The organism is Nonomuraea sp. NPDC003707 (assembly GCF_053587055.1).
The window spans coordinates 223,387-278,921 of record NZ_JBSFNK010000009.1 but is presented as its reverse complement, the minus strand read 5'-3'; the positions used below and the strand labels follow the sequence as shown (position 1 = coordinate 278,921).

The following is a 55,535-nucleotide window of genomic DNA, read 5'->3' as shown; positions in this document are numbered from 1 at the left end:
GGGGCCGCGAAAGCCGTCGAACCACGTCGAGGTCCTGGGCTCCAGATACAGGGAGCCCTTCACGGTCTTGTTGATGTCGAGCTTGCCGATCCGGTCGACGTCCTTCTCCGTCTCGCTCAGCTTGGTCCACATGGACATGTCCGTCGTGTTCTGGAACTCCGTGGACGCCTCGCCCACCTCGCCGCCGGGCTCCGGCGCCGTGGCCTTGTCCAGCGTGAGCACGCCGGGCCCCGTCGGGGACGGCTGCGCCGTCGTGGTCGTACCGCATCCGGAGAGCGCGCCGACCACCGCCAGCACCCCTGCAACCTTCGCCCTCATAACGGTCATTCTGCCGTGAAATGCCGATGGATGATTTGGGCGCTCCCAGTACGATGGCGCCCGTGCGACCCTGGGATGCGTTCACCTCCGCCGAGGCGGAGGTCCGAGCGATGGTCGCGGACCCGCGCTGGCAAGGGCTTTCCGTCCCCGATCGGGCCCACGTGCTGGCCGCCAGAATACTTGTGACCCCAGATGGCGACAGATGGCTCTTCGGGGTCCACGCGCGCTGGCATCTGCACGATCCGGCCGACGGCCGCTGGCTCCTCGCGCCGCCGCCGAGGGGCACCCGGGCGCGCCAGGTGCAGCATCCCGCGGCGGTGCTGCCGGAGGACGTGATCCCGTACGGGCCCGACTTCCACGCCGAGCCCGGCTCCACCCAGGCGTTCATCGGCCCGGACGTCTCCGAGGGCCTCACCGAGCGGCTCAGGGTGCTGCTGCGGTCCAGCGGGCTCAAGTCGGAGCTGGACTACCCGCTGACGGCGTTCGACGAGATCTTCGGCTCCGACGTGCCGAGCACGGTGGCGGCCGTCTGGGGCGCGATCATGTGGTGCGCGTACGCGCCCGCGTTCGACGGCAACGAGCGGCTGATCACGGTGTTCGGCGAATACCTGCGCCGCCCGCTGCCCGGCGACGAGTGGGTGCGCTGGCTGCCCGCGCCGCCGCTGCTCGACCTGGCCACGCTCGTCGCCGAGCGGCAGCGGGCAGGGCAGCCGCGGGCCGCGCTCAGGCTCGCCGCCACGATGGCGGACGCGGCCCAGATCCTGATGTCCGACACCCGCTTCAGGCCGCGGGCGCTCGCCCTGCTGACGATGGTCGAGCCCATGCTGCGCCGGCAGGGGCTCGACGACACCCACGGGGACGCCGAGGCCCTGCGCGCGGCCTGGCTGGAGCGTTGCCCGCGGCGGCTGTGCCGGGCCCTGCTCGTCGAGAACGACCTGGAGGCGGACTTCTCGCACGCCGTCTACGACCTGGTCGAGGCGCTGGCCTTCATGCCCGACCCGCCCATGGCCGCCGCCACGTTCCTGGCCGACCTGTCGGACTCCAAGGGGCGGTTGCCGGCCCGGCTGGACCACCGGCTCAGGCGCGCGTACGAGGAGCTGGAGCGCGCCGGGCTGACCGGGACCTCAGCGAGCGAGTCGACCGAGCCGGACGGCTTCCCCGTGCCCGGTCAGGTGCTGACCAAGCCCGCGGCGGTGCTGGAGGTCTCGCCGCCGGACCGGGCGAGCACCGCGGCCGTGCTCGGGGCCGCGTACGCGACGGGACTGGCATGGGGCCGGCTGACGGGGGCCAGGGTGCCGGAGCGGGGGCTGGCCGGGCAGACCGCGCTCGTGCACAGACTCATCCACGAACGCGACGACAACCACACAGACCACACCTAAACCACAAATATCGTTATTTAACCCTTACTTCGCCTATATGGTTCTAACGCTCAGGTAACAGGCAATTCTCCGAATTGTGATCTCCGATTCGGGAAATGATCGTTCCCGGGCTCCGCGGTTCGGAAAGGAATGACTCCGATGGGCCATGTTGCCAGAAGGGTCTCCGCCGTAACCTCGTAGAGGGTGTGGGCTGCGGAAGGAAGGACGACGCGGTGGGGCACGATGACCTGGACTCTCGGGTCCACGACCGTGTCGCGTTGGACGAGATTGCGCTCTACGCCGAGGTGCTCACGGCCGTGGCTGTCAGCGAGCGGCGGCTGACCTTGGACGAACTCGACGACGCGCTCGGATTGCGGACTTCGGCGAGCCGCTGAAGGATCAACTCGATTACTAGCCCCGGAGACCTAGTTAGAAGGTTTCCGGGGTTTCTCATAACTAGTTAATCCCTCGGAACGTCCTCCTTCTGGAGGATGACCGCCGCGCCTATGAACGGACGAGGCGCGCGATGGCCGCCGAGGCCTCCTTGACCTTCGCGTCGGCCTCCGGCCCGCCACTGTTGATCGCGTCCGCCACGCAGTGGGAGATGTGCTCCTCCAGCAGCCCCAGCGCCACCGCCTGGAGCGCCCGCGTGGCCGCGGAGACCTGAGTGAGCACGTCGATGCAGTAGGCGTCGTCATCGACCATGCGCTGCAGGCCCCTGATCTGACCCTCGATCCGCCTGAGACGCGTCAGATACGCCTGCTTGTCTCCGCTGTACCCATGCATGCTTCTAAGGTACCCGTAACCGGTTGGGGGTGCCCGGGTCGTTCAGCGGAGGTCGCCGATGAGCTTCTCCCACTGCTCGGCCACCTCACCGGCCGCGTGGCGCACCGCGGTGTCCAGGGCGCCCGCCGCGAGCGAGCGCCGCCTGCGCTCGTCGTCGATCAGCGCCAGCAGGGCCGCCGCGAACAGCTCCAGGCCGCCCTCGTTCTCCGGCACCAGCACCCCGTTGTAGCCCGTCGCCACGAACTCCCTCGGCCCCCTGGCCCCGTCGAAGGCCACCACGGGCACTCCGCAGCCCATGGCCTCCAGCACCGCCATGCCGAGGTCCTCGGTGAGCGAGGTGCTGGCCACGATCGACGCCTTGGCGAACTCGCCCGCCAGGTCGGGCGTCGTGCCCATGAAGTAGACGTGGTTGTGCAGGCTGAGCTCGCGGACCAGCGCGCGCAGCCGCCGCTCCTCCGGCCCGCCGCCGTACAGGCGCAGCCGCCAGTCGGGGCGCTTGTCCGCCACGATCGCGAACGCCTTGATCAGCCGGTCGTACGCCTTGACCGGCACCCACCGGCCGCCGGCGGCCACGATCCGGTTGTCCATCCGCGAGCGCGGCCACGGCCCGTCGGGCAGCGCGTCCAGCACAGAGGTCACAGGGGGCCCGTCGGTGAGGAGCTTGCTCCACTCCTCCTGGGCCGACTCCGTGGCCGTCACGACGGCGTTCAGGCGCGGATAGAACCGTTTCACCGGCCCGGGGACGGCCGGCCGCCCCCACTCCCTGGCGATCTTCAGGGTCTCGCGCGGCGCGTGCCTCGCGGCCTGGACGCCGAGCCCCGGCCGGGTCGTGATCAGCACGTCGGACTTGAGGTTGCGCAGCAGCCGCCACAGCGCCACCTCCGCGCGGACCTGCCCGCGCGGGAACAGGTGCCGGACGCCCGGCCTGGCGTCGATCAGGCTGCGCATGGTCACGTTGGGCCCGACGGGGAAGAACGGCTTCTCCTTCTGCCGCCTGACGCTGACCACCTCGACGTCGTGCCGGTCGGACAGGGCGGTGGCGAGGTTCAGCATGGCGCGGACGTCGCCCCTCATCGCGTACGCGGAGGCGAGGACCAGGCTGACCTTCATCCGCCCACCTCGATCCGCAGCTCGTCGTCGGCGGTGTAGCAGGGTCTGATGGGCACGCCGTCCACCGTGGCCGAGGGATAGTGCAGCCGGCGTCTCTTGCCGTCGACGTCGTCGAGCCGCGAGCCCAGCTTGAGCGGCGTGGACACGCCCTCGACCTCCAGCGCGGGCTCCCAGGTGCCGGAGCTCGCCACGGCGTCGGGATCGGCGCCCACCACGTCCACGAGCGACACCGCGGCGTGGAAGCGCACGCCCTGCACGGTGGCGGTGGCCGAGAGCCGCGCGTTGGTCTGCCTGCGGTCCAGTCTCAGCACGGCCTCATGGCGGGAGTCGTCGTCCTCGAGCCCGGTGTACGCCAGCAGGCCCATCACCTCGAAGCGCCCCTCCCTGAACCAGATCGAGCGGACCTCGGCCACCGGCTCGGCGTCGGAGATCTTCAGCGCCAGGAACCCGTTGCGCGTGCGGTACGAGCGGTAGGCGAGGGTCCGCCTGCACAGCGCGTACGCGTCGAGGTGGTCGAGCGAGAAGCCCGGATCGACGCTGCGCAGCCTGCTGCGCTTGCCGCCCACCGCCCGCAGGTAGGCGTCCCAGCGCCCGGCGCTGAGCTCCAGCGGCGCGAGCGAGACCGCGACCGTGGCCTCGCGCGCCCGAGCGCCCGGTGTGCCGAGCCGCACGTCGCGTTCCACCCCCGTGGTGCGATGCCTGAGCACGAGTTCGGTGCCGTCTTCCAGTGGTGCGTCGATGGCGAGCCGGAGGGCGAGGACGTCAGCCAGAGTGACTTCGGCGTCCGTGACGACGACGCCCATCACGAGCCCCCTCCCCGTCGAATAGAGCCATGCGACGTTGAGGTTACCGTGATTTTCCCGTTATGTGGATGCTGGATTTCTTGCACTTGACCCGCTGACGTGCGGAACTCCTCCACAGAAGCTGTGAAGGAGTCCGACAATCCTCGGTCAGGACGCGCCCTTGACCGATTTGATCAACAGCTGGGCGACGTCCACGACTTCGAGCGATTCCTTGGCCTCGCCGGTGTTCTTCTTCTCGTTGATCGCGTCGCCGAGCATGACCATGCAGAACGGGCAGGCGGTGGAGACGGTGTCGGGATCGGTGGTCAGCGCCTCGTCCACGCGTTCGGTGTTGATGCGCTTGCCGATGCGCTCCTCCATCCACATGCGCGCGCCGCCGGCGCCGCAGCAGAACCCGCGGTCCTTGTGGCGGTGCATCTCCTGGGTCTGCACACCCGGCACCTTGGACATGATGTCGCGGGGCTGGGAGTAAACCTTGTTGTGGCGGCCCAGGAAGCACGGGTCGTGGTAGGTGATCTTCTCCTCGATCGGGGTGATCGGGGTGAGCAGGCCCTCGTCCACGAGCTTCGACAGCAGCTGCGTGTGGTGCACGACCTCGTACGTGCCACCGAGCTGCGGATATTCGTTGGCCAGGGTGTTGAAGCAGTGGGGGCAGGTGGCGACGATCTTCTTGACGCCGGCCTCGTTGAGGGTCTCGATGTTCTGCTGGGCGAGCATGTTGAACAGGTACTCCATGCCCAGGCGGCGGGCCGGGTCGCCGGTGCACGCCTCCATCGGGCCGAGCACCGCGAACTTCACGCCCGCGATGTGCAGCAGCTCCGCCACGGCCTTGGTGGTCTTCTTGGCCCGGTCCTCGAGCGCGCCCGCGCAGCCCACCCAGAACAGGTATTCGGCGTCCTCGGGCATCTTGTCCTCGACGAGCTCGACCTCGAAGTCCAGCTCCTCGATCCAGTCGGCCCGCTTCATCTCGGACATGCCCCACGGGTTGCCCTTGTTCTCCAGGTTCTTCACCATCACCCCCGCCTCGGACGGGAACGACGACTCCACCATGACCTGGTAGCGGCGCATGTCGAGGATGTGGTCGATGTGCTCGATGTCCACCGGGCACTGCTCGACGCAGGCACCGCAGTTGGTGCACGACCAGAGCACGTCGGGGTGGATCACGCCGTCCTCGCCGACCAGCGGCTTCTCCAGCAGCGCGAGCACGTCGGTGTCCTTGTGCTCGACGCCCTGCTGGGCGGCCAGCAGGTACGGGGCCACCTTGAAGGCGTGGTCACGCTGGTCGAGGATGAGCATCTTCGGCGACAGCGGCTTGTCGGTGTTCCACGCCGGGCACTGCGACTGGCAGCGGCCGCACTCCGTACAGGAGTAGAAGTCCAGGAAGCCCTTCCACGTGGTGTCGGCGATCTTGCCGCGGCCGAGCTTCTCCGGGTCGAGGTCCTCGTCCTCGAAGTCGACGACCTTGCCGGCCACCCGCATCTCCGGCGCGCCGCCCAGGCCGTCGGGACGGCGCGAGAAGAGCACGTTGAGGGGGGCGGTGAAGATGTGCAGGTGCTTGGAGTTCACCACGATGACCAGGAACACCAGCATGAAGCCGATGTGCAGCAGCAGCGCGATCTCCTCCAGCAGCGCGCTGTCCGGCAGCACGCCGCCGAGCGCGAGCGAGACGAACGCGCCGGAGGAGTAGGGGAAGTTGCCGTTGGCCGCCGACGCGCCCCTGGCCAGGAACAGCGTCCAGATGATGTTGAAGATCATGAACAGGACGAGCCACGCGCCGCCGAGGTGGGAGCCGGAGAAGCGGGAGCGGCGGCCGAGCTTGTCGGGCGAGTTCTTGAGCCGGATGACCGCGAAGGCGACCAGGCCGAGCACACAGGCGACCGCGATGAAGTCCTGCAGGAAGCCGAGCACGGCCCAGGTGCCGATCAGCGGGATGTGGAAGTCGGGCGTGCCGGTGATCGCGCCCTGGATGATCGCGCCGTACGCCTCGATGTAGACGGTCAGCAGGATGAAGAACGCCCACATGACGAAGAAGTGCGCGACGCCGGACGGCGTCCACTTCAGCAGCTTCTTCTGCCCGAACACCTCGACCAGCTGCGCCTTCGCCTCATCGGCCGCATGAGACTTGGCGTAGTCGATCCGCTCGGGCGCGGGCGGCCCCACGGTCGCCAGCTTGAACAGGAACAACGCCCTGCGGCCGGCGACGGCCACCGCGAGGACGGTCATCACGAGCCCGATGATGGCTACCCAGAGCACAGGGTCCTCCCACAGACGACGTTGGCTGTCAGCGTACGGTCACCCGTCGCTCAGACCGCTACCCGGATCCTACCCGCGAGTAACATTTCCGGCGTACGCGACATACCCTATGGTCATCGACTTTGGCAGAACAATGCTCTAGCCGGTGAAGTACCTCTGGATGGTCGGCGCGAGCACCTCCACGAGCTCCTCGTGACCGGCGCTCGCCATCGGCTCCAACCTGATCACGTAACGGGCCATGATGGCGCCGAACATCTGCGCGAACGCCGCCTCGATCCGCAGGTGCGGCACCTCCATCCGGTCGGCCACCTGGAAGAGCAGCGCGTTCGTGAAGAACTCGCGGACCATCGTGACGGCCTGCTCGTTGGTCATGGCCGAGCGGATCAGCGCCAGCATCGGCTCGCGCGTCTCCGGGGAGGCGGTGACCTGCAGGATCATACGTACGAGCCGCTCGCCGACCTCCTCGCGCGGGCCCTCGACCAGCACCTTGACGATGGTCTCGGGAGAGAACGGCAGCCGCATGGCCGCCGCGAACATGCCCTCCTTCGTCTCGAAATAGTGGTGCACGAGGGCGGGGTCGACCTTGGCCTCGCGGGCGATGCCCCGCACGGTCGCCTTGTCGAACCCCTTCTCCGCGAACACCTTCCTGGCCGCGGCAAGGATCTCCCCCCGCGTGTCAGCCGACCCGGGCCTGCGCCCCGGCCGCTTCTTATCGACCGTCACCTACCCACCGCCAGGTAGACGCGCATGGGGACGGAGAGCACGCCTTCGGGGAACTCCCTGCGCAGATCGGCGCGCTGCCGCTCGACCAGCTCGTCGGCGGCCTCCGGCGGCAGGGCCGCCATGTAGGAGTGGGAGCGCAGGTCGAGCAGGAAGTCCTCGATGCCGACCAGCCGGGTCCAGGGGATCCAGCGCTCCTCGACCACCTCGAAGGCCGCGGCGATCGGCGGCGCCGACCACTGCTCGACCGCCGGCCCGTAGTAGGTGGGCACCGCCTCCGCCAGGCGGGCCTCGTAGGCGGCCAGCCATGCGGCCTGGGCCGCGTGGTTGAAGTTCCAGCAGCCCACGATGGCCCCATCGGGCCGCAGCACCCGCCGGGCCTCGGCGATCGACGCCACGGGGTCGAGCCAGTGCCACGACTGCGCGTACGTCACCAGGTCGGCCACGCCGGCGGCCAGCGGCAGCGCGTTGCCGTCGGCCAGCACGGCCGCGACGGAGGGCGTCCCGCTCTCCGACCGGGAGACCAGGCGGGCCAGCATCTCCGCGCCCGGGTCGACCGCGATGACGTGGGAGCCGCGCGCCCTGAGCGCACGCGTCATGATGCCGGTGCCCGCGCCGACGTCCACCGTGGTGGCGCCGTCGAGGTCGACGCCGGTCACCTCGGTCAGGGCGCGGTACATCTCGTCGGGATAGTGGGGCCGGCCCGCGTCGTACGCGTCGGCCACCCGCTCGAACATCCTGCCCAGACCCCTGATCGGCCCTATGTTCATGAGGTGGCCGCCAGGTGCAGCCGGGCGAACGCCAGCGCCTCCGCCAGGTCGTCGATCCGCTCGGTGCGGCTGGCCGCCTTGCGGGTGTTGATCTCCAGCACGACCAACCCCGAGTAGCCGGTGTTGGCCAGGCGCTCCAGCATCGGGGCGCACGGCTGGTTGCCCCTGCCGGGCACGAGGTGCTCGTCCTTGTTGGTCACCCCGAGGCCGTCGGCCAGGTGGAGGTGGGCCAGCCGGTCGCCGAGCTTGACGGCCATCTCCATGGCGTCGGAGCCGGACACGGCCGTGTGCGACAGGTCGAGCGTGACCTGCGGGAAGTCGTAGTCGATCGGATTCCAGTCGGGCGAGTAGGGCACCACGTCGTTGCCCCTGGCCTTCAGGGGGAACATGTTCTCGACGGCGAACGTGACGTCGGTCTCGTCACGCATCCTGGCCAGCCCCGTCTCGAACTCGCGGGCGTACTCCCGCTGCCAGCGGAACGGCGGGTGGACCACGACCGTCGAGGCGCCCAGCCGTTCGGCGGCCTTCTGCGCCTTGACCAGCTTGGCCCAGGGGTCGCGGCCCCAGACGCGCTGGGTGACCAGCAGACAGGGCGCGTGGATGGCCAGGACGGGGATCTTGTAGTGGTCGGACAGCCGCTCGATCACGTCGATGTCCTGACTCACGGGGTCTGCGCCCACCATGATCTCGACACCGTCGTAACCCAGGCGCGCGGCCAGCTCGAACGCGTCGGGAGTGCGTTCCGGATATACCGAAGCAGTGGACAATGCGATCTTCGCATTGGGCACGCGGATGACATCAGCCACGCTGCCAGCCTAAGCCGGTGGAGCCGATCTGGCGCGAAAGCCCCTTTGGTGAGCCGCGCCCGGCGGCTGGCTTAACTTTGGGGCATGCCACGGATAGCGAAAGGTGCGATCCCCAGCCCGAACATCTGGAACACACCCCAGATCTACGAGCTGGAGAACCGCGCCGTCGACCCCGAGGGCGCGGCCGACGCGGCGATGCGCGCCCTGCGCCCCTGGAACGGCGCCACCGTGCTCGACATCGGCTGCGGCACCGGGTTCCACCTGCCCGCGCTCGCGTCCGAGGCCGCGCAGGTGGTCGGCGTGGAGCCGCACGGCGACCTGGCCGCGGTCGCCGTACGCCGCTGCGCCGCGCTGGCCAACGTGGCCGTCCACGCCGCCACGGCCCAGAACCTGCCGCTGCCCGACGCGAGCGTGGACGTGGCCATCGCGCGCTGGGCGTACTTCTTCGGCCCCGGCTGCGAGCCTGGGCTGCGCGAGCTGACCCGGGTGGTACGCCGCGGCGGCGCGGCCTTCGTCCTCGACCTCGACGCCACGCGGGGAGCGTTCGGCCGCTGGTTCTCGCGTACGGTGCCGACGTACTCCGTCCGGGAGGTCGAGTCGTTCTGGGACCGCCAGGGCTGGCAGCGGCGGCCTCTGGACCTCAGGATGGCCTTCGAGCGGCGGGCGGACCTGGAGGCGGTGCTGCGCATCGAGTTCACGCCGGAGGTGGCCGAACAGGCCATCGCCGAGACGCCCGGCCTGGAGCTCCCCTACCCGAACGTGCTGCGCTGGCGCTACTACTGAGTTCGCGGCGGCGCTCCGTGCGTGTTCATGGCCTCCGCTCCGCGGAGGCGGCTCGGTCGCTGGAGAGCCGCCGCCTTCCCTCGTCGCTCTGGTCGCTACGCTCCCGGCGCTCCTCAGTCCAGGCGGCGGCGCTCCCTCGCGGTTTGACATTGACGTCGGTGTCAACGTTTACCGTGAAGGCATGCGCATCGGAGAGCTGGCGGAACGTACGGGGGTGAGCACCCGCTCACTTCGCTATTACGAGCAGCACGGCCTGCTCAGAGCCCGTCGCGGGTCCAACGGCTACCGTGACTACAGCGAGGACGACGTCAGGCTGGTGTCCGAGATCCGGGCGCTGCTCAGCATCGGGTTCACGCTGGAGGACACCCGGCCGTTCATCGACTGCCTGCGCCGGGGGCACAGCTCGGGAGGCTCGTGCGCGGAGTCGGTCGAGGTCTACGAGCGCAAGCTCAACCAGATCGACGAGGAGATCCGGGTCCTGCTCGCCCGCCGTGCCGAGGTCGCCGCCCAGCTCGCGCAATCGTGCCCAGGTTGCTTCGTAAGGGGATAGACATGATCACGTTGACCACCGAGAACTTCGGGGAGCAGGTGCTCAAGAGCGACAAGCCGGTGCTGGTCGACTTCTGGGCGGAGTGGTGCGGGCCGTGCCGCATGGTGGCGCCGGTGCTGGACCAGATCGAGGCGGAGCACGGGCTGACCATCGGCAAGCTCAACACCGACGAAAACCCGGAGATCATGGCCCGTTACGGCGTGATGGGCCTCCCGACGATGCTGCTGTTCGAGAACGGCGAGCCGGTCAAGCAGATCGTCGGGGCCAAGCCCAAGCGCATGCTGGTCTCTGAGCTGGGCCTGGCGTAACACGGGGCTCCGCCTCTTACCTGTCGAAGATTGTCGGCACGTCCCGCTAGCCTGCTCGACATGGCCAAGACTGCCCAGAAGCCCGGATACCGCTGCGCCGAGTGCGGGTGGCGCACCACCAAGTGGGTGGGCAGGTGCGGCGAGTGCCAGGCGTGGGGCACGGTCGAGGAGGAGGGCGCGCGGGCCGGCGCCAATGTCGTCCAGGCGGGCGCCACCACCGCGCCCGCGGTGCCGATCGGGCAGGTCAAGGCCGAGATCGCGGCCGCGCGCACGACCGGCGTGGGCGAGCTCGACCGGGTGCTCGGCGGCGGCCTGGTGCCGGGGGCGGTGGTGCTGCTCGCGGGCGAGCCGGGCATCGGCAAGTCCACGCTCCTGCTCGAGGCCGCGGCCAGCATGGCCGAGCGCGAGAAGGTCCTCTACGTGACGGGCGAGGAGTCGGCGGCCCAGGTGCGGCTGCGGGCCGACCGCATCGGCGCGATCCGCGACCACCTCTACCTCGCGGCCGAGACCGAGCTGTCGGCCCTGATCACTCACGTGGAGAAGGTCGAGCCCACGTTGCTGGTGGTCGACTCGGTGCAGACGATCGGCTCGGCGCAGGCCACCGGCGTGCCCGGCGGGGTGACGCAGGTGCGCGAGGTGGCAGCAAACCTGGTCCGCCTGGCCAAGGAGCGCAACATGGCCACCGTGCTGGTCGGCCACGTCACCAAGGACGGCTCGATCGCGGGCCCGCGCACGCTGGAGCACCTGGTCGACGTCGTGCTCAACTTCGAGGGCGACCGCCACTCCAGGCTGCGCATGGTTCGCGCGATCAAAAACCGCTTCGGGCCGACCGACGAGGTCGGCTGCTTCGACCTGCACGAGCGCGGCATCGAGGGCATCACCGACCCGAGCGGCCTGTTCGTCTCGCGGCGCAGCGAGCCGGTGCCCGGCACCTGCGTCACCGTCACGGTCGAGGGCACCCGCCCGCTTCCCGCCGAGGTCCAGGCCCTGGTCGCCCGCACCGAGGCGCAGCAGCCCAGGCGCACGTCGTCGGGGCTCGACACCTACCGCGTGCAGATGATCCTCGCGGTGCTGGAGCGCCGGCTCAACGCCCGGCTCGGCGGCTGCGACGTGTTCACCGCGACCGTGGGCGGCATCAAGCTGGCCGACCCGGCCGTCGACCTGTCGGTCATGCTCGCCGTCGCCAGCGCCGCCGGCGACAAACCGCTGCCGCCGGGCCTGGTCGCGCTCGGCGAGGTGGGTCTGGCCGGGGAGCTGCGCCCGGTCAAGGACGTACGCAGGAGGCTGACGGAGGCGGCCAGGCTCGGTTTCAAGCGGGCCCTCGTGCCGACCGGATCGCTCGAAGAAGCCGGCCGCAAGCGTAACGGACAGCGTGCTCTGGTGCCCGTGGGGCCGGTGGCGTTCGCGCCTGGGTTCGAGGTGGTGCAGGCGGAGAACGTCTGGGACGCCCTCACGCACGTGACCTAGCGCGGCTAAGCTGAGCGTGACCGATCGACACGGGGGTCAGGTGGATAGGAGTCTGGACGACCGCCGTCGCGAGGCCTTGGCCGCGGTGGCCCCGGGCACACCTCTGCGCGACGGCCTGGAGCGGATCCTGCGCGGGCAGACCGGCGGGCTGATCGTGCTCGGCTACAACAGGGTCGTCGAGGAGCTGTGCAGCGGCGGTTTCGAGCTCGACGTCGACTTCTCCGCCACCAGGCTGCGCGAGCTCGCCAAGATGGACGGCGCCATCGTGCTGAGCGGCGACCACAAGATCGTACGCGCCGCCGTGCACCTGGTGCCCGACCCGTCCATCCCCACCGACGAGTCCGGCACCCGCCACCGCACCGCCCAGCGCGTGGCCCGGCAGACCGGCCTGCCCATCATCGCCATCAGCAAGTCGATGCGCATCATCGCCCTCTACCTCGACGGCATCCGCTACGTCCTGGAGGAGTCGGCGGCCATCCTCTCCAAGGCCAACCAGGCCCTGGCCACCCTAGAGCGCTACAAGCACCGCCTCGACGAGGTCTCCGGCACCCTGTCGGCGCTGGAGATCGAGGACCTGGTCACGGTCAGAGACGTGTCCGCGGTGGCCCAGCGGCTGGAGATGGTCCGCCGGATCTCCGACGAGATCAAGGGCTACGTGGTGGAGCTGGGCACGGACGGCCGCCTGCTGTCCCTCCAACTGGACGAGCTGGTGGCCGGGGTCGACTCGGAGCGGGAGCTGGTCATCCGCGACTACCTCCCCGCCCCCTCGGGCCGCCGCCAGCGACGCCTGGTCGAGGCGATGCACGACCTGGACAAGCTGTCGGGCAGCGAGCTGCTCGACCTCTCGGCCGTCGCCCACGTCCTGGGCCACACCGGCGCCGACAAGCTGGAGAGCCCGGTCAGCCCCCGCGGCTTCCGCCTCCTGGCCAAGGTCCCCCGCCTTCCGGCCACGGTGGTCGACCGCCTGGTCAACCATTTCGGCGGCCTGCAGAAGCTGCTGGCGGCGAGCATCGACGACCTGCAGGCGGTGGGCGGGGTCGGAGAGTCCCGCGCCCGCAGCGTCCGAGAGGGCCTCTCCCGCCTGGCCGAGTCCTCCATCCTGGAGCGCTACGTCTAAAAGCATCGTCTTCGCCGTAGGGGGCGCTACGCGCCAATCCGGCTGCTCAGGGCAGCGCCTCCCAAGGGCTCCGCCCCTTCGACCCCTTGAAAACCCCGCTCGCTCCGCTCGCCAGCACCCGCCCGTTACCCGGTCACCTTACGGACGAGCCTGCGTTCGCCCTCCAGGAGCAGACGCCGGAGGGCCACAGACAGGGCTCGCTCGACCCAACCAGCGGCAACCCCGACCTCGGCGACAGGCGCGATCGCAACCGGCCAGGGAACCCCCAGAACCGGTTCTCACCTTCCTCAGGGCCAACCCACGGTGCCCAAGCTGCGCTTAGAGCTCCTGACACAATGAGGTGGTTCGGAGCTCTTAGCAGGCTGGAATCGGCACGGCCGACGGCTGCCACTCTCGCCTGATCAACCCGAACACCCACGAGTCGGACACCTCGCCGTTGACGATGCAGTCTTCCCGCAACGTCCCTTCACGTACGAATCCGATCTTCTCCAGAACCCGGGCAGATGCCACGTTGCGCGTATCGGCCTCGGCCTGAACACGATTCAGGTCCAGTGTGTCGAATGCCCACCGCAGCAACGCGTGCGCGGCCTCCGTCGCGAAGCCGTGGCCCCACATCGCCTCACCGAGGCAGTAGCCCAGCGACGCGCTGCGGTAGTCCGGGTTCCATCGGGTCAGACCGCACCAGCCGACGAAGGCCCCGTCAGAAACACGGTCGATGGCCACCCGCGCCCCGGTGCCTTCGTCCGCCATCTTCCGGCAAGCCGCGATGAAGCGCTCGGCGCGGGCCCGTTCGGTCCACGGCGGGGAGTCCCAGTAGCGCAGCACGTAGGTGCTGCTGTGCAGCGCGAAGAGGGGGTCCGCGTCGGCGTCGGTAAAGGGGCGCAGTCGCAGGCGAGCGGTGTGCAGTACGGGGGTGGCCAGAGTCATGCGCCTCATCTTGTGTCCACAGGGGGCGGGCAGACCACCGAATATCGATCCCGGTCCGGTCCTCACGACCAAGGACCTCCAACACAATGATCAGCGGGCGAGGCTCCGCCGGCAGATGATGGCTGCGCCGAGGGCCATGAAGGCCTCGTGGATGTCATCGCGGATCTCCCAGCGGATACGCAGACGACCGAACCAGTGCGGCAGTGCGATGGTCTGCTCGATCATCCAGCGGTGGACGCCCAGGCCGGAGCCATGCCGAGAACCTCGGCGGGCGATCACCGGCTTCACGCCGGTGGCCCAGACCAGCCGTCGGTACGCTTGGAGCCCGTCTTCCCACGGTCGACCGGGCTCGGACCCGTTTTGGGCCCCCTTCAGCGCCCGGATGTGAGAGCTGTCGATCACCGCCTTGGACCAGTCCAGCCGACCCGCGGCGTGCAACTCCGCCGGCAACAGCTCATGCAGGTGCGGCATGCCGATCCCGCAACCGCCGCCAGCAGGTCATCCCCGAACCGAAGCCCAACTCCTGCGGCAGATGCTCCCACGAGATCCCGGTGTAGAGCACGAACAAGATGCCCGACAGCACCTTGCGATCCTCCAGGCGCTTGCGCCCAGGATGATCGGCACGACGAGGCACCACTGGCAACAAAGGCTGGATCCTCGCCCGCAACTCATCCGGAACTGGCCATGGCGGCTGCGTGCCCTTCGTCACGCCGCGATCAACTCGGGAGCGATCACCCGTGTTCCTAGATCATTCTGTTGGAAGTTCTTAGTCGACCCTGAGGCAGTCCTGCTTGGCCAGCACCAGGCTCATCTCGACCACTTCGCCCTTGCGCTCGTTGAAGAGGTAGTACGCCTTCCTGTTGCCGGGCACGGTAGCGGCGGGGTAGCCGCCCGGGCCGCGCCGCAGCCTGGGGTAGGCAGCCTTGAGCTGCGTGCTGGTGGAGCCGATGCCGATGCCCTTGGGAGTCCTGGCGCCGGAAGGTGCGACGATCACGACCACGCCCAGCTTCTTCGAGATGTACATCCCCACGCGGTACTCGTTGTACGGGCTCTCCTTGAGGTCATACGTCGTGCACCTGGCGGAGTCTCCGTCGGGCTTGCGGACGATCCTCCCGGTGGCCCTGGCCTTCGCGGCGGTCATCCCGAGCTTCAGGTTGCCGTACCCGAAGGGCCCGAAGGCCGGCCTCTGCGCGGCGGCGGACGCCGAGGACGCGACGCCGACCGGCACCAGGCCCGCCGCCAGCGCCACCACCAGAACCGAACGGCCGATCGTCTGCCTCATAACGACTCCTCCATGATCACATGACCGGGTCACTCTACTGTGAGTCCAGATCATGTGTGGAGAAATCACGACATATGCGCAAGCTCCTCAGCGGAGGTGGAAGACACCCTTCACGGTGCGGAGCTGGCCCATGCGCACGGTGGCCACGTACGTGCCGGGCAGCGCGGCGGCCGGGGTGGAGCGGCAGTCGGCGCTGGAGCGGTGCCGGTTCCACACCAGGGACCGGACGTACGGCACCCCGCGCTGCAGTTCCTTGACCTCCGAGCCCGCCCCGCTGACACAGTCGGCGGTGGACCAGATGCGGTCGGCCCCCGAGGTGATGCGGATCTCCATGGCGCGCGGTCCCACGTCGGTGGTGCACATCACGGAGCCCGTGTTCACCAGGGTGACCAGGAACGTGGGCTGGCTCTCGCCCGTGTAGATCGGCTCCCTGCCGCCTTGCATGCTGAGCACCAGGTCCTGTTCGGTGCAGGGGTCGCCTGGGTGCCTGGGGAGCGCCGGGGGGGTCGGCCTGGGGACGGAGGGGGACGGGGACGGGCTGGCCGTGCCCATCGCGAGCGTACGCAGGCCCGCCAGCAGGGGATCGACGGCAGGGGTCGCACTCGGCGACGATTTCGCGCTGGATGTGCGTTCCGGCCCGCTGCCCCCGCTGGAGCACGCCCACGCCACGACGGCCACCACGACGAGCACCGCCACCAGCACGCTCATCCGGCGCCGCCAGTAGACGTCACCGCCGTCGCCGCGCATAGTATCCGGATCCATAGGCACAGGATGGTAGCCATGCGGCTACAACGAGTGACGACACGCCGAGGGGCCTTCTTCTCCGAATACGCTTGACCCCGTGGTTGAGCCGAACCTCCTGCACATCCCCGTTCTGGACTGGTACGAGGACAACGCCCGAGACCTCCCGTGGCGCGCCGCCGACGCCACCCCGTGGGGAGTGCTGGTGAGCGAGATCATGCTCCAGCAGACCCCGGTCGTACGCGTGCTGCCCATCTGGCACGAGTGGATGGAGCGCTGGCCCACCCCCGGGGCGCTGGCCGCCGAGCAGCCGGGAGAGGCCGTACGCCATTGGGGGCGGCTCGGTTACCCGCGCCGGGCGCTGCGCCTGCACGCCTGCGCCAGGGCCATCACCGACGAGCACGGCGGCGAGGTGCCGTCCGATCACGAGACCCTGCTGTCCCTGCCCGGCATCGGCGAGTACACCGCCGCCGCGGTCGCCAGCTTCGCCTACGGCGGCCGCCACGCCGTCCTGGACACCAATGTCCGGCGGGTCTTCGCCAGGGCGGTACGCGCGGAGGAATACCCTCCCACGGCCACCTCAGCGGCCGAGCGGCGGCTGGCGGAGACCCTCCTGCCCGAGTTGGGCGCGCCCCGCTGGGGCGTGGCCGTGATGGAGCTGGGCGCCCTCGTCTGCACGGCCCGCGCCCCGCGCTGCGCCGACTGCCCGATCAGCCAGGTGTGCGCCTGGCGTCTGGCGGGCAAGCCGCCGCACGCCGGCCCCGCGCGCAAGGGCCAGGCGTACGCGGGCACCGACCGGCAGTGCCGGGGCCGCCTGCTGGAGGTGCTGCGGAAGGCCCACGGCCCCGTCCCCAAGGCTGCCCTGGACGCGGTGTGGGACGACGCCGTCCAGCGCGAGCGCGCCCTCGACGGCCTGATCACCGACGGCCTGGCCGAGCACCTGGACGACGGCACCTACCGCCTCCCCCACGCGACTACCTGACCCAGAGCGGCACGATGCGCTCCACGTCCTTGGGCGCGAGGTCGCAGGCGTCCGGCTCCGACACCCCGCTCGGGTTGTAGGCCCGCGCCCCGGCGGGGGCGACCACGATGGACACGAACCCGCGCTCCTGGTCCGCGAACATCTGGCGACTCACGTCGGCCGGAAGCACCATGGTGTCTCCCGGGCCCACCTCGAACCGCTCGCCGCCCAACTCGACGACGGCGGACCCGTCGAGCCAGGTCCACACCAGCTCGACGTCGAACGCGTGCACCGGCCCGACCATGCCCGGCTTGGCGTCCACCCGCCACATGGCCTGGCCCACCGCCCCGCCCTGGGTCGGGGAGGCGAGGGTGGTCATGACGCCGTTGGGCGTCTCGGTCTTCCGGGAATCGGCGGCCATGACAACAGACATCGATGAACTCCTTTAAGATAGGCAACTACGTTGTCTATATAGTTAACCAGGTTGTCTATCATGTCAAGTCCAGGCTTCGAACTTCCGCTGCGCCTGCTGCTCGCGTTCAGGGTGCTGATCGACGAGCTCCACGCCGAACTCGCCCGGCAGGGGCATCCGGACATACGGCCCATGCACGGGTTCGTCATGCAGGCGATCGGCCCGAGCGGCACCACGGCCGTCGAACTGGGCCGCACGCTCGGGGTGTCCAAACAGGCGGCGGGCAAGACCATCGACACTCTGGAACGCATCGGCTACGTGGAACGGACCGCCGATCCCCACGACACCAGACGCAAGATCGTCCGGCTCACCCCGTACGGGATAGACGCCCTGGACCGGTCGGCCCGCATCTTCGACACACTGCGCGCCCGCTGGGCCGCCGAGCTCGGAGAGGACCGCCTGCAGGCCCTGGAGTCGGACCTGCGCAGAATGACCCCGGCCAACCTCTGGCGCCTCGACACCCCGGGCTGGTTCGGCAGCCTGTGACGCGCCCCCGTCCCCGTCGGGTTTAGGCGCCGGACGCAGACTGCGGGCGCTCAGGCGCGGCGCTGAGACGGGCTGCGCCCAGGCGGGAGGCGCCCAGGCTGGCGACGCTTGGGCGGGAGGCGCCCAGACGGAGGGTGCTGGGGCGGGCGATGGCCAGCCCGGGCGGACAGTGCTCAGCCCGGGCAACGCCTAGCTCGGCAGCGCTCAGCCCGGGCGGTGTTCAGCCCGGGCGGTGCTCATGCAGGCCGTGCTCAGGCGGCCAGTTGGAGGCCCAGGCTGGTCAGGTTCGTACGGGCCCAGGCCAGCTCTTCGGCCAGCAGCGACACCAGGGCACCCGGCCCCTTGGCACGCCCCGGCACGGTCAGGTTGTGCGTCTCGACCTCGATGTGCGCACTGCCGCTCACCGCGCCCGACAGCATGGCCATCAGCGTGTCATGCAGTACGGCCCCCGTGCTCGGCGTCTCCCCCGTGTGGTTGTGCACGTGCCCCAGCTTGACCACCGGCGCGCCGGCCGCGGCCAGCCCCTTCAGGGCCGCGCCCGGCTCCTCGGCCCCGCAGGCGAGGTGGCAGGCGTCCAGGCACACGCCCAGGTGCTCGGAGTCGATGCCGCCGACCCGCTCAAGGGCCTGCTCAGTGGTTTCCAGCACGCACCCGGGCCACGGCTCGAACCCGACCCTGATGGTCTTCCCCGTCACGCTGTAGATGCCGCGCAGCTCGCGCGCCAGGCGCTCCAGCCGGCGGGTGGCGATCGAGTGCAGGTCGGCGGGCCAGTCGCGGCGCCACCCGATCGGGATCGTCGAGATGCTCCCGAACCGCACGTCCTCCGGCAGCAAGAACGCCAGGATCTTGGCCAGGGCCATGGTGTAGCGGTAGCGCTCGGGCTTGGCCCAGTCGGGGCCGGGGACCTCCTGGTTGCGGCCGCCGGTGCCATTGAGGCTCACGACCTCCAGGCCGCGCTCCTCCAGGGAGCGGCGCAGCCGTACGAGCTCGATGCGGTCGGCCGTGAGGTGGTCGGCGACGCTCGGCGAGAGCCACAACCCGATGCCCATCCGCTCCACGCCCAGCCGCTTGCGCACCGGGACGGCGTAGCGGGTCAGGTGGGCGATCAGGTTCTCGAGGTCCTCGGCAGGGTGGATGCCCGCGTTGTAGGCGAGGTGAACGAGCGTTCCGTCATTGTGACGCAGGCGCATCGGTTTCCTCCACGGCTTGCTCTTTGTGTTCCGTCGCCCGCCCTGGACGATGCTGACCCTTGAGAGCATGGCTGCTCGTTCGGTGGTCACGCGTCCGCCCCGAGTTGATTTCGCGCTACTCCCCAAGGAGCAGGCCTCAGCCTAGGAACACGATCTTGTGATTCGCTTGGATGCGACTTGGCGGTGCTCTACGCAGTGTAGTACTACTCGCGGTGGCGGCACACCCGGTATCCCAACAATTACGCAACGACCGAGTGTGCCCACCTCACAACCCGCCACGCCCCACGGCCCCAGATGGGGTCAGCGTCGAAGGAGCGGCATCGGCATCGCTCGAGCGACGGGTGCGCGATGAGGCAAGGGCCGAGGTCGGCACCCCGGCGGTGGAATGCACCACCCCACCGGCGTAGAGCGTGGCGCGGTGAGTGCCACGGTCGGCCACCACCCCAGCGGCGAGTCCGCGGTGCGTACCACAGTCGGGCACCACCCTAGCGGCGAGTCCGTGGCGCGGCGGGGGTCACGATCAGCAGCACCTCGGCGGCCGGGGCACGGTCGCTCACCCCGTGACGGACGCGAGAGACGCGAGGGCCACCCCCGAGGCGTGGGGCGCAGGAGGCGGAAATGGGAAAACCCCCGTGTGAGGGATTCACACGGGGGCTTTCGGGATCCGTCAGTGCTGGATCGGGGCCGCGATGGCGGCGGCCGAGTCGGGGACCTTGGAGGCGGACTCGCCCTTGAAGATGAACTTGGCGTTGTCGCCTTCACCCTCGATGGTCACCTTGACGACCTGCCCCGGCCGGAGCTCGCCGTACAGGATCTTCTCCGACAGCGAGTCCTCGAGCTCGCGCTGGATCGTCCGGCGGAGCGGACGGGCGCCCATGACCGGGTCGTAGCCCCGGTCGGCCAGCAGCTGCTTGGCCTCGGGCGAGACGTCGAGCCCCATGTCGCGGTCCTTGAGCCGAGCGTCCACCTGGGCGAGCATCAGATCCACGATCTGGATGATCTCCTTCGGCGTGAGCTGGTGGAAGACCACGATGTCGTCGACACGGTTGAGGAACTCGGGCCGGAAGTGCTGCTTGAGCTCCTCCTGCACCTTGGACTTCATCCGGTCGTAGTTGGAGTCGGCGTCGTTCGACTTCGCGAACCCGACCCCGATGCCCTTGGAGATGTCACGGGTGCCGAGGTTGGTGGTCATGATGATGACCGTGTTCTTGAAGTCGACCACGCGGCCCTGGGCGTCGGTCAGGCGACCGTCTTCCAGGATCTGCAGCAGCGAGTTGAAGATGTCGGGGTGGGCCTTCTCGATCTCGTCGAAGAGGACCACGGAGAACGGCTTGCGCCGCACCTTCTCGGTGAGCTGACCGCCCTCCTCGTAGCCGACGTAGCCGGGAGGCGAGCCGAACAGCCTGGAGACGGTGTGCTTCTCCATGAACTCCGACATGTCCAGGCTGATCAGAGCGTCTTCGTCGCCGAAGAGGAACTCCGCCAGAGCCTTGGACAGCTCGGTCTTACCGACACCGGAGGGGCCCGCGAAGATGAACGAGCCACCGGGACGGCGCGGGTCCTTCAGACCGGCGCGGGTACGCCGGATGGAGCGCGACAGGCCCTTGATGGCGTCGTCCTGGCCGATGATCCGCTTGTGGAGCTCGTCCTCCATGCGGAGCAGGCGCTGCGACTCCTCCTCGGTCAGCTTGAAGACCGGGATGCCGGTGGCGGTCGCCAGGACCTCGGCGATGAGCTCCTGAGTGACCTCGGCCACGACGTCCATGTCGCCGGCCTTCCACTCCTTCTCCCGCCGCTCGCGCTTGAGCTGGAGCTGCTTCTCCTGGTCGCGGAGGGCAGCCGCCTTCTCGAAGTCCTGCGCGTCGATCGCGGACTCCTTGTCGCGACGGACGTTGGCGATCTTCTCGTCGTACTCGCGCAGGTCCGGCGGAGCGGTCATCCTGCGGATGCGCATCCGGGAACCGGCCTCGTCGATGAGGTCGATGGCCTTGTCGGGAAGGTAGCGGTCGCTGATGTAGCGGTCGGCCAGCTGCGCGGCGGCCACCAGCGCGTCGTCGGTGATGGACACGCGGTGGTGCGCCTCGTAGCGGTCGCGCAGACCCTTGAGGATCTCGATCGTGTGGCTGAGCGAGGGCTCGGCCACCTGGATCGGCTGGAACCGGCGCTCCAGCGCCGCGTCCTTCTCGAGGTACTTGCGGTACTCGTCGAGCGTGGTCGCGCCGATCGTCTGCAGCTCGCCGCGCGCCAGCATGGGCTTGAGGATGCTGGCCGCGTCGATCGCGCCCTCCGCGGCGCCCGCGCCGACGAGCGTGTGCAGCTCGTCGATGAACAGGATGATGTCGCCGCGCGTGCGGATCTCCTTGAGCACCTTCTTCAGGCGCTCCTCGAAGTCACCGCGGTAGCGGGAGCCGGCGACCAGGGCGCCGAGGTCAAGCGTGTAGAGCTGCTTGTCCTTCAGCGTCTCGGGCACCTCGCCCCTGACGATCTTCTGCGACAGGCCCTCGACGACGGCGGTCTTGCCGACGCCGGGCTCGCCGATGAGAACCGGGTTGTTCTTGGTCCTCCGGGAGAGGACCTGCATGACCCGCTCGATCTCCTTCTCGCGGCCGATGACCGGATCCAGCTTGCCCTCGCGGGCCGCCTGGGTCAGGTTGCGGCCGAACTGGTCGAGCACCAAAGAGGTCGACGGGGCCGACTCCTGCGGGCCGCCTGCCGCGGCCGGCTCCTTGCCCTGGTAACCGTGGAGCAACTGGATGACCTGCTGCCGGACACGGTTGAGATCAGCCCCAAGCTTGACCAGCACCTGGGCGGCCACACCCTCACCCTCGCGGATGAGCCCGAGCAGGATGTGCTCGGTGCCGATGTAGTTGTGGCCCAGCTGCAAAGCCTCACGGAGCGACAGCTCGAGGACCTTCTTGGCCCGCGGGGTGAACGGAATGTGCCCCGACGGAGCCGACTGGCCCTGGCCGATGATCTCCTCGACCTGCTGGCGCACACCCTCAAGGCTGATCCCGAGGCTCTCCAGAGCCTTGGCGGCCACGCCCTCACCTTCGTGGATCAAACCAAGAAGTATGTGCTCAGTGCCGATGTAGTTGTGGTTGAGCATCCTGGCCTCTTCTTGGGCCAAGACGACAACACGCCTCGCTCGGTCGGTGAACCTCTCGAACATCTCGTCGCTCCTCACAGAGCGGTCAGTCAGGTCCGGTAAATCCGGGCCCGTCATCCCGCATGCTAGCCCTGGCTCGGCGAACCGTGCCCACTGCCACTGACACGCTCTATAGCAGAGACGTTCCCCGAGAGCAGGGCGTTCACCCTCCATCCAACTACTGTTCGGGGGTGACGTGTTCCCGATACGCCGCAAGCGAACGATGTTTAGGACGCTTCGCGGAAGCGTCAAAAATTGCCCTCTGCGGCGCACGCGGTACACACGGATCGACCATCGGACGCGCCGGGGCGGAGCCAGCGTTGGGGCGCCACTTCGCCCGCACATCTCAGATGCCGCGTCCGTATCGTTACGTAATCATCCTACGTAGCGGAGGGCCGCCGTCCAAACGACCGCCCTACGCCCTGAGCACAACGCGGGACGGGCGGCACACCAAGGGAATCTTGCATCCGGTCAGCCCGGTTACCAACTTCATCTCGCATGATGAGACCACGTCTCGCTCGGCCCTCCGGATTCGCGGCACTTCCGCGCAGTTGAGAAGGCACGGCATTGTGTGCAGATGCCGGGGAACGGGGATTGTCCGAGCCCTGCTCGGGTTCGCGGGTTTTGCCCGCCGGCGGGGATCCCGTCGCCCGCGGTATTGCCCGCCGCCACGCATCCAGCCCGGCACCGCTTTACCTTCGCGCCGGTCGCGGGTTTACGCTCGGTGAGATCGCCCGTATACACCCGCCGCCGCCCCGTAGATCGCTTCCGGGCTATACGGCGCCGGGTTTTCCGTCATGGCGCGTTCCATGAGCGCGGAGATCGATCGTGACGTACGGACGCGAGCGTACGTTGAATGAGGTATGGCCGCCTCACACGGCTTTCGGCGCGCGACTACGACGCCGCCACATATGTGGACGACCGCCGGCGAAACAGCGCCACGGGCGAAGCCGAACACGCAGCCAAAACGCCCGCATATGTGCACACAGAAGATCACAGTCCGGGCGGTCCGGCTTTCGAGTTCCGACCCGGATAACGATCATGCGCTTATGGCGGCCGCCGGGGTCCTAGGCGAACGGCATAAGCGCATGGTCGATCGTCGGCTTGCTCAGTGGGCCGCTTCGTACTTCTCGACGACCGTGGAGGCGATCCGCCCGCGCTCGCTGACCGGCAGGCCGTGAGCCTTGGCCCACTGCCGGATCTCCGAGCTCTTCTCGCGGCTCATCGCCCTGCTGCCGCCGCGACCGCGGCGACGTGCGGTGACGGCGCCTGCCCTGCGCGCATGCTGCACGAAAGGCGTGAGCGCGTCCCTCAGCTTCTTCGCGTTAAGGTCGCTGAGGTCAATCTCATAGGACGAGCCGTCAATAGCGAAGCTGACCGTCTCATTGGCCTCGCCCCCATCGAGGTCATCGATGAGAATCTCCTGGATCTGCTTGGCCATCTACGCAATCCTTTCGCGGAGCATTGTTTCATTCGCCTGCCCAAACATATACCCGGAAAGGCGCGGAGACAATTCAGCGCAGCGGGGATTCGGCTGACTGGCCGATCAGTTCTGCCCGTCGACCGGATCCTCGCGGTTTCGGCGGCCTCCCAGGGCCTCGGACCGGACCAACTTCACTACGCCAAAGATGAAGGCGCCCCCGACCACCACCGGGGGGATGAGCGCTGACAATACGTCTGTTAGGGCTTCCATTCGTCCTCGCCTCCACGGCTTGCGGGGTTTCAGGGGCGCATTTTGCGGATGGGAGCGCGCCCAGGAGGGGCGTTGCGGCCCTCACGACGCGCCAGGTGACTACCGTTCGCACCCGACCATAGCGGCGCACAGATGCCCTGCGCCTCGCAGGGCACCAACATCCGGCGACCCGGATGCCCCATAGCCTAATGCCAGTCTCTCCAGGCTCCTTACCGGATCAAGAGAAAATTTTTGGAATTGGCTTCCTGCCAGGCACGGGATGGGTCAGCGAAGATCTTTTACCACACGCGTTCCGGCCAGCCTGTCATGCGGCCCGCGTTCCAGGGGCTTGTCGATCAGGATGAGGAGCCCCACGCAGAACAGGAGCATTCCGGCCACCAGATTGGCCACGGGAATGCCCATCAGCATGACGGGGCCCGGATAGACCAGGGCCCGTTTGAGCAGCGCCCTGGAGGACACGTGGGGCGGCGCCAGGCGAATCCCCATGATCGCCTTGCCGAACGTCCTGCCGCGCCGGTAATGGGCCCACCAGTCGTAGCCGGTATAAGCCAGCCCCGCCGCCAGCCAGGCGAACACACCGGGCAGCCGGCCGTCGAACGCCTCCAGCATCCCTACAGTCCGGAAGACGCCCCACAGCGCGATGAACAGAATGTAATAGAGCACCCCGAAGACGAACGCCTCAATCGCCCGGGCGGCGAGCCGTTCCCACCATTCCGCGGGCGGCGCGTCCGCCCGCGGCGGCGACCCGGCCATAACCCCCACCTCGCGTCATCAGCGGCTCAGGTTCCCCATTTTGGTACGGCCTGTGCACACAAAACAGGGGCCGACGCGAAGCCGGCCCCTGCTTTTACCTGACGCTTGGACTACTTGATCTTCACCACCACGGTGTTGGAGAACTTGTCCGCGAACGTCTGCTGCAGCGGCTTGTCCCAGAGCTGGGAGGCGCCGTTGACGCCCACGGCCGCGTAGGCGAGCAGCGAGCCGATGAAGCCCAGAGGGAGAGCGTTGAGGATCCAGCCGCCCCACGTCACGCCGGCGCGCTTGAGCGCCACGTCGGTCGGCAGGCCGCCCGGCGGTATGCCCTGGCCCACGGGGACGACCTTGATGCCCATGACCATCTTGCCGACGGTCTGCCCCTTCGCCTTCAGGAGGAAGAAGTCGTAGGCGACCCACAGGGCGGTCACGACGATCGCCGTCAGGATGGTCACGACCACACCTGAGAACATGCCGCCGCCGCTGCCGTCCAGCGAAGAGTAGGTGGCCAGGAACAGCACGCCCATGATCAGGCCGATGACCACGTTCACGATGAAGAGGATGACCCCATCGATGAGCCTCGCCACCAGGCGCTGCCACCACTCCGCCAGCGGTGCCGGCGCGCCGGGCGGCTGCACGCCCACGGGCCCGGGCTGGCCGTAGGCCTGGCCGTAGCCGGGCTGGCCGTACTGCTGCGCCTGCCCGTAACCCTGCTGCCCGTACTGCTGCTGGCCGTACTGCTGGTCGCCGTAGCCCTGCTGTGCGTAGCCGGGCTGGGACTGCTGCTGCTGGCCGTAGCCCTGCTGGCCGTACTGCTGCTGGCCGTAATCGGGCTGGGACTGCGGCTGCTGGCCGTACTGCTGCTGGCCGTAGTCCGGCTGCGACTGGGGTTGCTGGCCGTACTGCTGGCCGTAGCCCTGCTGGCCCGACTGCGGCTGCTGGCCGTAGCCCTGCTGGGACTGGGCCTGCTGGCCGTAGCCGGGCTGGGACTGCTGCTGGCCGTACTGCTGGCCGTAGCCCTGCTGACCCGACTGCGGCTGCTGACCGTAGCCCTGCTGGCCGTACTGCTGCTGGCCGTAGTCCGCCTGGGACTGCGGCTGCTGGCCGTAGCCCTGCTGCCCGTAGCCCTGTTGGGGCTGGGCCTGCTGGCCGTAGTCAGGCTGGGACTGCTGCTGCTGGCCGTACTGGGGTTGCTGGCCGTGCTGCTGCTGTCCGTGCTGGGGTTGCTGACCGTACTGCTGTTGCTGTCCGTACTGGGGTTGCTGGCCGTAGCCCTGCTGACCGTACGGGGGCTGCTGCCCATAGGCGTCGTCCGCCCGGTAGCCGATCACAGTCGCGTCCGGGTCGGGCTCGCCGGGGTGGCGGCCCTGGTTCTGCTGCCCGTAATAGGGAGGCGCAGAGTTGTCGCCGGATTCGTCCTGTGGATACGGCGGCTGTCCGGTGCTCACCGTGTCACCTCGCTTCGAGTGCGCATGTGGCACGTGTCAGGACACATGCCTGTGCTGCCCAACGTATCGACATAGGTATCAACAATCACCTTTCCATCTGGTCAAGGTCCACGTCACCCGATGTCAGGTGGAGCAGCATGCGGGTGTTTCCCAGCGTGTTCGGCTTGACGTGTTCAAGATCCAAAAACTCGGCAACACCCTCGTCGTACGAGGCCAGCAGTTCGGCGTAGACCTCAGGTGAGACCGGTGTGCCCTGAATCGGGCGGAACCCGAGTCGCGCGAAGAAGTCGACCTCAAAAGTAAGACAGAATACACGTCGCAGACCCAAATCCTTAGCCTGCTGGATCAGCGCGGAGACGATCCGGTGGCCGACGCCCATCCCCCGGCACTCGGGATCCACCGCCACCGTGCGGACCTCCGCGAGGTCCTCCCAGAGCACGTGGAGCGCGCCGCAGCCGACGACCTGCCCGTCTCGCTCGGCCACCCAGAACTCCTGTACGTCCTCGTACAGCGTCACCGTGGCCTTCTCCAGGAGCCGCGGCCCCGCCCCCGCGTAGGTGTCCACCAGGCGTCTGACCATGCGCACGTCGGGCGTGCGGGCACGCCGGACCACCACCGCGGTCTCGGGCACTGTCAGCTCGGCCACCTGCTCCATGGTTCTCCAGGGTACAGATCTCATTACGGCTCAGCCCTAACTCCCATGTCTCGGCCCATCTTGTTACATCTCGTGGTCAGATCGGCACGGGATCGCGCGGCCAGCTCGCGCCCGCCGAAAGCGCGGACAAATAGGGCGTAGGGCCTCTTCTGCACGGGTGCCCACGAGATCACCTTGTGACCCTTCGGTTGTGAAACCTCTACAGACTTGGCAGTTCTGGTTGAGCACGAACCCGGAGTGCATTAGTGTCCAGCGACAATGTTTCCCGCGTGTCGCGCGGGAGGCACGCCCAATTCTCGCAAGAGAAGCCGGGGAACCGCCGGTGGCGACCTCCGACGCCACCACTGGGGTGAATCCGAGTCTTTCGGTAGGGCTGCTCCGGCCCGAACCCGTCAGCTAACCCGGTAGGCGTCGACGAGAGGAGCTGGTTGGTGAAGCCCACGCTCAGCGGTGGGGGGAAGTCGGCGGGCAAGCACGCCCGCCCTCCGGAACGGGCCCGGCGACCACGCCGCGTAGGTGTGGTGAGTCTCACAGTCGCCGCGCTGCTGTTCGCCATCCCCGTCGGTTCGGCGTCCGCGGATCCAGAGCCCTCGCTGAAAGAGCTCGCCGACCAGGCCACGAAGCTGCACACCGACATCGAGACGCTGACCGAGCAGTACAACGGCCAGCGGGAGAAGCTCAAGACCGCCAAGAAGGCCGCCGAGGCCGCGGAGAAGACGCTGACGAGCAGCGAGACGGATCTCGCCGCCAAGCGCTCGAAAGCCGTCGCGCTGGCCCAGAACGCCTACATCACGGGCGGTCTGAAGACCCTCGCCTTCGCCACCTCCGACGACCCCGAGGGCTTCCTCAACCGCGCCGCGACCTCGTACGCGCTGCAGACCGAGCAGGGCGAGGAAATCAACCAGCTCACCAAGGCGATGGACACGGCCACCCGCGCCAAGCAGAGCGCCACGGCCCGCATCGACGAGGTCCAGAAGCTCGTCACGGACCTCGAGGCCAAGCGCAACAAGATCACCAAGCTGGTGACGAAGGTCGAGAGCAGCCTGTTCAGTCGGGCCCTGGGCGAGGCCGGGCGCCCCGGCACGCGGGCCGTGCGCGTCAACCTGCCGATCCCGGGCTCGGGGAAGGCCGCGGAGGCCGCGCGGTGGGCGCTCACGCAGCAGCTCAAGCCGTACGTCTGGGGCGCCGAGGGCCCCGGCTCGTACGACTGCTCCGGGCTCGTCATGGCGGCGTTCCAGCGGGTGGGCATCTCGCTGCCGCACTACACCGGCGACCAGTGGACGGCCGGCCGGCACGTCTCGCGCGAGGAACTCCGGCCGGGCGACCTGGTGTTCTTCTACAGCGACCTGCACCACGTGGGCATCTACATCGGCGGCGGCATGATGGTGCACGCCCCGCAGACGGGTGACGTCGTACGGATCGCGTCGATCGCGAGGCGGCCGTTCGCCGGCGCGGTGCGCATCGCCGACTGAGCCCGCACCCCGGCGGTCCGCCGCGGCTAGATCAGCTGGCGGCGGGCTGCCCAGGCCACGGCCTCGATCGCCGTGGCCACGCCTATGCGGTCGCAGATGCCGCGCAATCTTCGTCGTACCGTGCGCCCGCTGATATCCAGCCGCCGCCCAACCCGATCGACCGTGACTCCCTTGGCCAACTCCGCCAGCAGCGCCAAATCAGCATGGCTGAGCTCAACGCCTTCAGTGAGCACATCCATCGGGAGCCCTCCCCCCAACAGCAGAACTTGGACCTCACAGACGGGCCAAAGCCGCTCCTCGCAGACGGTAAACGCATCGTGGAAAGGTCGTCAAGCATGACAATCGCCGCACTTGACGAGCGCTATTGACATGATCCGCTATATATGACGCACTCGCGATATGTCAGAACGTAGAGTGATCACATTGGGGCTTCCGGAATGGCCCTGACCAGCGTTCCGGTTTTCGATCGGTCCGCCATGGATATTCCGCATGATCGATACCCGCGTTATCGCGGGACACGCGTCCGTGACGCGATCTTTCCGGCGCACGGCAAGCCACCAATCGCTCGCTTTGTACTGCGCTCCCACCCGATCCGACAACCCAGGTCAGGCAGTTGATTAAGGCAATTGGATCAATCCGCTATGGCAATTGCCGCCACGGGTTCAGGCCGGCGGCCCGCCGGGTGGCGGGCGTCCTGCTCTGACCGCCGGGCCGGGCGGCCTCGTTTCCGGGTGCGCGTGCCCGGCGGGATCACAGGGGTGGCCGGGGCACCACGGACGCTCCCTGACCCGCGCCTCCGCGGCCTTGACGCGATGCTTACAAGCGGCTTCGGATCGGAAACCGGGCGGCCCGGAAGCCGGATTCGCGACGGCGGTGATCGCTCAGGCGCCGGCGGCGTCGTAGCGGTCCCTGGCGGCCTCGACGTCCTCCATGTGCGCCTCGGCCCAGCTCTTGATCGCGGCCACCAACGGCATCAGGCTCTCGCCCAGCGGGGTGAGCGCGTAGTCCACCCGTACCGGCACAGAAGGGGTGAGCGTGCGCGAGACCAGGCCGTCACGCTCCAGGCCGCGCAGGGTCTGCGTGAGCATCTTCTGGCTGACGCCCGCGATGCGCCTGGACAGGTCGCTGTAGCGGCGCGGGCCCTGCGCCAGCGCGGTCAGCAGGAGGGTGACCCATTTGTCGCTGAGGGTGTCGAGCAGCTTCCTGGAGGGGCATTCGGCGAAGTACGCGTCGAAGACCTGCCTGGCCTCGTCCCGCTGCTCCGCCGCCGTCTTCGTGGCCATCCGCGCACCCCTTCCCGATCGCTGCCTACCAGGAGAGGGTAGAGCGCCCGCGGCGGGCGCTCTACGACGGCGGCAGGACGCCGGTCAGTGGGTGGGCTTGACCAGCGGGAACAGGATGGTCTCGCGGATGTTCTTGCCGGTGAAGGCCATGATCATCCGGTCGATGCCCGCGCCCATGCCCCCCGTGGGCGGCATCGCGTACTCGAGGGCCTGCAGGAAGTCCTCGTCCAGCTGCATCGCCTCGAAGTCGCCCCCGGCGGCCAGGAGGGACTGCTCCACCAGGCGGCGGCGCTGCTCGATCGGGTCGATCAGCTCGGAGTAGGCCGTGCCCAGCTCCGTGCCGAAGCCGATCAGGTCCCACTTCTCGGTCAGCAGCGGGTTGTCCCGGTGCTGACGGGTCAGCGGCGAGGTCTCCAGCGGGTAGTCCATGACGAACGTGGGCTGGACGAGCGTGTGCTCCACCAGGGCCTCGAAGATTTCCTGCACCAGCTTGCCCGGACCCCACTTCGGGTCCCAGTGGATCTCGCGCCGGTCGGCGATCTTGCGGAGCTCCTCCAGGCCGGTCGCGGTGGTGATCTCCTCGCCCACGGCCTCCGACACCGCGCCGTACAGGGTGATGCGCGGCCACCGGGCGATCCCGAGGTCGACCTCCACCCCGTCGTGGACGACCACCGTGGTGTCCAGGGCCGCCACCACGGCCTTCTGGTACATCCGCTGGGTCAGGTCGGCCATGTCGTTGTAGTCGAGGTAGGTGCCGTACGCCTCGAGCATCGTGAACTCGGGATTGTGCGTGGAGTCGGCGCCTTCGTTGCGGAAGTTGCGGTTGATCTCGAAGACCTTCTCGATGCCCCCGACCACGAGCCGCTTGAGGTAGAGCTCGATCGCGATGCGAAGGTAGAGCTCCATGTCGTAGGCGTTGATGTGGGTCTTGAAGGGCCGGGCCGTCGCGCCGCCGTGGATGGGCTGCAGCATGGGCGTCTCGACCTCGAGGTAGCCCTCCTCGTGCCAGAAGTCGCGCACCGCGCGCACCGTGGCGCTGCGCAGGCGGGCCATCTTCCGCGACTCGTCGTTGACGATGAGGTCGACGTAGCGCTGGCGGACGCGCGCCTCCGGGTCGGTGAGCCCGACGTGCTTCTCCGGCAGCGGACGCAGGCACTTGGCGGTGATCTGCCAGCTGTCGGCGAGGATGGACAGCTCGCCGCGCCGCGAGGTGATGACCTCGCCGGTCACGCCCACGTGGTCGCCCAGGTCGACGTCGCGCTTCCACGCGGCCAGCGAGTCCTCGCCCACCTTGTCGAGCGAGATCATGACCTGGAGGTCGGCGCCGCCGTCGCGGAGCGTGGCGAAGCAGAGCTTGCCGCCCACGCGGTTGAGCATGACGCGCCCCGCGACCGCGACCGTGTCGCCGGTGGCGGTGTCGGGCTCCAGGCCCTGGTATTTCTCCCGGACCTCGGCGTTGGTGGCCGTACGGGGGAAATTCACCGGGTAAGGGTCGACGCCTTCGCTGCGAAGGCGGTCGAGCTTCTCCCTCCGGATGCGCATCTGCTCGGGAAGTTCGTCGCTCACAAGAACAAAGGGTAGGGGATATGGCGACCTGCAAGGGTTCGTCGGCACGCTGCAGGACCGCTGCAAGAGCCCTCTTCTATCAATGTCTCACGAGCTCAGGGGGGAACCGGTAGGGAGCCGGTCCAAGGGGAGCTCAAGGAGAGAAGATGTTGAAGAAGATCGCGACAGGCTTCCTCGCCGTCGCCGCCACCAGCGCTCTGGCCCTGTCGCTGCCTTCCGCCGCCAACGCCGCCACGGCCGGCGCCCCGAACCACGACGACGACTACTCCGACTACTGGAGCCCCGTCTACTCCAAGAACGGCCTGGCGAAGTCGCAGGGCTGGATCGGCGTCAGCTGGGACGAGGACGGCGAGTCGAACGAGGTCACCGTCAAGGGCCGGCTCTACGACCTGGACAACCGCGACGAGGACGAGGGCGGCAAGTGCGCATTCGTGAAGTTCGAGGCCAGCGACTTCGACCACGACTGGTCGCCGGTCTTCTCCAAGAAGTACTGCGGCTTCCCCGGCTACAAGAAGTTCACCTTCTCGGAGAACGACGTCTTCAGCGTGCGGGTGAAGGTCTGCCAGATCGGCCAGTACAGCAACTACCCCACGAAGTGCAGCCCCTGGGACTACATCTACACCGCCGAGAGCGAGTGACGAGTCGTCCCCGGACGTGCGAGCGGCCTCCCACCCGGGCGGGAGGCCGCTTTTTTCTGTCGGGGCTCAGGCCGTGTTCCGCTTGTAGATCAGGCGCAGGCCCATGAGCGTCAGCCACGGCTCGTGCACGTCGATGGAGCGTGACTCGCCCACCACCAGTGCCGCGTGCCCGCCCGTGGCCACCACCGTCACCTCGTCGGGGTCGTCGGCCAGCTCGGCCGCCATCCGCTCCACGATCCCGTCCACCTGGCCCGCGAAGCCGTAGATGATGCCGGCCTGCAGGGCCTCCACGGTGTTCTTGGCGATCACCGAGCGCGGCCTGACCAGCTCCACCTTGTGCAGCTGGGCCCCGGCGGCGGCCAGCGCGTCGACCGAGATCTCGATGCCGGGCGCGGTCACCGCGCCGACGTACTCGCCCTTGGCCGACACCGCGTCGAACGAGGTCGCGGTGCCGAAGTCGACGATGACGCAGGGGCCGCCGTACTGCTCGATGGCCGCCAGCGCGTTCACGATGCGGTCGCTGCCGACCTCTTTGGGGTTGTCCATGCGTACGGGCACCCCGGTGCGGATGCCCGGCTCCACGATCACCGCCGTCACGTCGCCGTAGTAGCGGCGGCACATCTCACGCATCTCGTTGAGCACGCTCGGAACGGTCGAACAGATGGCGATGCCGTCAATGTCGGCCCCCTTGAGCAGCGGCGACTGCGCCAGCAGCCCCTGGAGGACGACGGCGATCTCGTCGGCGGTGCGGCGGGCGTCGGTGGCCAGCCGCCAATGCTCGATGACGTCCTCGCCCTCGAACAGCCCGAGCACGGTGTGCGTGTTGCCGACGTCGATCGTGAGCAGCATCAATTACCCCCGCAGATCCAATGCGATGTCCAGAGCCGGCGCAGAGTGCGTCAGCGCTCCCACCGCCAGATAGTCAACGCCAGTTTCGGCCACGCGACGAGCCGATTCCAAGGTCAATCCCCCGCTGGCTTCGAGCGCAACCCTGTTCCCTGCCCGATTTTTCACGACATGTACGGCGCGGTCCGTGTCCTCGATCGTGAAGTTGTCCAGCAGGATCTCCTCGGCTCCCTCGTCCAATACGGCCTCCAGTTGATCGAGCCGGTCGATCTCCACCTCGATCGGCAGGTCGGGGTAGCGCTCCCTGACCGCCCTGAACGCCTCGGCCACCCCACCGGCCGCCACGACGTGGTTGTCCTTGATCAGCGCCGCGTCCGACAGCGACATCCGGTGGTTCACGCCGCCGCCGCAGCGCACCGCGTACTTCTCCAGCGCCCGCAGCCCCGGCAGCGTCTTGCGGCTGTCCCGCACGCGCGCCGCCGTGCCGCTGATCGCCTCCACCCACCTGCCGGTCAGCGTGGCCACCCCGGACAGGTGCGTGAGCAGGTTGAGCGCGGTGCGCTCGGCCGTCAGCAGGGCCCGTACCGGCCCCTCGACCGTCATCAGCACGTCTCCGGCCCGCACCCGCTCGCCGTCCTTGGCCCTTCTCTCGGTACGGGCGGCGCCCAGCCGGACGAACACCGCCTCCGCGACCGCCAGCCCGGCCACGACGCCGTCCTTGCGGGCCACCACGTCGGCCACCGAGCGCTGCTCGGCCGGGATCGTGGCCAGGCTCGTCACGTCGCCGGCCTCCTGCAGGTCCTCGGCCAGCGCCCGGTCGATCAGCGCGTCCACCTCGGCCGGGTCCAGCCCGGCGGCGGTCAGCTCCTGCGCCAGGCGCGGCGGAATCGCGTCGCCGTGGGGCGTGTACGTCATGCGGGGGCCCTCCTCGGTCAGGGTCACGTCCAGGTGGCCCAGCCATTCGTTGTCGTCACGGGTGCCGTAGTCCTCGCGCCAGTGCGAGCCGCGGGTCTCGAGCCTGGCCGCCGCCGCGCCGGTGAGCACGGTGGCGACGGTGAGCAGGTTGGTGGCCTCCCAGGACTCGGTGCAGGCGGGCACCTCGACCGGCGTCCAGCGGGCGTCGCGCAGGGCCCTGGCCGTGGCCAGCAGCGACTCGCGGCTGCGCAGCACGCTCGCCCCGGTGCTCATGTGCGCCTGGATCCTGGGCCTGACCCTCGGGTCCACCAGGCCGGAGGCGGCGCCGCTCTCGACCGGCTCGCCCGGCGCGGGGCGTACCGCCTGGATGTCCTCGGCGATGCGCTCGGCGAAGACGAGCCCTTCGAGCAGGGAGTTGGAGGCCAGCCGGTTGGCGCCGTGCACGCCGGTGCAGGCCACCTCGCCGCACGCGTACAGGCCCTCGATCGAGGTACGGCCGCGCAGGTCCGTCATGACGCCGCCGCTCGCGTAATGGGCGGCCGGGGCCACGGGGATCGGCTCGGTGGCCGGGTCGATGCCGTGCTCGCGGCAGACGGCGTAGATCGTGGGGAAGCGGGTCTCCCACTTCTCGCGGCCGAAGTGGCGGCCGTCGAGGTACATGTGGTCGCGGCCCGTCTCGCGTATCCTGCGCATGATCGCCTTGGCCACGATGTCGCGCGGCGCCAGGTCGGCCAGCTCGTGCGCGCCCTGCATGAACCTGACACCCTCGTGGTCGACCAGGTACGCGCCCTCGCCCCTGACCGCCTCCGAGATCAGCGGCTGCTGGCCCGTCGAGCCCTCGCCGAGCCACAGCACGGTCGGGTGGAACTGGACGAACTCGATGTCGCGCACCACGGCCCCGGCCCGCAACGCGAGCGCGACCCCGTCGCCGGTGGAGACGGCGGGGTTGGTGGTGGCCGAGTAGACCTGGCCCATGCCGCCGGTGGCCAGCACCACCGCCCTGGCGCGCACCGCACCCACCCCGTCACGGGCACCCTCGCCCATGACGTGCAGCGTCACTCCCCTGGCCCGGCCCCGCGCGTCCTTGAGCAGGTCGAGCACCAGCGCGTGCTCGATCACCTCGATCTCCGCGGCGCGCACGGCCTCGACGAGCGCCCGCTGCACCTCGGCGCCCGTGGCGTCGCCGCCCGCGTGCACGATCCGGTCGCGCCTGTGCCCACCTTCCCTGGTGAGCTGGAGCTCCCCGTCGGGGGTGCGGTCGAAACGGGCGCCGCGGCCGATGAGCCGCCGCAGCGCGCCGGGCCCCTCCGTGACGAGCGTGCGCACCGCCCGCACGTCGCACAGCCCGACGCCGGCGATCAACGTGTCGTTCAGGTGCTCGTCAGGGGTGTCGCGGGGGTCGAGCACGGCCGCGATGCCGCCCTGGGCCCACCGGGTGGAGCCCGCCGACAGCACGTCCTTGGTGACGACCAGCACCTTGGCGGACGGCTCCAGCTCCGCGTGGCGCAGCGCCACGGTCAGGCCCGCGACGCCGGAGCCGATGACGACCACGTCCGCCTCGACGGTCCAACCGGCCGCGGGCGCGGTCAGCCGCAGGGGAATCGCCGGTGCACTCATCAGGGGTCTCCTCACTGAGGGATTTCGTCAATATGACGATAACGCCTCGTGCGGAGTGAGATGTCAGCGGCCCTCTGTTTTCCGGATGAACGCCTCATACTCGGCGAACGGCTCCAGCCCCACGGCCGCGCGACGCTCGTCGAGCAGGCCGGGGTCCTCGATCGGCATGGGCTCCAGGCCGCCGACGCCGTCGTGGAACTGCGTCCCGTAGAGCTGGGGACGGCCCGAGCGGACGCGTACCCGATCCTCCAGGTACGCGAAGTCGCGCGGCGAGGCCTCCTCGCGCTCGACCGCGTCGGCCATCGCCTCGTGGAAGACCCGCTGCGCCCGGCGGGAGGTGGCGTGCTGGGCCAGCAGCCAGGCCGCCCGCGCGGCCCGGTGCCCGACCTGCGAGACCAGCGGCCAGCCGCGGGTGGCGACCACAGAGTAGAGCCAGGCGGTGTTTCCCCCGTCGAGCTTCTGCAGCCGCGCCAGCTGCCGGTCGTCGGGAAAACCCTTGGCCGGGTCGCGCATCGCCTGGTCAATCTCCATGCGCCGGAGCAACTCGTCCCGCAGCTCCTCGTCGGTCATGACCCGACGGTAAACCGCCTCAGGCGGGATTCAAGGTGAGGGTGACGTTGTCGATCAACCGGGTGGTGCCCACCGTGGCGGCGACCGCGAGCACGGCCATCCCCGCGTACGACTCGTCCACCTCGGCGAACGTCGCCGGATCGACCAGCGCCAGATAGTCGGTCGTGAGCCGGGGCCCGGCCGCGTCGAGCACCTCCTGGGCCACCGTACGGACCCGGGCCGGGGTGAGCTCGGCCGCGCCCGCCCGCAGCGCGCGGGAGAGCGCCAGCGCCACCTGGCGGTCGTCGTCGGACAGGTAGCGGTTGCGGCTCGACAGGGCCAGGCCGTCGGGCTCGCGTACGGTCGGCGCCCCCAGGATCTCGATGGGCAGGTCGAGGTCGGCGACCATGCGGCGGATGAGGGCGAGCTGCTGGGCGTCCTTCTGCCCGAAGACCGCCAGGTCGGGCTGGACCAGGTTGAACAGCTTGAGCACGACCGTCAGCACGCCGTCGAAGTGGCCGGGCCGGAAGGCGCCCTCGACGATCGAGCCCATGTGGCCCGCCGAGACGCTCACCTGGCGGTCGGACGCGTACATCTCCGCGGCGTCCGGATGGAAGACGACGTCCACGCCCTCGGCCCGGCACACGTCCAGGTCGGCGTCGAATGTACGGGGATAGCGTGAAAAATCCTCGCTTGGGCCGAATTGCAGGGGGTTGACGAAGACGCTGACCACGACCTGATCGGCGCGGACGCGGGCCTGCCTGATCAGCGACCTGTGCCCCTCGTGCAGCGCACCCATGGTGGGCACCAGAGCCACCTCACCACCCCGGCGTGCCTTGACCAGGTCTTCCCTGCCCCTGGCAACGATCAGCTCCATAAAACGCCCCTTAATCGCACCGTCAGGTCCATATATTGCCCCCCAGCGCGTCGAGGAGCCGCTCCGCCTCCTCCGGTTTGAGCAGCCCCGCGGCCAGCGCGCGGTCGGCCGTGAGGCGGGCCAGCGCGATGTAGGCGTCCGCCGCCTCGGGCGCCGCCAGGATCAGCGCGTCCACATGCCTGCGCACGGTGCCGGCGTCGCCGCGGACGACCGGGCCGGTCAGCCCCGTGATGCCCAGCCGCAGCACGTTGTCGAGCGCGGCCCCGAGCAGCGGGCCCAGCATCCGCCCCGGGTGCTCGACGCCGATGCGCCCCAGCAGCTCCTGCGACTCGGCGATGAGGGTGACCATGTGGTTGGCGGCCCCGGCCAGCGCCGCGTGGTAGAGCGCGCGGTCGGCGTCGGCGATCCAGACCGGCTCGCCGCCCATCTCGATCACCAGGGCCTCGGCGATCGGCCGCAGCACGTCGGGGGCGGTCACGCCGTACGAGATGCCGGTGAGCTTGTTGAGGTCGTCGTCCCTGCCCGTGAAGGTCATCACCGGGTGCAGCGCGAGCGGCAGCGCGCCGGCCTTGGCCGCCGGCTCCAGCACGGACAGCCCGTACGCCCCGCTGGTGTGCACCAGCAGCTTGCCGTGGAGGTCGGCACCCGTCGTGGCCAGCCCGTTGACGAGGTCGGGCAGCGCGTCGTCGGGCACGGTGAGCAGGATGAGCTGGGCCTGCGCGACCACCTCGTCGGGCCTGGACGGCTTGACGCCGAGCCGGTCGGCCGCCCATCGCTGTGAATTGTCCGAAACGCCGCTCGCGGCCGCGATCCGGTGGCCCGCCTGAGCCAGTGCGGCACCGAGGGCCGAGCCGACCTTGCCCGCCCCGAGTACGCCGACAGTCAGCCGTGCCGGGCGATCCCCTGCGTCCATGACGTCACACCCCTGTCGACCTGCTGATGAGAAGCCTGCCGGGCGGACTGCCGCCCTGGCCTCAACCAGGCACGGCGAGCTGGACTCCGGTCCGACGAGCAGGCTTCTGTTGTGGCACTGCCGACCAGCGTAACGGCCTCTCAAGGGCTGCGGACTGTCGGGCGCGTCTCGCGACTCGCCCGAGGGCTCCTACATGACCGCGGTTTTGCCGCCCGTTGAGTTAACGACAAAAGCGACAAGGGCATACAAAACGTGCACCCCCTGTCGGAAGAGATGAGGAGAGGGGTTTCATCGCATGGCAGCGGGCGCCGAGTCCCCTCATCCAGGACCCGACGCCCGCAGGATGTGACCTCTTGGAGGTGCGACCGGCCGGCCGCTCGCCGACCGACCAGCCGGAGTCGGAGCCCGGGCCGGACGAGTGCCGGCCCGGGCTCTCTCTTCTTTCAGTGGTGGCTCGGCACGTAGGCGGTGGCGCCGCCCTGGCAGCCGGCGAACGCGGCGCCGATGACGGCCACGGCGTTGCCACAGATGTTGATCGGGATCGCGATCGGAAGGTGCAGCTGGTTGCCGCCGAGCACACTGCCGTTGCCGCTGGTCGTGTCGGCGTGCGCCGGGGCCGCGAGCGACAGCATGGCGACGGCTCCTGTGACGACCATGACCTTCTTCAGCACGAGGGCTCCTCTCGGTTTCGCGGCCTGGGGCCGCTGGTGCTTGCTCGGGAGCGGTCGGTCACGCCAAATAGGGGTGACGCAACGCGCACGCTCGATGACATTAGGTAAACGTACCGCAAGTCGGCGACAATGAGTAGCCAAACGATGGCGATGCGTGTCACCCGAAAGTCATGAGATAGTCCTGACATGTGGCTCACCTGGCGCGCCGCAATGGAGCGCGCGCTGTACGGCGAGGAGGGCTTCTACCTTCGCGAACGCCCTTCAGGCCACTTCCGGACCTCGGTCAGCGCCTCCCCGGCGTTCGCCGACGCGGTGCTGGCGTTGCTGTCGGAGGTGGACGCCGAGCTCGGCAGTCCTGACGTGCTCGACCTGGTCGACATCGGCGCGGGCGAGGGCACGCTGGTCGCCCAGGTGCTGGAGGCCGCCGAGCCCGCGCTGCGCGACCGGCTCCGCGTCACCGCCGTCGACCTCTCCCCCAGGCCGGACGGCCTGCCCGAGCGGATCGCCTGGCGGCGGAGCGTGCCCACCGGCATCACGGGCCTGGCCATCGCCAACGAGTGGCTCGACAACGTGCCGCTCGACGTGGTGGAACAGACCTCCGCCGGGCCACGCCTCATCATGGTGAACGTCCACACGGGCGAGGAGCGCCTCGGCGGGCCGCCGCGACCGGACGACTGCGCCTGGCTCGACCGGTGGTGGCCGCTGACCCGGGTGGGCTCGCGCGCGGAGATCGGCCGCCCCCGCGACGAGGCGTGGGCCTCCGTCCTGGGACGCCTCACAAGGGGCCGAGCGATTGCCGTGGATTATGCACACCCTGTGGATAACCGGCCGCTCTGTGGCACGTTGACCGGTTACCGCGACGGCGCGGTCGTTGCCCCGATCCCCGATGGGACCTGCGATATCACGGCTCATGTCGCGCTTGACGCGTGCGCCGAGGCCGGGCGCCAGGCCGGCGCGATATCCACAGCCTTGTCCACACAGCGCGACGCGCTGAGGGCTTTGGGGATCACCGGCACCAGGCCCCCGATCGACCTGGCCCGCACCGAGCCGCGCACCTACATCCGGGCGCTGGCCAGGGCGTCGGAGGAGGGTGAGCTGATCGACCCGGCGGGGCTCGGCGGGTTCGGCTGGCTCAGCCAGCGGCGGTGACCTCCAGCGACCGCAGCCCCCTGATGATGTAGCCGGGCTTCCAGCTCGGCTCCTCCCGCAGTTCGAGCTTGGCCGCCCGGTCCAGGAGAGCGCCGTACGACTCGATGAGCTCGATGCGGGCCAGCGGCGCGCCCAGGCAGAAGTGGATCCCGGCCCCGAACGAGATGTGCGGATTGTCGGCCCGCCCCACGTCGAGCCGGTCCGGGTCCTCGAAGACCGCCGGGTCGCGGTTGGCGGAGCCGAACAGCAGCGCCACCTCCGACCCGCGCGGGATCTCCACCCCGTGCACCTCGATGTCCTCCAGCACCCAGCGTTCGAACATCTGCAGCGGCGTGTCCCAGCGCATCACCTCCTCGACGGCCGTGGGCAGCAGCGAGCGGTCCTCGCGCAGCCGGGCCAGTTCGGAGGGGTTGCGGAACAGGGACCACCAGCCGTTGCCCGTCACGTTCACGGTGGCCTCGTGACCGGCGTTGAGCAGCAGCACGCACGTGCCGACCAGCTCGTCCTCGGTCAGCTCGTCGATCTGCGCCAGGGCACTGATCAGGTCGTCGCCGGGAGCCCGGCGGCGCTCCGCGGCCAGGGTCTTGAGGTAGTCGGCGAACTCCGACGCCGCCCGTACCGCCGTGTGCTGGGCCTCAAGGCTCGGGTTCAGCTCGTACATGCCGCAGATCTCCGCCGACCAGGGGCGCAGCAGGTGGCGGTCGGCGTGGGGGATGCCGAGCATCTCCGCGATCACCGTCACCGGGAGCGGCTCGGCTACCTCGGCGAGCAGGTCGCCGCCGCCCTTCTCCACGAACGCGTCCACCAGGCCCGCGGCGATGGCGCGCACCCGGGGACGCAGCGACTCGACCATGCGCGGCGTGAACGCCTTGGAGACCAGCCGGCGCAGCCTGGTGTGCACCGGCGGCTCCACGTCGAGCATGCCCGCCCTGATCACCCGCCAGAACGGCTCCTGGAACTCCGGCTCCGCCGGCCTCCCGAACTCCTCGTTGGTGGCTACGTGGAGGTGGGACCGCCCCAGGCGGCGGTCCCTGAGCAGGGCGTTCACGTCGGCATGACGTGAGATCAGCCACTGGTTCGTCGGCTCGAAGTAGCTGACCGGCGCCTCGCGCCTCAGCTCGTCGTACACCCGGTACGGGTGCGCCACGAAATCCGGATCCCAAGGGTCAAATCGCACTATTTCATCTTAAGGAGTGGGGTCCTCCTGTGGCGCCGTCCGCTTGCTCCGCATGCGGATGTTCAGCAGCTCGACGACGAGCGAGAACGCCATCGCGAAGTAGATGTAGCCCTTGGGGATGTGCTGGCCGAAGCCCTCGGCGATGAGCACCACGCCGATCAGCACGAGGAACGACAGCGCCAGCATCTTGATGCTCGGGTGCCGGTCCACGAACCTGCTGATCGGCCCCGAGGCGAACAGCATCACCAGCACCGCCACCACGACCGCCGCGATCATCACGCCGAGCGTGTCGACCATGCCGACGGCGGTGATGACGGAGTCGAGCGAGAACACGATGTCCAGCACCATGATCTGGATGATCACCGAGGCGAAGGAGGCGGCCGCGGCCTTCTTGCCGTCCTTGCCCACGGGGCCGTCCATGCTGTGGCCGATCTCGGTGACGCTCTTGCCCAGCAGGAACAGTCCGCCGAGCAGCAGGATCAGGTCGCGTCCCGATATTTCGTGACCGAAGACGGCGAACAGCGGCTCGGTGAGCTGCACCACCCACGACAGGGCAAGCAGCAGGAGCAACCGGGTGATCAGCGCCGCGCCCAGACCCAGCACCCGGGCTCTGTCCCGTTGTTCGGGAGGTAGTTTCCCGGCCAGGATGGAGATGAAGATGATGTTGTCGATCCCCAGCACGATCTCCAGGGCGACCAGGGTGAAGAAACCGATCCAGATCTGCGGGTCGGTTACCCAGTCCAACATTTACGCACCTCCATGACACATGAGCGGGATTTCCGGTAGCAACGAGTCAGCCGCCGAATAAGTTCACCGACTTGCGATCGATGGAGGGGATTGGGTTATAGTCTCCGCCGTAGGTCATGAGTGCCAGCGACAAGCCCCGGCTAGCTGGCCGGCAACCCTCGCGTCCGCGGCGGGGTGCCCCGGGTGAAGACCTGGTCCGTCACGAAGTGTGGCGGGCAAGCGCGGGCTCCGTGGCTGCTTCCAGGGGTCCGATGACCCTCATGGAGATGTGCCGTGTCCACGTTGACGATCTTCAGCTCCGTCCCCGCTCGCGCCGCCGAGGCCGAGGCCGTTCCGGTCGCCACGGGCAGGCCGATCCCCGCCGTGCTCGGGGCCGACCTCGAGGTGCCGGTCAAGGGCGGCCGGCTCGTCGGCTACGCCAACCTCGACTACGCCGCCAGCGCCCCCTGTCTCGAGCCGGTCAGCGCCGCCGTCACCGCCGCGCTCCCGGCCTACTCCAGCGTCCACCGGGGCGCGGGCTACGCCTCGCAGCTCACCACCGCCCGCTATGAGCAGGCCCGCCACACGGTCCGGGCGTTCGTCGGGGCCCGCCCGGACGACGCCGTGATCTTCACCCGCAACACCACCGACGCCACGAACCTCCTGGCCCGCTGCCTGCCCGCCGGCACCACCACCGTGGTCTTCGACACCGAGCACCACGCCTCTCTCCTCCCCTGGGAGAAGTCCGTACGGCTGGCGCCGCCCGCCTTTCCCGGCGAGGCGGTCCGCGCCGCCGACGCGGCCCTGGCCGGCATCGACGGCCCCAAGCTGCTCGTGGTCACCGCCGCCTCCAACGTCACCGGCGAGCTGTGGCCCATCGCCGCCCTGGCCCACGTCGCGCACCGGCACGGCGCCCGCATCCTGGTGGACGCCGCCCAGCTCGTACCGCACCGGCGGCTCAACCTGACCGCGCTCGACCTGGACTACGTGGCCTTCTCCGGGCACAAGCTGTACGCGCCGTTCGGCGCCGGGGTGCTGATCGGGCGGCGGGACTGGCTCGCGGACGGCGAGCCGTACCTCAAGGGCGGCGGCGCGGTGCGCTCCGTGGGCGACGACACCGAGTGGCACGACGACCCGGAGCCGCGCCACGAGGCGGGCACCCCGAACGTGCTGGGCGCCATCGCCCTGGCCGCCGCCTGCGACGCGCTGACGGCCACCGGCTGGACCGCGCTGGTGCGGGAGGAGGAGCGGCTGATCGCGCGCCTGCGGTCGGGGCTGGCCTCGATCGAGGGCGTACGGGAGCTGTCGCTGTGGGGGGACGACCACCCGCGCGTCGGCATCGTGTCGTTCACCGTGGCCGGCTACTCGGCCCGCGAGGTGGCCGAGTTGCTGTCCGGCGAGTACGGCATCGGGGTGCGCGACGGCAAGTTCTGCGCGCACCCGTTCGTCCGGCACCTGTTGGGTGAGGCCGACGGCGGATGTGAGGACGGCACCGCCTCCGCGGTGCGGGCCTCCATCGGCATCGGCTCCACGCAGGAGCACGTGGACCGGCTGGTCGAGGCCGTGCGGGACCTCGTGAATCGCTGAGTCGGCCGTCGGGTCGGCCGCTGAGCCGACTGCTGAGTGAGCCGCTAGACGGCGTCGGAGCGGTTCGGCGGCTTGCGGTGCGGCGGCGGCTCGTCGGAGACCAGGGCGTCGATGTCCCTCATGTCGTCGTCGTTGACCCCGCCGGCCCGGTGCTCGGTCGGCTGCCTGGGCACCCGAGGCGCCTCGGCGGGCGTCGTGAGGCCGGCGGGCCTGGTCGTGACGTTCGACGGCTCCGGACGCTGTGGCCGCGCGGCGCTTTCCTCCTCGGCGGCCCGGCGTTCCGAGCGCCGGCGGAACATCGCGGCGAAGATCCCGTCGATCCCGATCCGGCCGCCCCCCAGCGCCAGGAACAACAGGGCCAGTGCCCCGAGCGCGCCGGGCAGCTCCCAGCCGCCGGCGCTGGACAGCACCCCGTGCCCCGCGTGCACGTACGTGATGGCGCCCAGCATGTTGACCAGCAACAGCAGCCCCACCAGGCGCACCAGCAGGCCCAGGATCAGGAAAATACCGCCCGCCATCTCGACGACGATCGCGAACATGGCGGCGAGCTCCGGCATCGGGATCCCCATCCCCTTGAACGCCTGCCCCGTGGCCGCAAGACCGCCCTCCCACTTCTGCGCGCCGTGGACCAAGAAGATCACGCCGGTCACCACCCGTGCGATCAACGCCGCGACATCAAACACAACTCTCTTCATGGTGTTATCTCCCCCCGGTTCCTTGTATTCCTCCCCGTGTCCGAGTTAGGGATGCGTTTCCGTACCATTCCTTGACCCGGCCCCGCCCTGGCCCAGCAACCGGCGCGGTGGCAGCATTGCCATATGACGGAACGTGTGGTCGGGATCGGCGCGGGTGCGAAAGAGCTGGCCACCGAGGACATGATCCTCAACATCGGCCCGCAGCACCCGTCGACCCACGGGGTGCTCCGGCTCAGGCTGACGCTCGACGGCGAACGCATCACCGCCGCCGAGCCGATCATCGGCTACATGCACCGGGGCGCGGAGAAGCTGTTCGAGGTCCGCGACTACCGTCAGATCATCATGCTGGCCAACAGGCACGACTGGCTGTCGGGGTTCGCGAACGAACTGGGCGTGGTGCTGGCCGCCGAACGCCTGCTCGGCATGGAGCCCCCGGTCCGGGCCGTGTGGGCGCGCACGCTGCTGGCCGAGCTCAACCGGGTGCTCAACCACCTGATGTTCCTCGGCTCCTATCCGCTGGAGCTCGGCGCGATCACGCCGCTGTTCTACTCGTTCAACGAGCGCGAGCGCATCCAGGCGGTCATGGAGGAGATCTCCGGCGGCCGCATGCACTACATGTTCAACCGGGTCGGGGGCCTCAAGGAGGACCTGCCGCTCGGCTGGCTCGACCGGGTGTCGGAGGCCGTCGCGGAGACCCGCCGCCGCGTGCCCGACATCGAGAACCTCATCCTGCACAACGAGATCTTCATCGCCCGCACCAGGGGCGTCGGCGTGCTCTCCCGCGAGCAGATCACCCAGTACGGCGTCAGCGGCCCCATCGCCAGAGCCTCCGGCGTGGACTTCGACCTGCGCCGCGACGACCCGTACCTCGCCTACCCCGAGCTGCCCGTGCAGGTCGTCACGCGGCAGGCCGGCGACTGCCACTCCCGGTTCGAGGTGCTCTTCGCCCAGCTCAAGGTCTCGCTCGACCTGGCCGACGCCTGCGTCTCGCGGCTGCGCTCGCTGCCTCCCGGGCCGATCAACCAGCGCCTGCCGAAGGTGCTCAAGGTGCCGGAGGGCCACACGTACGCGTGGACCGAGAACCCTCTCGGCATCAACGGCTACTACCTGGTCTCCAAGGGAGACAAGACCCCGTGGCGGCTCAAGCTGCGCTCGGCCTCGTACAGCAACGTCCAGGTGCTGCGGGAGATGCTGCCCGGCCACCTGGTCGCCGACATGGTGGCCATCCTCGGCTCGATGTTCTTCGTCGTGGGTGACATCGACAAGTGAAAGTCGAGCGCGACAAGTACGTCGACTGGCTCCGCGCCCTGAGCCTCTGCGTCGTGGTGGTCTGGCACTGGGCGTTCACCATCCTGGAGTGGAAGCCGAGCGGCCCCGAGCCCACCAGCCCCCTGGGCTTCACCTCGGGGCTGTGGATCCTGACCTGGCTGCTGCAGGTGCTGCCGCTGTTCTTCTACGTCGGCGGCCACGTGCACCTGCTGTCCTGGGAGCGGGCCAAGGAACGCGGCGTCGGCATCGGCTCGTTCGTCTGGCGGCGCATCCGCGCGCTGGCCTTACCCGCCCTGTTCCTGTCCGGGGTGTGGATCGCCATCGGGGCGGTCGTGACGTACACGTTCCAGGTCGACTGGATGTGGCGGGTGGTGCTGCTGGTGCTCAGCCCGCTGTGGTTCCTGGGCGTCTACCTCGTCCTGATCGCGCTGCTGCCCGTGGCGCTCTGGCTGCACCGCCGCTACGACGTGCTGACGCTGATCTGGCTCGGCGGCGCGTCGCTGGTGGTGGACGTGGTGCGCTTCCGGTACGGGGTCGACTGGGTCGGCTGGCTCAACATGATCATCGTCTGGGGGCTCGCCCACCAGGCCGGGTTCTTCTACGACCGGATCGTCATCCTGCCCAGGCGCTATGACGTCGCGGTGCTCTGGACGGGGCTGTTCGCCCTGTTCGGCCTGGTCTACTCGGGCATCTACCCGGGTTCGATGGTGGGCGTGCCGGGCGACAAATGGTCGAACATGGCGCCGCCCACGTTCGTGATCGTCGCCCTGCTGCTGTTCCAGGTCGGGCTGGTGGAGGTGCTGCGGCCGTCGATGGAGCGGGTGCTGGAGCGTCCGGGCTGGCGCCGGGTGAACGAGTTCATCAACCGATACTCGCTGCCGCTCTTCCTCTTCCACACGACCGGGATGGCCATCGCGCTGGGCCTGTCGTGGTGGCTCTTCGGCAGCCTGGGCACCGAGATCCCGCCGGACCTGAAATGGTGGCTGGAGCGCCCGATCGCCATCCTCGGCCCGCTGATCTGCACCGCCCCGGTCATCTATCTTTTCGGCAGGCGCTCGTCTTAGTCCGGTTTGTGCTCGTCCTGGTCCTTGGGGATCCGGCAGGCGTGCTCCAGGTAGAGGGCGGCGCAGATCAGCGCCACGCAGGCCACGAACGACCCCGCCGCGACGAAGAACTCCGCCCGCGGCGTCTCCCGGTCCAGGATCTGCACCGTGTAGAGCCCGAACCCGGCGAACAACCCGCCGAACACCGCCCCCGCGTACGCCGACGCCTTGGCCAGCGCGGCCAGCCGGGCCACCGACAGCGGCTCCACCGGCTTGGTGCCCGGCTTCCTGGCGATCCTGGCCTTGGTCACCCAGGCGCTGTAACCCTCGCCGATGGCCAGCAGCAGCACGGTCGGGATCGCCGTCCACGGCATCAGGGGCAGGTCTGAATAGAAGGGCCTGACCGCCGCCCACGCGATCAGCGCGACAACAGCGATGATGCCGACCAGGCGGCCCGGATGAGTGGGCTTCAATCGGGCCTCTGCAGCTTCAGGTCGTCACGCAGGCGTACCCCCTGCTGGTCGATGCCCGCCAGCAGCTCCGCCACCCGGCCGCGCCCGGGCACCACCGCGTCGGGGTCGGCCTTCGCCCACGGCACGAGCACGAACGCGCGCTCGTGAGCGAGCGGATGCGGCAGCGTCAGCTCCGGCTCGTCGCAGATCGTGTCGCCCACCACGATCAGGTCGACGTCGAGCGTGCGTGGACCCCAGCGCTCGGCGCGCACCCGCCCGAAGGCGTTCTCCACGCTCTGTGCCCGCTCCAGGAGCGTGCGCGGCTGCAGGGTGGTCTCCGCGATCACGATCGCGTTGAGATACGGCTTCTGTCCCGGCGGACCGCCCACAGGGTCGGTCTCGTAGACCGGCGACGCCTGGACAAACTCCAGCCCGGGGGCGTCGAACAGGGTGTCCACGGCGCCTTGCAACGTCTGGAACCGGGGCCCCAGATTGCTGCCGAGAGCGAGGACGACTTTCATACGCGGCTCCGCTCAATGGTCACGACCACGTCGTCGAACGGCAGCGGGATGGGCGCCGCCGGTTTGTGCACGCTCACCTCGACCCTACGCACCAGCTCACTGGCCAGGCACACGTCGGCCAGCCGCTGCGCGAGCGTCTCTATCAACGCGACCGGCTCGCCCTCCACGACCTTGACCAGCGCCTCGGCCAGCTCTCCGTAATGGACGGTCTTGGTGAGGTCGTCGCCGGCCGCGGCCGGCGCGGTGTCGAGGAACAACGTCGCGTCCACGACGAACTCCTGCCCGAGCTCCCGCTCGGCAGGGAGCACGCCGTGCCTCCCCCTGGCCCGCAGGCCCTTGAGAGCGATGCGATCAGGGCTCAAGCTCGCCTTCCTCCTCCTCGTCGTCATCTCCCTGGAGCACCGGCGAACCGTGGTGCATCCACAGCCGCCAGCCCTGCGAGGTGCGGATGTAGACGTTGCTGGCCACCACCTTGCCCGCGGCGAAGCTGGACTCACCCTCCTCGCCGGCGGTGAGGATGTTCTCGACGCAGGTGAGCACGGCCACATCGCCCAGCACGGTCGTGTCGACGTCGGTCAGCACGAACTGGATGTAGGTGGTGTTGGCCATGATCAGGGCCCACGACCGCAGCACCTCGGACCGGCCGCTGAGCAGGGTCCAGCCCGGGTGCACGCAGCTCACCTGGTCGTCGGCGGTGTCCTCGGCCCAGATCTCGGTCATCTTGTCGAGATCCGCGTTCTCGATCGCGGCGTAGAACTCCTGGTTGATCGTCTCGATCGCGACGGTGTCGACGCTCATGTGTTGGCTCCGGCTCTCTTCCATGCGGCTGCCACGCGTACGGCATCGGCGTTGGGACCCACCTCGTGGACGCGTACGCACCAGGCGCCCGCCTGGGCGGCCAGTGCGGTCACGGCCAGCGTCGCGGCGTCGCTGCGGCTGAACGGCCGGGGTGTGCCGTCAGGACCTGCCAGCAGGCGCCCGAGGAAGCGCTTGCGCGACGCTCCGATGAGCAATGGGTAGCCGAGCTCGGCCAGCTGGGGGATCCCGGCCAGCAGTGCCCAGTTGTGCTCGGCGTTCTTGGCGAAGCCCAGGCCGGGGTCGAGCACGATCTGCTGCTCCGTGACGCCTTCGGCCAGGACCAGGTCGACCCGCTTGCCGAGCTCCTCGCGGACCTCGGTGACCACGTCGGCGTAGACCGCGCGGTTGTCCATGTCATGACTGTGGCCGCGCCAGTGCATCACGACGTACGGGACGCCGGTCGCGGCCACCACGCGCGGCATCTCCGGGTCGGCGAGACCACCGCTCACGTCGTTGACCAGCCGCGCCCCCGCCTCGACCGCGGCCTTGGCCACCTCGGCCCGCATCGTGTCGACGCTGACCGCCACTCCCTCGGCGTGGAGTGCCCTGATCACGGGGACGACCCTGGCCAGCTCCTCCTCCAGGGACACCCTGGCCGCGCCCGGACGGGTGGACTCGCCGCCCACGTCGACCAGGTCGGCCCCCTCCTGAACCAGCTCAAGGCCATGCTGGATGGCGGCCGCCTCGTCGAACCACAGGCCGCCGTCGGAGAACGAATCTGGGGTCACATTGACCACACCCATGACGAGGCACCGATCCGCACCTCCCGGCACGCTGATGGGCACGCTAGTCATGGGCCAAGCCTAGGCGCTCCCCCACACATGTTGACATCGTGGGTCCCCGTTCGGTCATCAACGACCCAGGATCAGCGCCATCGCCTCAGATCGGGTCTTGTCGCTCGTGCGGAAATCGCCGCGAACCGCCGAGGTGACGGTCTTGGCGCCCGGTTTGCGTACGCCGCGCATCGTCATGCACAGATGCTCGGCCTCGACCACCACGATGACTCCGCGCGGCTCCAGAACCCGCATGAGAGCGTCGGCGATCTGGGACGTCATGCGCTCCTGGACCTGGGGGCGGCGGGCGAACACGTCGACCAGCCGGGCCAGCTTCGACAGGCCCGTCACCTGGCCGCGGTCGTTGGGGATGTAGCCCACGTGGGCCACACCGTGGAACGGGACCAGGTGGTGCTCGCAGGTCGAGTAGACCTCGATGTCCCGGACGAGCACCATCTCGTCGTGATCGACGTCGAAGACCTTGGTCAGGACGTCTTCGGGCTTCTGGCCGAGCCCCGAATACTGCTCGGCCATGGCGCGGGCGACCCGGGCCGGCGTGTCGAGGAGGCCGTCGCGGTCGGGATCCTCGCCGATGGCGTAGAGGATCTCGCGTACGGCCTTCTCGATCCGGCCCAGGTCAACGTCGTACTGAGTCACACACTGTCCCCGGACGGGAGGGCGTCCTGGTGGCCCGCGGTGAGCGAGCCGTTGGCCGACTGCTCCTTGGGGGTCAGGATCGGCGGACGGTCGGAGGGGAGCCGCTTGCCGTAGCCCGCGTAGGACGGGCGGTGTGCCCTGACCACGACCGAGGCGAAGATCTCCAGCACCTGCTCGCGGGAGAGCGTCTCCTTCTCCATGAGCTCGAGCACCAGGTTGTCGAGCACGTCGCGGTATTCGACCAGGATGTCCCACGCCTGGTCGTGCGCCGTCTCGATCATCCGGCGGACCTCCTCGTCGATCGTGGAGGCGATCTTCTCGGAGTAGTCGCGCTCGTGGCCCATCTCGCGGCCCAGGAACACCTCGGCCTGGCCGGTGCCGAACTTACGGGCGCCGAGCTGCTCGCTCATGCCGTACTCGGTCACCATGCGGCGGGCGACCGCCGTGGCCTTCTCGATGTCGTTGGAGGCGCCGGTGGTGGGCTCGTGGAAGACGAGCTCCTCCGCCGCGCGGCCGCCGAGCAGCATCGCGAGCTGGTCCATCATCTCCGACCTGGTGGCCAGGAACTTGTCCTCCATCGGCAGCGTCATCGTGTAACCGAGGGCGCGGCCGCGGGACAGGATCGTGATCTTGTGGACCGGGTCGGAGTTGGGCAGCGCGTGCGCCACCAGCGCGTGACCGCCCTCGTGGTAGGCGATCATCTTCTTTTCCTTGTCGGACATGACCCGCGACTTGCGCTCGGGCCCTGCCATGACGCGGTCGATCGACTCCTCGAGAACGTCCATCGTGATCAGCTTCTGGTCGGCCCGCGCGGTGAGCAGGGCGGCCTCGTTGATCACGTTGGCCAGGTCGGCGCCGGTGAACCCGGGGGTGCGGCGCGCGATGACGTCGAGGTCGACGTTGGGGGCGAACGGCTTGCCGCGGCCGTGGACCTTGAGGATGCCCTTGCGGCCCTCGAGGTCGGGGCGGTCGACGGTGACCTGCCGGTCGAAACGGCCCGGGCGCAGCAGCGCCGGGTCGAGGATGTCGGGCCGGTTGGTCGCGGCGATGAGGATCACGCCGCCCTTGACGTCGAAGCCGTCCATCTCGACGAGCAGCTGGTTGAGCGTCTGCTCGCGCTCGTCGTGACCGCCGCCCAGGCCGGCGCCGCGGTGGCGGCCGACGGCGTCGATCTCGTCGATGAAGATGATCGCCGGGGCGTTGGCCTTCGCCTGCTCGAACAGGTCGCGCACCCGCGAGGCGCCGACACCGACGAACATCTCGACGAAGTCGGAACCGGAGATCGAGTAGAACGGCACGCCGGCCTCGCCGGCCACGGCACGGGCCAGCAGGGTCTTACCGGTGCCGGGCGGGCCGTACAGCAGCACGCCCTTGGGGATCTTGGCGCCGATCGCCTGGAACTTGGCCGGGGCCTGCAGGAACTCCTTGATCTCCTGGAGCTCCTCGATGGCCTCGTCGGCGCCTGCGACGTCGGCGAAAGTCGTCTTGGGGGTGTCTTTGGTGATGAGCTTGGCCTTCGACTTGCCGAAGTTCATCACCCGGGAGCCGCCGCCCTGCATCTGGTTCATGATGAACAGGAAGATCAGCACGATGAAGACGATCGGCAGGAAGCTCACCAGGATGCTGACCAGGAAGTTCTCCTGAGGCACCTCGGTGGTGAAGCTCTTGGTCTTGCCGGCCTCGTACTGAGCCTGGAGTTCGTCGGTCAGCTTGCTGCCGTAACCGGTGACCCAGTTGGACTGGATCAGCTTCGTCGGGGCATCGCCGGCCTTGACCGTGATGGGGTTGGTCAGCGTCACCTCGATCCGGTTGTCCTTGTCGACAATCTTGGCGTTGCTGACGTTTCCGGCGCGAATCTGCTGGAGAACCAGGGACGTGTCTGCCTGCTTGTAATTACCGCCGCCACTCCAAAGCTGAGTGACGAGTAGGAGCAGCACGACGATGCCCAGGATCCACAGCAGTGGCCCACGTGTAAATCGCTTGAGATCCATCCGATGCGGAACCCCTTGCGGGCCCGTCCCTTCCTGACCATGGCCTGGAACCCCGGGCTGGCCCGGGGCCGCGGCATCCGGCACCGCGACTTCTGACTACCCGAGGGGGACACGCGGTCACCCTCCAGGAGTCTGAAGGTACACCGGCAGAGCGCACGGGGGGACCCGCCCGCTACACCGGTCTTGCCCTATCAACGTACGTCACGGTGCGCGGTGTTCCCGGCCGAGGTCCAGATTGCTACTTGTAAACGTGTGGGGCCAGTGTGCCGATGAACGGCAGATTCCGGTATCGCTCGGCGTAGTCGAGGCCGTAACCGATGACGAACTCGTTGGGAATGTCGAACCCCACGTATTTCACATCGATCGGCACCTTCACCGCGTCGGGTTTCCGCAGCGCGGTGCAGATCTCAAGTGAGGCGGGATTACGCGACTTCAGGTTTTCCAACAGCCAGTGCAGGGTCAGGCCGGAGTCGATGATGTCCTCGACTATCAGCACGTCGCGGCCCAAGATGTCGGTGTCGAGGTCTTTCAGCACGCGTACGACGCCGGATGACTTCGTGCCCGCGCCGTACGACGACACCGCCATCCAGTCCATTTGCACGGGCACGTGCAGGGATCTGGCCAGGTCGGCCATCACCATGACGGCGCCCTTCAGCACGCCCACGAGAAGCAAGTCTTTACCCGCGTAGTCCTCGTCGATCCGCCCGGCAAGCTCTTTGATCTTGGCCTGGAGCTCGTCCTCGGGAATGAGGACATTTTCCAGGTCATGGCCCATGTCGGCAGCGTCCACCTGTGGTTCCTTATGCGATGGGACTGATGGCGAGTATCAGGGTGCCATACCGCCGGACAGCGGACAGACCCCCGGGCAGGTCCACGGCCTTCTGCCCGCGCCAGCTCGTGACCAGCCGGTCCACGGCCAGCACGTGCGTGGCCGAGAGGGCCCCTGACGGGGTTCCCGCCGCGATAGCCGCCCGCCGCAGCACCCGCCGCCTAACGGCGTCGGGGAGCTTCTCCAGCTCTGGCAAGGCCAGTGTCACCGATCCCGGAATATCGCTAAGAGCGCAATTTTGGTACGCCGATTCGGCCCATTGATCGAGGGCGTCGGCGTCCTCCCGCGCCATCCCCGCGGTCCTCGCGAGCGCCTCGGCCACCCCGGGGCCCAATTCCGCCTCGAGGACGGGCAGGACCCTCCTTCGCACGCGGACCCTCGTGTAGCGGGGGTCCTCGTTGTGGGGGTCGTCCCAGGGGTCGAGCCCCATGGCCTCGCAGGCCCTGACGGTGGTGGCCCTGGGGATGTTCAGGAACGGCCTGCGGTAGCGCCCGCTGCGTGCCGCCATCCCGGACAGGGACCTGACGCCGCTCCCCCTGGCCAGGCCCAGGAGCACCGTCTCCGCCTGATCGTCGCGGGTGTGCCCGAGCAGGACCGCCTCCGCCTGAAGCCGGTCCGCCGCCTGGGCCAGCGCGGCGTACCTCGCGTCCCGCGCCGCCGCCTCGGGGCCGCCCTCGGTGCCGACCGTGACGGTGAGAACCTCGGCCGGGCTCAGATCGAGCCGGCGGGCCCCGATGTCCGCGACCGTCCGGGCCCGCTCGGCCGAGCCGGGCTGGAGCTGGTGATCCACGGTGAGCAGCCCTGCCCTGAGGCCCGCCCTGGGCGCCACGAACGCCAGCGCCGCCGCCAGCGCCAGGGAGTCGGCCCCGCCGCTGCAGGCGGCCAGCACGAGCGCGCCTTTCTCGACGTCGGCCAGCGCCTCACGCACTGCCCGGCGCACGTCGGCTACGGCTGGATGTGGACCCACGGGTGCCATTCTCACCCCCCGCCACCCACCCCAACACCACCCGCGCCCGCCGCCAACCGCCCGCCGCCAGCGCCGCCCACAGACGCCCGCCACCTGCGCCATGCCGCTCACCGGCGCGGGGCGCCGAACTCCCCCGCACCGCGCCCTATCGGCGCGGCACTCCAAGAAGACGGAACGTCGGCCTCACGCACCTGCATCATGAGGCGCTTGCGCCACCCGCCCACCGCCGGCCGCCTTCGCAGCCCGCTGGGCGGTCGCTGGCGAAAGGGGCCGGGGCGGGCCGGGAAGGTTAGGCCGGGAGGGCCGGGGTGCCGATGACTCGGCTGATCCAGGCGTCCGGGTCGGAGATCTCCGACGTCGTCGGAAGCGTCTCGGGAGAGGTCCAGATCTTGTTGAAGCCATCCATCCCCACCCGGTCCACCACCTTCCGCACGAACGCCGACCCCTCCGCGTACTGCTTCATCTTGAGGTCGATCCCCAGCAGCCGCCGCACCGTACGGTCGAGGCGGGAGCCGCCCTCCCGGCGCTGGGCGAACTTGGCGCGGATGTCGCCCACCGAGGGCACCACGGACGGGCCCACCGCGTCCATGACGTAGTCGCCGTGCCCCTCCACCAGGGTCATCACGGCCGTCAGGCGGTCGAGGATCTCCTTCTGCCCCGGCGACTGGATGGCGTCGATGAGGTTGCCCTCCCCGCCGCGCACCACGTCGGCCACCGTGTCGGCGGCGCTGCGGAGGCGTTCGAGCAGCGTGGGCAGGTCGAGGTCGGAGGCGAGCAGGAACTCGGTCATCTGCGACCGGACGTATTCGCGCAGCCACGGCACACCCGTGAACTGCACCCGGTGCGTCTCCTCGTGCAGGCACACCCACAGACGGAAGTCGTGCGGGTCGACGCCCATCTCGCGCTCGGCGTGGACGATGTTGGGGGCGACGAGCGTCAGCCGGCCCGCGGGCTCCTGGCCCGTGGGGTCGGGCGGGAGGAACAGCTCGTACTGCCCGAGGACCCGCGAGGCGAGGAAGGCCAGGACGGCCCCGACCTCGACGCCCGTGATGCGGGAGCCCACGGCGGTGACGATGGCGGGCGGCTGGTTGTCGCCGCTGCCCATGCGCTCCGTCAACGGCTCGAGCACCACGCGGAAGCCCTCGACGTTCGCCTTGATCCAGCCGGGCCGGTCGACGACGGTCGCGGCCTGCGGCGCGGCCTCCGCGTGGATCTTGGTGAACTCGCGCACGTGGCCCTCGGCCTCACGCGACAGGGTACGGAGCTCGGTGACGGCCTGCCTGGCCTCCTCCCGGCTCACTTGAGGACCGGGGCGCACCAGGCGCGTGCCGGTCGAGACAGCCAGATCCCAGTCGATCACCTGCATACCGTCCACCGTACGTGCTCGATGCCCAACCTGCGAAGGAGCGCCGGTGTCTGGACTGAGGGGGAGGGAACGAAGCGACCGAGCGACGAGGGAAGACACCGGACCCCAGCGACTGAGCCGCGAGCCGAAGGATCGCCATGAGCACGCGAAGGAGCGCCCTCCTGAAGGAGCGCCGATCAGGACCTTGCCACGGTGGCGGCGAGGCGGTCGAGTACGGGTTCGGCCGTGACCGGGACGCGGTCCGCCATGAACGCGAAGGTCACCAGCCGCCCGTCCTTCGTGGTCGCCATGCCCGCCAGCGTGTTGACGTTGTTCAGCGTGCCGGTCTTGGCGCGTACGAGGCCCACCTGCCCCCTGCTGTCGCTGCCCGTGAACCGCCGGCCGTTCCCCAGCGTGCCGGAGAAGCCCGCGATCGGCATGCCGGAGGCGACGGCGTGCAGGTTGGGCTGGCTCGTGGAGCCGGCCATGGCGATCAGCTTGGCCAGGGCGCTGGGGCTGATGCGGTTGCGGGTGGACAGGCCGCTGCCGTCGGAGAGCGAGATCCCCTGCGCGGCCCCAAGCCGCTGGAGCACCGCCACAACCGCCTTGTTGCCCCCTTCGAACGACGCCTCCTGGCCTTCCTTGATGGCCACGTGCCTGGCCAGGGCCTCGGCCATGTCGTTGTCACTTCGGGTGAGCGTGTGCTCGACGAGGGAGTAGATCGGGGCGGAGTCCACCCGCCCCAGCTCGGGGGCGCCCGCCGGAGCCTTGTCGGGCTTCACGGACCTGGAGACCGTGATCCCCTGCTTGGCCAGCAACTTGGCGAAGGCCGCGGCGGCGTACTGGGGCGGGTTGGAGACCCGGGGCTGATGGAAACGGGGATTCTGACGGCCTTCGTCGATGGTCAAGGCGTAGACGGGAGCGACCTCGCCGTCCGGGACGTAGTTCGGCTTCCAGCCGGGCGCGATCGGTGAACCGACGAACAACGAGGTGTCGTACGAAAGGGTGATTTTTCGAACGTTTTGCGACTTGAGGGTGGCGGCCGTGCGGGCCGCCAGGGTGGCCAGGCTGGCCTGCTTCGGGTACGTCGGTTTCGCCGACGGGCCGGCGAGCATCGGGTCGCCGCCTCCGACCAGGATGGCCGTGCCCGGCTTCGCGCCCTGGACGACCCGGGTGGACAGACGCGTGTCCGGGCCGAGGGATGCGAGGGCCGCGGAGCACGTGACGATCTTCGTGGTCGAGGCCGG

General features: G+C 69.2%; 55 protein-coding genes, 1 pseudogene and 2 riboswitches (2 of these 58 only partly in view). Of the genes and pseudogenes, 14 read left to right on the top strand and 42 right to left on the bottom strand.

The window, feature by feature from the left end; genetic code table 11:
- Positions 1 to 297: the beginning of a hypothetical protein gene (locus tag ACWDRB_RS25340; protein WP_355193605.1), read on the bottom strand. 585 nt of this gene lie to the left of the window's left edge; only the first 297 of its 882 coding nucleotides appear in the window; the start codon lies at positions 295 to 297; its stop codon lies off the left edge, out of view.
- 74 nt (positions 298 to 371) lie between these two features.
- Here ACWDRB_RS25340 and ACWDRB_RS25335 point away from each other — a divergent pair, with 74 nt between their 5' ends.
- Entirely contained in the window at positions 372 to 1,697 is a 1,326-nt protein-coding gene (locus ACWDRB_RS25335; protein ID WP_449897664.1) for a hypothetical protein, read from the top strand.
- A gap of 483 nt (positions 1,698 to 2,180) precedes the next feature.
- Here the strand turns inward: ACWDRB_RS25335 and ACWDRB_RS25330 are convergent, their stop codons facing one another.
- From ACWDRB_RS25330 to ACWDRB_RS25300, 7 genes are all read right to left on the bottom strand, one after another.
- A complete protein-coding gene (locus ACWDRB_RS25330) occupies positions 2,181 to 2,462 on the bottom strand; it encodes a metal-sensitive transcriptional regulator (protein ID WP_138670633.1) in 282 nt (93 codons plus the stop codon).
- Between the two features lie 42 nt (positions 2,463 to 2,504).
- Positions 2,505 to 3,572, bottom strand: a complete 1,068-nt coding sequence (locus ACWDRB_RS25325; RefSeq protein WP_350723706.1) for a glycosyltransferase — start codon at positions 3,570 to 3,572, stop codon at positions 2,505 to 2,507.
- The gene (locus tag ACWDRB_RS25320) at positions 3,569 to 4,375 is read right to left on the bottom strand and encodes a hypothetical protein (protein ID WP_449897661.1); all 807 of its coding nucleotides are present in this window, start codon (positions 4,373 to 4,375) and stop codon (positions 3,569 to 3,571) included. Before ACWDRB_RS25320 ends, ACWDRB_RS25325 begins: the two co-directional genes overlap by 4 nt.
- A gap of 147 nt (positions 4,376 to 4,522) precedes the next feature.
- A complete protein-coding gene (locus ACWDRB_RS25315) occupies positions 4,523 to 6,628 on the bottom strand; it encodes a (Fe-S)-binding protein (RefSeq protein ID WP_449897374.1) in 2,106 nt (701 codons plus the stop codon).
- A 138-nt stretch (positions 6,629 to 6,766) separates the two neighbouring features.
- Positions 6,767 to 7,351, bottom strand: a complete 585-nt coding sequence (locus ACWDRB_RS25310; protein ID WP_355193598.1) for a TetR/AcrR family transcriptional regulator — start codon at positions 7,349 to 7,351, stop codon at positions 6,767 to 6,769.
- Positions 7,348 to 8,118 (bottom strand): class I SAM-dependent methyltransferase, encoded by a 771-nt coding sequence (locus ACWDRB_RS25305; protein WP_449897372.1) that lies wholly within the window; start codon positions 8,116 to 8,118, stop codon positions 7,348 to 7,350. The genes ACWDRB_RS25310 and ACWDRB_RS25305 overlap by 4 nt, the downstream gene beginning before the upstream one ends.
- A complete protein-coding gene (locus tag ACWDRB_RS25300; RefSeq protein ID WP_350723713.1) occupies positions 8,115 to 8,924 on the bottom strand; it encodes a sugar phosphate isomerase/epimerase family protein in 810 nt (269 codons plus the stop codon). Before ACWDRB_RS25300 ends, ACWDRB_RS25305 begins: the two co-directional genes overlap by 4 nt.
- An 84-nt stretch (positions 8,925 to 9,008) precedes the next feature.
- Here ACWDRB_RS25300 and ACWDRB_RS25295 point away from each other — a divergent pair, with 84 nt between their 5' ends.
- The 5 genes from ACWDRB_RS25295 (at position 9,009) to disA (ending at position 13,149) form a co-directional block, all read left to right on the top strand.
- Complete coding sequence (locus ACWDRB_RS25295) at positions 9,009 to 9,707, top strand: class I SAM-dependent methyltransferase (protein WP_355193594.1); 699 nt, start codon at positions 9,009 to 9,011, stop codon at positions 9,705 to 9,707.
- Positions 9,708 to 9,888: 181 nt separating this feature from the next.
- Complete coding sequence (locus ACWDRB_RS25290; protein WP_449897369.1) at positions 9,889 to 10,257, top strand: MerR family transcriptional regulator; 369 nt, start codon at positions 9,889 to 9,891, stop codon at positions 10,255 to 10,257.
- 2 nt (positions 10,258 to 10,259) lie between these two features.
- On the top strand, positions 10,260 to 10,565 hold the full coding sequence (gene trxA / locus ACWDRB_RS25285; RefSeq protein ID WP_449897367.1) for a thioredoxin: 306 nt from the start codon (positions 10,260 to 10,262) through the stop codon (positions 10,563 to 10,565).
- Positions 10,566 to 10,625: 60 nt separating this feature from the next.
- Positions 10,626 to 12,032 (top strand): DNA repair protein RadA, encoded by a 1,407-nt coding sequence (gene radA, locus ACWDRB_RS25280; protein WP_449897365.1) that lies wholly within the window; start codon positions 10,626 to 10,628, stop codon positions 12,030 to 12,032.
- A 40-nt stretch (positions 12,033 to 12,072) separates the two neighbouring features.
- Positions 12,073 to 13,149, top strand: a complete 1,077-nt coding sequence (gene disA, locus ACWDRB_RS25275; protein WP_364245427.1) for a DNA integrity scanning diadenylate cyclase DisA — start codon at positions 12,073 to 12,075, stop codon at positions 13,147 to 13,149.
- A 354-nt stretch (positions 13,150 to 13,503) separates the two neighbouring features.
- On the opposite strand, the gene ACWDRB_RS25270 is transcribed toward disA, so the two are convergent.
- From ACWDRB_RS25270 to ACWDRB_RS25255, 4 genes and pseudogenes are all read right to left on the bottom strand, one after another.
- Positions 13,504 to 14,076, bottom strand: a complete 573-nt coding sequence (locus ACWDRB_RS25270) for a GNAT family N-acetyltransferase (protein WP_449897363.1) — start codon at positions 14,074 to 14,076, stop codon at positions 13,504 to 13,506.
- Positions 14,077 to 14,166: 90 nt separating this feature from the next.
- Positions 14,167 to 14,785, bottom strand: a pseudogene (locus ACWDRB_RS25265) (transposase).
- A gap of 57 nt (positions 14,786 to 14,842) precedes the next feature.
- Positions 14,843 to 15,358 carry a hypothetical protein gene (locus tag ACWDRB_RS25260; protein ID WP_449897361.1) on the bottom strand — a complete coding sequence of 172 codons (516 nt, stop codon included), beginning with the start codon at positions 15,356 to 15,358 and terminating at the stop codon, positions 14,843 to 14,845.
- Between the two features lie 87 nt (positions 15,359 to 15,445).
- Complete coding sequence (locus tag ACWDRB_RS25255; RefSeq protein ID WP_449897359.1) at positions 15,446 to 16,120, bottom strand: hypothetical protein; 675 nt, start codon at positions 16,118 to 16,120, stop codon at positions 15,446 to 15,448.
- Between the two features lie 79 nt (positions 16,121 to 16,199).
- Here ACWDRB_RS25255 and ACWDRB_RS25250 point away from each other — a divergent pair, with 79 nt between their 5' ends.
- Positions 16,200 to 17,081: an A/G-specific adenine glycosylase gene (locus tag ACWDRB_RS25250; RefSeq protein WP_449897357.1), complete on the top strand. Its 882-nt coding sequence runs from the start codon at positions 16,200 to 16,202 to the stop codon at positions 17,079 to 17,081.
- Here the strand turns inward: ACWDRB_RS25250 and ACWDRB_RS25245 are convergent.
- Positions 17,074 to 17,493, bottom strand: a complete 420-nt coding sequence (locus ACWDRB_RS25245) for a cupin domain-containing protein (RefSeq protein ID WP_364245440.1) — start codon at positions 17,491 to 17,493, stop codon at positions 17,074 to 17,076. The genes ACWDRB_RS25250 and ACWDRB_RS25245 overlap by 8 nt on opposite strands.
- Positions 17,494 to 17,553: 60 nt before the next feature.
- Here ACWDRB_RS25245 and ACWDRB_RS25240 point away from each other — a divergent pair, with 60 nt between their 5' ends.
- Positions 17,554 to 18,018: a MarR family winged helix-turn-helix transcriptional regulator gene (locus tag ACWDRB_RS25240; RefSeq protein ID WP_449897354.1), complete on the top strand. Its 465-nt coding sequence runs from the start codon at positions 17,554 to 17,556 to the stop codon at positions 18,016 to 18,018.
- 251 nt (positions 18,019 to 18,269) lie between these two features.
- Here ACWDRB_RS25240 and ACWDRB_RS25235 read toward each other — a convergent pair whose 3' ends face one another.
- The 6 genes from ACWDRB_RS25235 to ACWDRB_RS25210 all read right to left on the bottom strand — a co-directional run bounded on the left by ACWDRB_RS25235 (position 18,270) and on the right by ACWDRB_RS25210 (position 26,902).
- Entirely contained in the window at positions 18,270 to 19,208 is a 939-nt protein-coding gene (locus ACWDRB_RS25235; protein WP_350723731.1) for a TIM barrel protein, read from the bottom strand.
- 667 nt (positions 19,209 to 19,875) lie between these two features.
- Complete coding sequence (locus ACWDRB_RS25230; RefSeq protein ID WP_350723733.1) at positions 19,876 to 22,377, bottom strand: ATP-dependent Clp protease ATP-binding subunit; 2,502 nt, start codon at positions 22,375 to 22,377, stop codon at positions 19,876 to 19,878.
- Positions 22,378 to 23,461: 1,084 nt separating this feature from the next.
- Positions 23,462 to 23,794, bottom strand: a complete 333-nt coding sequence (locus tag ACWDRB_RS25225; protein ID WP_319714331.1) for a histone-like nucleoid-structuring protein Lsr2 — start codon at positions 23,792 to 23,794, stop codon at positions 23,462 to 23,464.
- A gap of 516 nt (positions 23,795 to 24,310) precedes the next feature.
- On the bottom strand, positions 24,311 to 24,799 hold the full coding sequence (locus ACWDRB_RS25220) for an RDD family protein (protein WP_449897351.1): 489 nt from the start codon (positions 24,797 to 24,799) through the stop codon (positions 24,311 to 24,313).
- Positions 24,800 to 24,909: 110 nt separating this feature from the next.
- Positions 24,910 to 26,247, bottom strand: coding sequence for an RDD family protein (locus tag ACWDRB_RS25215; protein WP_449897349.1), 1,338 nt, complete (start codon positions 26,245 to 26,247; stop codon positions 24,910 to 24,912).
- An 85-nt stretch (positions 26,248 to 26,332) separates the two neighbouring features.
- Entirely contained in the window at positions 26,333 to 26,902 is a 570-nt protein-coding gene (locus ACWDRB_RS25210; RefSeq protein ID WP_350723739.1) for an amino-acid N-acetyltransferase, read from the bottom strand.
- Positions 26,903 to 27,178: 276 nt separating this feature from the next.
- Positions 27,179 to 27,328: riboswitch (cyclic di-AMP (ydaO/yuaA leader) on the top strand.
- A 95-nt stretch (positions 27,329 to 27,423) separates the two neighbouring features.
- Here ACWDRB_RS25210 and ACWDRB_RS25205 point away from each other — a divergent pair.
- Positions 27,424 to 28,374 (top strand): C40 family peptidase, encoded by a 951-nt coding sequence (locus tag ACWDRB_RS25205; protein ID WP_449897347.1) that lies wholly within the window; start codon positions 27,424 to 27,426, stop codon positions 28,372 to 28,374.
- Between the two features lie 26 nt (positions 28,375 to 28,400).
- On the opposite strand, the gene ACWDRB_RS25200 is transcribed toward ACWDRB_RS25205, so the two are convergent.
- From ACWDRB_RS25200 to lysX, 3 genes are all read right to left on the bottom strand, one after another.
- The gene (locus tag ACWDRB_RS25200) at positions 28,401 to 28,613 is read right to left on the bottom strand and encodes a LuxR C-terminal-related transcriptional regulator (protein WP_043615366.1); all 213 of its coding nucleotides are present in this window, start codon (positions 28,611 to 28,613) and stop codon (positions 28,401 to 28,403) included.
- A gap of 642 nt (positions 28,614 to 29,255) precedes the next feature.
- Positions 29,256 to 29,657, bottom strand: a complete 402-nt coding sequence (locus ACWDRB_RS25195) for a winged helix-turn-helix transcriptional regulator (RefSeq protein ID WP_449897344.1) — start codon at positions 29,655 to 29,657, stop codon at positions 29,256 to 29,258.
- 84 nt (positions 29,658 to 29,741) lie between these two features.
- Positions 29,742 to 31,223, bottom strand: a complete 1,482-nt coding sequence (gene lysX, locus ACWDRB_RS25190) for a bifunctional lysylphosphatidylglycerol synthetase/lysine--tRNA ligase LysX (RefSeq protein ID WP_449897342.1) — start codon at positions 31,221 to 31,223, stop codon at positions 29,742 to 29,744.
- Between the two features lie 146 nt (positions 31,224 to 31,369).
- Between lysX and ACWDRB_RS25185 the strand changes: the two genes are divergently transcribed.
- A complete protein-coding gene (locus tag ACWDRB_RS25185; RefSeq protein WP_449897340.1) occupies positions 31,370 to 31,861 on the top strand; it encodes a hypothetical protein in 492 nt (163 codons plus the stop codon).
- 66 nt (positions 31,862 to 31,927) lie between these two features.
- Here the strand turns inward: ACWDRB_RS25185 and ACWDRB_RS25180 are convergent, their stop codons facing one another.
- The 6 genes from ACWDRB_RS25180 to ACWDRB_RS25155 form a co-directional block, all read right to left on the bottom strand.
- Positions 31,928 to 32,710: a type III pantothenate kinase gene (locus ACWDRB_RS25180; protein WP_355193566.1), complete on the bottom strand. Its 783-nt coding sequence runs from the start codon at positions 32,708 to 32,710 to the stop codon at positions 31,928 to 31,930.
- 3 nt (positions 32,711 to 32,713) lie between these two features.
- Positions 32,714 to 35,239 (bottom strand): L-aspartate oxidase, encoded by a 2,526-nt coding sequence (locus tag ACWDRB_RS25175; RefSeq protein WP_449897337.1) that lies wholly within the window; start codon positions 35,237 to 35,239, stop codon positions 32,714 to 32,716.
- Positions 35,240 to 35,302: 63 nt separating this feature from the next.
- Positions 35,303 to 35,809, bottom strand: coding sequence for a DUF6624 domain-containing protein (locus ACWDRB_RS25170; RefSeq protein ID WP_449897335.1), 507 nt, complete (start codon positions 35,807 to 35,809; stop codon positions 35,303 to 35,305).
- 19 nt (positions 35,810 to 35,828) lie between these two features.
- Positions 35,829 to 36,665 carry a pantoate--beta-alanine ligase gene (gene panC / locus ACWDRB_RS25165; RefSeq protein ID WP_449897333.1) on the bottom strand — a complete coding sequence of 279 codons (837 nt, stop codon included), beginning with the start codon at positions 36,663 to 36,665 and terminating at the stop codon, positions 35,829 to 35,831.
- 22 nt (positions 36,666 to 36,687) lie between these two features.
- Positions 36,688 to 37,578 carry a Rossmann-like and DUF2520 domain-containing protein gene (locus ACWDRB_RS25160; RefSeq protein WP_350723753.1) on the bottom strand — a complete coding sequence of 297 codons (891 nt, stop codon included), beginning with the start codon at positions 37,576 to 37,578 and terminating at the stop codon, positions 36,688 to 36,690.
- Positions 37,579 to 38,021: 443 nt separating this feature from the next.
- Complete coding sequence (locus tag ACWDRB_RS25155; RefSeq protein WP_350723755.1) at positions 38,022 to 38,249, bottom strand: chaplin family protein; 228 nt, start codon at positions 38,247 to 38,249, stop codon at positions 38,022 to 38,024.
- A 186-nt stretch (positions 38,250 to 38,435) separates the two neighbouring features.
- Here ACWDRB_RS25155 and ACWDRB_RS25150 point away from each other — a divergent pair, with 186 nt between their 5' ends.
- The gene (locus tag ACWDRB_RS25150) at positions 38,436 to 39,398 is read left to right on the top strand and encodes an SAM-dependent methyltransferase (protein WP_449897330.1); all 963 of its coding nucleotides are present in this window, start codon (positions 38,436 to 38,438) and stop codon (positions 39,396 to 39,398) included.
- Here ACWDRB_RS25150 and ACWDRB_RS25145 read toward each other — a convergent pair.
- Entirely contained in the window at positions 39,382 to 40,575 is a 1,194-nt protein-coding gene (locus ACWDRB_RS25145) for a cytochrome P450 (RefSeq protein WP_350723759.1), read from the bottom strand. The genes ACWDRB_RS25150 and ACWDRB_RS25145 overlap by 17 nt on opposite strands.
- 9 nt (positions 40,576 to 40,584) lie before the next feature.
- A complete protein-coding gene (locus ACWDRB_RS25140; protein WP_449897327.1) occupies positions 40,585 to 41,322 on the bottom strand; it encodes a TerC family protein in 738 nt (245 codons plus the stop codon).
- A 112-nt stretch (positions 41,323 to 41,434) separates the two neighbouring features.
- A riboswitch (SAM riboswitch) is annotated at positions 41,435 to 41,550 on the top strand.
- Positions 41,551 to 41,595: 45 nt separating this feature from the next.
- Here ACWDRB_RS25140 and ACWDRB_RS25135 point away from each other — a divergent pair.
- Complete coding sequence (locus ACWDRB_RS25135; protein WP_449897325.1) at positions 41,596 to 42,888, top strand: aminotransferase class V-fold PLP-dependent enzyme; 1,293 nt, start codon at positions 41,596 to 41,598, stop codon at positions 42,886 to 42,888.
- Positions 42,889 to 42,932: 44 nt separating this feature from the next.
- Here ACWDRB_RS25135 and ACWDRB_RS25130 read toward each other — a convergent pair whose 3' ends face one another.
- Positions 42,933 to 43,583 carry a DoxX family protein gene (locus ACWDRB_RS25130; RefSeq protein WP_449897323.1) on the bottom strand — a complete coding sequence of 217 codons (651 nt, stop codon included), beginning with the start codon at positions 43,581 to 43,583 and terminating at the stop codon, positions 42,933 to 42,935.
- 123 nt (positions 43,584 to 43,706) lie between these two features.
- Between ACWDRB_RS25130 and ACWDRB_RS25125 the strand changes: the two genes are divergently transcribed.
- Positions 43,707 to 44,852, top strand: coding sequence for an NADH-quinone oxidoreductase subunit D (locus tag ACWDRB_RS25125; protein WP_449897321.1), 1,146 nt, complete (start codon positions 43,707 to 43,709; stop codon positions 44,850 to 44,852).
- Complete coding sequence (locus ACWDRB_RS25120; RefSeq protein ID WP_350723763.1) at positions 44,849 to 45,916, top strand: acyltransferase family protein; 1,068 nt, start codon at positions 44,849 to 44,851, stop codon at positions 45,914 to 45,916. The genes ACWDRB_RS25125 and ACWDRB_RS25120 overlap by 4 nt, the downstream gene beginning before the upstream one ends.
- Here ACWDRB_RS25120 and ACWDRB_RS25115 read toward each other — a convergent pair.
- The 11 genes from ACWDRB_RS25115 to dacB all read right to left on the bottom strand — a co-directional run.
- On the bottom strand, positions 45,913 to 46,368 hold the full coding sequence (locus ACWDRB_RS25115; RefSeq protein WP_350723765.1) for a DUF3180 domain-containing protein: 456 nt from the start codon (positions 46,366 to 46,368) through the stop codon (positions 45,913 to 45,915). The two genes, ACWDRB_RS25120 and ACWDRB_RS25115, sit on opposite strands and share 4 nt — an antisense overlap.
- Positions 46,365 to 46,868, bottom strand: a complete 504-nt coding sequence (folK, locus tag ACWDRB_RS25110) for a 2-amino-4-hydroxy-6-hydroxymethyldihydropteridine diphosphokinase (RefSeq protein ID WP_350723766.1) — start codon at positions 46,866 to 46,868, stop codon at positions 46,365 to 46,367. Before folK ends, ACWDRB_RS25115 begins: the two co-directional genes overlap by 4 nt.
- The gene (folB, locus tag ACWDRB_RS25105) at positions 46,865 to 47,257 is read right to left on the bottom strand and encodes a dihydroneopterin aldolase (protein WP_350723768.1); all 393 of its coding nucleotides are present in this window, start codon (positions 47,255 to 47,257) and stop codon (positions 46,865 to 46,867) included. Before folB ends, folK begins: the two co-directional genes overlap by 4 nt.
- Positions 47,220 to 47,666, bottom strand: a complete 447-nt coding sequence (locus ACWDRB_RS25100) for a nuclear transport factor 2 family protein (protein WP_364245492.1) — start codon at positions 47,664 to 47,666, stop codon at positions 47,220 to 47,222. The genes folB and ACWDRB_RS25100 overlap by 38 nt, the downstream gene beginning before the upstream one ends.
- Complete coding sequence (gene folP, locus ACWDRB_RS25095; protein ID WP_350723772.1) at positions 47,663 to 48,520, bottom strand: dihydropteroate synthase; 858 nt, start codon at positions 48,518 to 48,520, stop codon at positions 47,663 to 47,665. The genes ACWDRB_RS25100 and folP overlap by 4 nt, the downstream gene beginning before the upstream one ends.
- A gap of 57 nt (positions 48,521 to 48,577) precedes the next feature.
- The gene (gene folE / locus ACWDRB_RS25090) at positions 48,578 to 49,156 is read right to left on the bottom strand and encodes a GTP cyclohydrolase I FolE (protein ID WP_192788835.1); all 579 of its coding nucleotides are present in this window, start codon (positions 49,154 to 49,156) and stop codon (positions 48,578 to 48,580) included.
- Entirely contained in the window at positions 49,153 to 51,147 is a 1,995-nt protein-coding gene (gene ftsH, locus ACWDRB_RS25085) for an ATP-dependent zinc metalloprotease FtsH (protein ID WP_350723774.1), read from the bottom strand. Before ftsH ends, folE begins: the two co-directional genes overlap by 4 nt.
- A gap of 238 nt (positions 51,148 to 51,385) precedes the next feature.
- The gene (hpt, locus tag ACWDRB_RS25080) at positions 51,386 to 51,937 is read right to left on the bottom strand and encodes a hypoxanthine phosphoribosyltransferase (RefSeq protein ID WP_357738103.1); all 552 of its coding nucleotides are present in this window, start codon (positions 51,935 to 51,937) and stop codon (positions 51,386 to 51,388) included.
- Positions 51,938 to 51,947: 10 nt separating this feature from the next.
- Positions 51,948 to 52,952, bottom strand: a complete 1,005-nt coding sequence (tilS, locus tag ACWDRB_RS25075) for a tRNA lysidine(34) synthetase TilS (protein WP_449897315.1) — start codon at positions 52,950 to 52,952, stop codon at positions 51,948 to 51,950.
- Between the two features lie 280 nt (positions 52,953 to 53,232).
- Positions 53,233 to 54,309, bottom strand: coding sequence for a zinc-dependent metalloprotease (locus tag ACWDRB_RS25070; protein WP_350723780.1), 1,077 nt, complete (start codon positions 54,307 to 54,309; stop codon positions 53,233 to 53,235).
- Between the two features lie 176 nt (positions 54,310 to 54,485).
- Positions 54,486 to 55,535, bottom strand: partial view of a D-alanyl-D-alanine carboxypeptidase/D-alanyl-D-alanine endopeptidase gene (gene dacB / locus ACWDRB_RS25065; protein ID WP_449897658.1) — the 3' portion only. It continues 348 nt past the right edge of the window; 1,050 of the gene's 1,398 nt are visible here — the last part of the coding sequence; its start codon lies beyond the right edge, outside the window; its stop codon occupies positions 54,486 to 54,488.

Excerpts from the sequence above, each read along its gene's own strand:
- ACWDRB_RS25335 (WP_449897664.1), top strand. The coding sequence starts at position 372 with ATGGCGCCCGTGCGACCCTGGGATGCGTTCACCTCCGCCGAGGCGGAG.
- ACWDRB_RS25330 (WP_138670633.1), bottom strand. The coding sequence starts at position 2,462 with ATGCATGGGTACAGCGGAGACAAGCAGGCGTATCTGACGCGTCTCAGG.
- ACWDRB_RS25325 (WP_350723706.1), bottom strand. The coding sequence starts at position 3,572 with ATGAAGGTCAGCCTGGTCCTCGCCTCCGCGTACGCGATGAGGGGCGAC.
- ACWDRB_RS25320 (WP_449897661.1), bottom strand. The coding sequence starts at position 4,375 with ATGGGCGTCGTCGTCACGGACGCCGAAGTCACTCTGGCTGACGTCCTC.
- ACWDRB_RS25305 (WP_449897372.1), bottom strand. The coding sequence starts at position 8,118 with ATGAACATAGGGCCGATCAGGGGTCTGGGCAGGATGTTCGAGCGGGTG.
- ACWDRB_RS25295 (WP_355193594.1), top strand. The coding sequence starts at position 9,009 with ATGCCACGGATAGCGAAAGGTGCGATCCCCAGCCCGAACATCTGGAAC.
- ACWDRB_RS25290 (WP_449897369.1), top strand. The coding sequence starts at position 9,889 with ATGCGCATCGGAGAGCTGGCGGAACGTACGGGGGTGAGCACCCGCTCA.
- trxA (WP_449897367.1), top strand. The coding sequence starts at position 10,260 with ATGATCACGTTGACCACCGAGAACTTCGGGGAGCAGGTGCTCAAGAGC.
- radA (WP_449897365.1), top strand. The coding sequence starts at position 10,626 with ATGGCCAAGACTGCCCAGAAGCCCGGATACCGCTGCGCCGAGTGCGGG.
- ACWDRB_RS25270 (WP_449897363.1), bottom strand. The coding sequence starts at position 14,076 with ATGACTCTGGCCACCCCCGTACTGCACACCGCTCGCCTGCGACTGCGC.
- ACWDRB_RS25260 (WP_449897361.1), bottom strand. The coding sequence starts at position 15,358 with ATGAGGCAGACGATCGGCCGTTCGGTTCTGGTGGTGGCGCTGGCGGCG.
- ACWDRB_RS25255 (WP_449897359.1), bottom strand. The coding sequence starts at position 16,120 with ATGGATCCGGATACTATGCGCGGCGACGGCGGTGACGTCTACTGGCGG.
- ACWDRB_RS25245 (WP_364245440.1), bottom strand. The coding sequence starts at position 17,493 with ATGTCTGTTGTCATGGCCGCCGATTCCCGGAAGACCGAGACGCCCAAC.
- ACWDRB_RS25240 (WP_449897354.1), top strand. The coding sequence starts at position 17,554 with ATGTCAAGTCCAGGCTTCGAACTTCCGCTGCGCCTGCTGCTCGCGTTC.
- ACWDRB_RS25235 (WP_350723731.1), bottom strand. The coding sequence starts at position 19,208 with ATGCGCCTGCGTCACAATGACGGAACGCTCGTTCACCTCGCCTACAAC.
- ACWDRB_RS25230 (WP_350723733.1), bottom strand. The coding sequence starts at position 22,377 with ATGTTCGAGAGGTTCACCGACCGAGCGAGGCGTGTTGTCGTCTTGGCC.
- ACWDRB_RS25225 (WP_319714331.1), bottom strand. The coding sequence starts at position 23,794 with ATGGCCAAGCAGATCCAGGAGATTCTCATCGATGACCTCGATGGGGGC.
- ACWDRB_RS25220 (WP_449897351.1), bottom strand. The coding sequence starts at position 24,799 with ATGGCCGGGTCGCCGCCGCGGGCGGACGCGCCGCCCGCGGAATGGTGG.
- ACWDRB_RS25210 (WP_350723739.1), bottom strand. The coding sequence starts at position 26,902 with ATGGAGCAGGTGGCCGAGCTGACAGTGCCCGAGACCGCGGTGGTGGTC.
- ACWDRB_RS25200 (WP_043615366.1), bottom strand. The coding sequence starts at position 28,613 with ATGGATGTGCTCACTGAAGGCGTTGAGCTCAGCCATGCTGATTTGGCG.
- ACWDRB_RS25195 (WP_449897344.1), bottom strand. The coding sequence starts at position 29,657 with ATGGCCACGAAGACGGCGGCGGAGCAGCGGGACGAGGCCAGGCAGGTC.
- ACWDRB_RS25185 (WP_449897340.1), top strand. The coding sequence starts at position 31,370 with ATGTTGAAGAAGATCGCGACAGGCTTCCTCGCCGTCGCCGCCACCAGC.
- ACWDRB_RS25180 (WP_355193566.1), bottom strand. The coding sequence starts at position 32,710 with ATGCTGCTCACGATCGACGTCGGCAACACGCACACCGTGCTCGGGCTG.
- ACWDRB_RS25175 (WP_449897337.1), bottom strand. The coding sequence starts at position 35,239 with ATGAGTGCACCGGCGATTCCCCTGCGGCTGACCGCGCCCGCGGCCGGT.
- ACWDRB_RS25170 (WP_449897335.1), bottom strand. The coding sequence starts at position 35,809 with ATGACCGACGAGGAGCTGCGGGACGAGTTGCTCCGGCGCATGGAGATT.
- panC (WP_449897333.1), bottom strand. The coding sequence starts at position 36,665 with ATGGAGCTGATCGTTGCCAGGGGCAGGGAAGACCTGGTCAAGGCACGC.
- ACWDRB_RS25160 (WP_350723753.1), bottom strand. The coding sequence starts at position 37,578 with ATGGACGCAGGGGATCGCCCGGCACGGCTGACTGTCGGCGTACTCGGG.
- ACWDRB_RS25150 (WP_449897330.1), top strand. The coding sequence starts at position 38,436 with ATGTGGCTCACCTGGCGCGCCGCAATGGAGCGCGCGCTGTACGGCGAG.
- ACWDRB_RS25140 (WP_449897327.1), bottom strand. The coding sequence starts at position 41,322 with ATGTTGGACTGGGTAACCGACCCGCAGATCTGGATCGGTTTCTTCACC.
- ACWDRB_RS25130 (WP_449897323.1), bottom strand. The coding sequence starts at position 43,583 with ATGAAGAGAGTTGTGTTTGATGTCGCGGCGTTGATCGCACGGGTGGTG.
- ACWDRB_RS25125 (WP_449897321.1), top strand. The coding sequence starts at position 43,707 with ATGACGGAACGTGTGGTCGGGATCGGCGCGGGTGCGAAAGAGCTGGCC.
- folK (WP_350723766.1), bottom strand. The coding sequence starts at position 46,868 with ATGAAAGTCGTCCTCGCTCTCGGCAGCAATCTGGGGCCCCGGTTCCAG.
- folB (WP_350723768.1), bottom strand. The coding sequence starts at position 47,257 with ATGACGACGAGGAGGAGGAAGGCGAGCTTGAGCCCTGATCGCATCGCT.
- ACWDRB_RS25100 (WP_364245492.1), bottom strand. The coding sequence starts at position 47,666 with ATGAGCGTCGACACCGTCGCGATCGAGACGATCAACCAGGAGTTCTAC.
- folP (WP_350723772.1), bottom strand. The coding sequence starts at position 48,520 with ATGACTAGCGTGCCCATCAGCGTGCCGGGAGGTGCGGATCGGTGCCTC.
- ftsH (WP_350723774.1), bottom strand. The coding sequence starts at position 51,147 with ATGGATCTCAAGCGATTTACACGTGGGCCACTGCTGTGGATCCTGGGC.
- tilS (WP_449897315.1), bottom strand. The coding sequence starts at position 52,952 with ATGGCACCCGTGGGTCCACATCCAGCCGTAGCCGACGTGCGCCGGGCA.
- ACWDRB_RS25070 (WP_350723780.1), bottom strand. The coding sequence starts at position 54,309 with ATGCAGGTGATCGACTGGGATCTGGCTGTCTCGACCGGCACGCGCCTG.